Raw genomic sequence first — 53,181 nt, forward strand, 5'->3', positions numbered from 1 at the left:
ATGGCATTGGGCGCAGGACGTGATATTCTGTGCATAACATATAAAGAAACGACGGGAGGAGGAATTAGGCCGATGGGGGTTTTTAAACGAATGAAAGAAGATATGGACGTTGTCTTTGAACAGGATCCGGCTGCACGTTCCTATATGGAAGTGATGTTGACCTATGCGGGAGTGCATGCTATTTGGGCACACCGTCTGGCCCATTTCTTTTTTAAACGTCGTCTGTTCTTCATTGCCCGTGTGATTTCACAGCTGAACCGTTTTTTCACAGGCATTGAAATCCATCCGGGTGCCGTCATTGGCCGGAAGTTTTTCATTGACCATGGGATGGGTATCGTTATTGGTGAAACGTGTGAAATAGGGGATAATGTGTCCGTCTTTCAAGGGGTGACACTTGGTGGCACTGGCAAGGAAAAAGGAAAGCGTCATCCAACCATCAAGGATAATGCCACGATTACAACCGGTGCAAAAGTGCTCGGGAATATAACGATCGGCAACAGTTCCAAAGTAGGGGCGGGATCGGTCGTGTTAAAGGATGTTCCCGATCATTCCACGGTTGTTGGCGTTCCGGGTCAGGTCGTTGTACAAAATGGTGAAAAAGTGAAGAAAAACCTTGATCATCATAAACTGCCCGATCCGGTAGCCGACCGCTGTCAACAACTGCAGGAAGACATTGATGCCTTGCGTGAAGAATTAGAAAACCTGAAGGAAGGGGAGCACAATGACAATAACCATTTATAATACATTGACAAGAGAAAAAGAAACGTTCAAATCGATCGACAAAAATCGGGTGCGCATGTATGTTTGCGGTCCAACCGTCTATAATTATATCCACATTGGAAATGCTCGTCCGGCTATTGTTTTTGATACGGTCCGAAGGTATTTTGAATATAAGGGATTTCAGGTGGATTATGTACTCAACTTCACGGATGTTGATGATAAAATTATTAAAGCAGCCAACGACATGGGGGAAGCCGTTCCGGATGTGGCCAATCGTTTTATTGACGCTTATTTGCAGGATGTTGAGGCTTTGGGTGTCAAAAAGGCAACATGGAATCCGCGTGTGACGGAAACGATGGATGACATCCTGACGTTTATTCAGAGCCTGATTGATGAAGGCTACGCATATGAAGTAGATGGCGATGTTTACTTTAAACCACGTTCGTTTGCAGACTACGGGAAACTGTCACATCAGTCCATTGATGAATTACGGTCGGGAGCGCGCATTCAAGTAGGCGAGAAAAAAGAGGACCCGCTTGACTTTGCATTATGGAAGAAAGCTAAGGATGATGAAATTGCTTGGGATTCACCATGGAGCCAGGGACGTCCTGGTTGGCATATAGAATGCTCAGCGATGGCCAAAAAATATCTTGGTGAAACGATAGACATTCACGCGGGCGGACAGGATCTCGCTTTTCCGCATCATGAAAATGAAATTGCACAATCCGAGGCACGAAGCGGAAAGCCGTTTTCCAATTACTGGATGCACAACGGTTATATCAATGTTGACAATGAAAAGATGTCCAAATCACTTGGTAACTTTGTATTAACCAAAGATATCATTGCTCAGCATGATCCACAGGTAGTCCGTTTTCTTATGCTGAGTGTTCATTACCGCCATCCTATCAACTTCACTGAAGAGCTGTTGCAGGGAGCAAAAACTAGTCTGGACCGCATTAACAATGCATACAGCAACCTTGAACATCGAAAACAGGCAAGCATGGATGCGGATCAGGACGCTAATAATTGGATGGCAACTATTTCGATGATGAAGCGCCAATTTGAAGAAGCTATGGATGATGACTTTAATACAGCCAATGCTATTTCTGTATTATTTGATATAACGAAAGAGGCTAACCGTTATTTGGAACGAACGCACACATCCATTCGAATTATTGAGGAATTTCAGGCAAGCATGCAATCTATTCTTGATGTGCTGGGCATTCAGTTGGAACGGGAGGACGATTTGCTGGATGCGGATATTGATGCATTGATTCAGGAACGGAATGAAGCACGACGGAACCGTGATTTTGCTCGAGCCGACGAGATTCGTGACAATCTGAGGGAAAGACATGTTATTCTCGAAGATACGCCTCAGGGAACACGATGGAAGAGGGCGGACAATGAGTCTTGATGTAAAACAGATGAAGAGTTTGACGCTGGCCTATATGGGAGATGCTGTCTTTGAAGTTCATATCAGGGAACATTTACTGGAAAAAGGAACTGTCAAACCTAATCAACTCCAGAAAGAAGCCGTCACGTTTGTATCAGCAAAAGCACAAGCGTCGGTCGTTCGGCATTGGATGGAAACAGATCAGCTTACCGGTGACGAAGTATCTATAGTTACCCGAGGCAGGAACGCTAAATCCGGAGCCATTCCTAAGAATACAAACGTTCAGACGTATCGGTACAGCACTGCTTTTGAGACACTGATTGGTTATCATTATTTGCTCAGGAATGACGAAAGGCTGAATGAATTACTGGAGGCAGCTGTTGCATTTGTGGAAGGGAGGGAATACGATCCTTGGTACAGGAAATGATTATCGGAAAAAACCCTGTCATTGAAGCGTTGACCTCGGGCAGATCCATTCATAAAGTAATGGTATCCGATCAGCTGAATCCTTCGTTGACACAAAAACTGAACCATCTCGCCAAAGAAGCCGGAACGATCGTGCAAAAGACCCCCAGGACAAAGATTGATCAAGTAACATCCGGGAACCACCAGGGCGTTGTCGCTTATGTTGCGTCGTATGCGTATGCGTCACTGGATGATTTGTTTGCCGTAGCCGAATCGAGAAACGAAGCGCCATTTTTTGTCATTTTAGATCAACTGGAAGATCCGCATAATCTTGGTTCCATCATAAGAAGTGCCGACGCTGCGGGGGCTCATGGGGTTATCATACCTAAACGGCGATCTGTCGGTCTTACACAAACCGTCGCTAAAACAGCGGCAGGTGCCTTGGAACATGTGCCGGTAACACGTGTAACAAATACCGCCAATACCATTGATGAATTGAAAAAACAGCATATATGGGTTGTGGGTACGGATGCCTATGGAAGCGAGGATTACCGACAACTCGATGGTAGCCTGCCATTAGCCATCGTCATTGGTAATGAAGGAAAAGGGATAAGCCGATTAGTTCGCGATAAATGCGATTGGTTGGTAACTCTCCCCATGAAGGGACATGTTTCGTCATTAAATGCATCCGTTGCGTGCAGCCTGTTATTATACGAGGTTCTCCGAAAACGACCCCCGGCAGGTGACTGGTCATGAATATCCTGGTTGTTGACGGCTATAACATCATTGGTGCATGGGAAGAACTGAAACGGTTGAAAATTGAGGACATTGGACAGGCACGTGATCAGCTCATTGAATGGCTGGCCGATTATCAGGCTTTTTCTGGTATGCGTGTCATTGTCGTATTTGATGCCTATTATGTCCGAGGGATAGAAAGCAGACAGAAGGAATACCAAATGGAAATCATTTATACCAAAGAAAACGAGACGGCTGATGAGTGCATTGAACGGCTAGTTAAGGAATTAAAAAATGTGCTGAATCAAGTATATGTCGCCACATCAGATTATGCTGAACAACGGACGATTTTTGGCCGTGGTGCCCTTCGCAAACCGGCACGGGAACTGTATACGGAAATGAATACGATTGACCGGGAGATAACGGAAAAAATAGAGGAAACGAAGCAAAATGGACGTCCGGTAAAAATACCACTGAAAAAGGATGTGTTGGATACGTTTGAAAAGTGGCGGCGTGGAGATATGTAAATGTCTTTTATACCTAAATCCTTCCAATCTATGTTGACTATTAGGAAACGCTTACTGTATAATACGTTTTAAATTGCCAATCGTGTTGCCGGGAGGTCATGTCGGTGAATGCCGAGTTGATAGAGACAGATACCAAAAACTTGGAGAAGCTCGATGATAACAAAATTATTCATCTGATACATTGTGGAAACAGCCAGGCACTAGATTTTTTGATTCATAAGTATGCTCATTTTGTTCGGGCAAAAGCGCGAACGTATTTTATCATCGGTGCAGACAAAGAAGATATTATTCAAGAGGGCATGATCGGTCTGTACAAAGCCATCCGCGATTTTGACGGGGAGAGGTTATCTTCATTCAAAGCATTTGCTGAACTGTGTGTTACCCGGCAGATTATCACCGCCATCAAGACAGCCACTAGACAAAAACACACCCCACTCAACTCTTACGTATCACTGGACAAGCCCATTTATGATGAGGAATCCGACCGCGCACTTATTGACGTCATTAGCGGAACGAAAACAGTTGACCCACAGGAGATACTGGTGAACAAAGACGACTTTTTCGATATGGAAGAAAAGCTTTCTGAACTGCTGAGTACACTGGAAAAAGAAGTTCTGCGCCTGTATCTGGATGGTTGTACGTATCAGGAAATTTCCGTAACATTGCGACGACATGTAAAATCCATCGATAATGCCGTTCAGCGTATTAAGCGAAAACTGGAACAATTGATTGAAAAGGATGAGAACAGTGTCGATCATGTCCGTTGACACGTCGTATAGGTCATGCTACATTAGTGAAGGTCAGAAGCGTCCGGGGAGGGACAATCTTTGAATTTGATGAAGTTCTTCAAAAATGTTTCCAGAGAAATGAAAAAAGTGACTTGGCCAACAGGCCGTGAACTGACAAGCTACACCATTACGGTCATTACGACGGTTGTTTTTGTAGCTGTATTTTTCGCGGTTGTTGATTTGGGCATTTCACAATTTCTTAACTCATTATTTTAATAAGCTTGAATAGAGATGTTATCAATATGCTATAATGGAATATATGATGATATGAAAAACCCGGGTGAAGCGGGTTTTTTAATATGGCATGTTTTAGCAATAAAAAACAGATTGCTGGCAGAAAAGAAAACTGATGATAAGGGGGGAAGGGCACACGCAATGCCCTGTGTAAATGGAAAAGAAATGGTATGCCATCCATACGTATTCCGGCTACGAGAATAAGGTGCAAACGAATTTGCAAAAACGTGTGGAGACGATGAATATGGAAGATAAGATCTTTCGTGTGCTTGTGCCTGAGGAAGAAGAGACTGAAGTAAAAAACGGCAAGAAAAAAGTGGTTAAAAAGAAATTCTTCCCGGGTTACGTTCTTGCTGAAATGGTTATGACGGATGATTCATGGTATGTCGTTCGCAATACGCCGGGGGTCACAGGTTTTGTCGGATCCAGCGGTCAAGGGACAAAACCAACACCACTTTTGCCCCATGAAGTAGATAATGTTCTAAAACAAATGGGTGTAAAAGAAAAAGAGCCACAGGTTAACTTTGAAGTGGAGGAAAATGTTAACATTACAGATGGTCCGTTCACGGATTTCACAGGCACCATTAAACATATTGAAACAGACAAGCAGAAGGTGAAAGTGCATGTAAACATGTTCGGCCGAGAAACGCCGGTAGAACTTGACTTTACACAAATTGAAAAACTGCAATGACTCACAGGATGGCTTGCCGATTAAATAAAATTATAAGAAGGATCTTGCATTGATTTATAATTCGTGCTAAAATTTTTTTGTTATTGCCGTTCGTCGAACCTTGAGTAGACAGGTAATATTGAGTGGGAGGGGGATTCCCCTATTACCACATCACGGACTTTAAGGAGGTGTGTCTCGTGGCTAAAAAAGTATTTAAAATCGTAAAGCTGCAAATCGAGGCCGGCAAAGCAAATCCAGCGCCACCGGTAGGCCCCGCGTTGGGACAAGCTGGCGTGAATATTATGGGATTCTGTAAGGAATTTAACGCCCGCACACAAGACCAGGCCGGCATGATTATTCCAGTCGAAATTACAGTATTTGAAGATCGTTCCTTTACATTTATTACAAAAACGCCGCCTGCTCCGGTACTGTTGAAAAAAGCAGCCGGAATTGATACTGGGTCAGGTGAACCAAGGCGTAATCAAGTTGCTTCGGTTAAGCGTGACCAGGTCAACGAAATTGCGGAAACGAAAATGCCTGATTTGAATGCGGCTAATTTTGACGCTGCTGTGCGCATGGTCGAAGGAACAGCACACAGCATGGGCATTAATATAGAAGATTAATGCTGGCGCATACATGAACAGACACGGTTTGCGATGATAATTGTGTTCTCATGACCATGCCGCCTGTATTTGTCGAGTGGGAGGTCTTACCGCTATAAACCACAACTTGAGGAGGAAGTATAATGGCGAAACGTAGCAGAAAATATCAGGAAACTGCTGAACTTGTTGATCGCTCAAAAGCATATGACACAGAGGAAGCAGTCACTTTGTTGAAAGAGACTGCCAAAGCAAATTTTGATGAAACCGTGGAAGCTGCCTTTCGTTTAGGGGTTGACCCGAAAAAAGCTGATCAGCAAATCCGCGGAGCAATGGTGTTGCCACACGGAACGGGAAAGACACAGCGCGTATTGGTTTTTGCTAAAGGCGAAAAGGCTACCGAAGCCGAAAACGCCGGTGCCGATTTTGTTGGGGATCAGGATTTGATCACCAAAATTAACCAGGGCTGGTTTGACTTTGATGCTGTTGTTGCGACGCCTGATATGATGGCTGAAGTCGGCAAGCTCGGGCGCGTCTTGGGACCAAAAGGGCTTATGCCAAACCCAAAGACCGGAACAGTAACCTTTGAAGTCGAAAAAGCAGTCAATGAAATTAAAGCGGGTAAAGTCGAGTATCGTGTTGATAAATCGTCCAATATCCATGTTCCTTTCGGGAAGATTTCATTTGATAATAACAAACTCGCAGAAAACTTTCATGCTGTTGCGGATGCGCTTGTAAAAGCCAAACCACAGGCAGCAAAAGGTTTGTATATGCGTAACGCATCCATCACGTCCACGATGGGACCGGGTATCAAGGTGGACGTTACACCTTATCGTGGCTGATATGATTATGGGATATTGTGCTTGGTAAAGAGTTGACTTTTCGCCAGCAATCACGTATACTAGACATGCTATAAATAGAATACGTTGTACCGTAGACAGCAGGTGCGTTTATCGCTTAATATCCTGCCGAGGTGTTTCAGGGATAAACGATTGACTACAGTCGTACGTTGTTTACCGAAAGCCTTCATGTCTGCATGGAGGCTTTCTTATTTTCTTCATGATCAACTGAACACTACCGGTTGCGGTATAATCAAGTGGTTAACAGGAGGTGGAACGATGTCCAACAGTAATATTATTGAGCAAAAAAAGCAGGTTGTGCAGGAAATTGCAGATAAATTCCGTGACAGTCAGTCTACATTGCTCGTGGATTATCGCGGTTTGAATGTAGCTGAAATGACAGAACTGCGTCAACAGATGCGCGAAGCAGATGTTGATTTTAAAGTCTATAAAAATTCAATGGTTCGCCGTGCGGCAGATGAAGTGGAATTGAGTGACTTGAATGATACATTGGTCGGCCCGACCGCTATTGCATTCAGCGCTAACGATGTGATTGCACCGGCCAAAATTTTAAATAATTTTGCCAAGGAGCACCATGCGCTTGAGATTAAAGGTGGTGTCATTGAAGGTGAAATAGCAACACTTGATCAAATCAAGGAACTTGCCGATTTGCCGAACTACGATGGTATGGTGGCCATGCTGCTTAGTGTGCTTCAGGCACCTGTGCGAAACTTTGCTTATGCTGCCAAAGCTATCGCAGATCAAAAAGAAGAACAAGGCGCGTAACTGCTTGTCGCTTTATGCGGCATAAATTTAAATTTTGAATGGAGGAATACCAATGGATAATCAGCAAATTATTGATGCGGTAAAAGAAATGTCTGTTTTGGAACTGAACGATCTTGTAAAAGCAATTGAGGAAGAGTTTGGCGTAACGGCTGCGGCACCGGTTGCTGTTGCAGGTGGAGGCGGCGAAGCAGAAGCTGCTGAAGAACAGACTGAATTTAATGTAGAGTTGTCCGATCCCGGCGATTCCAAAATTAAAGTTGTTAAAGCTGTTCGTGAAATCACCGGACTTGGCCTTAAAGATGCGAAAGAACTGGTTGATAATACGCCTAAAGCTATCAAAGAAGGCGCATCAAAAGACGAAGCTGAAGATATTAAAAGCCAACTGGAAGAAACAGGAGCAACCATCGAAATCAAGTAATTATCAAAAAGCCTGTCGGATAACGGCGGGCTTTCTCTATATTTAATTTCAATCACTTTCCAAAAGCAGGTGCCAAAATGGCTGATCATTATTTTTCACACCAACCTCAATCCAAACGTTCCCCTCAACAATGGAACTGCCTATTAAGAGGGAAGGAATATACGTTCACAAGCGACTATGGCGTTTTTTCAAAAAATGATGTGGATTATGGCTCAAAGCTTTTAATTGATCATTTTGATGAACCTTGTATTGAAGGGGAAATACTGGATTTGGGCTGTGGATATGGTCCAATTGGCATTACAACGGCTGACCGATTTCCCGCGAGGCACGTCGTTATGTCGGATATTAATGAACGAGCGATTGAGCTTGCCCGGAAGAATGCCGTTCTTAACCAAGTACTGAATGTGGAAATGGTGACGAGTGATCGTTTAAACGATATGCCTAGTCGACGATTTGCTTCTATATTGACAAATCCTCCGATACGTGCAGGGAAACAAGTGGTCCATCAAATGTTTGAAGATAGCAGGAACGCGCTGCTGAAAAAGGGTCAACTATGGGTGGTCATTCAAAAAAAGCAGGGGGCTCCGTCCGCTATAGATAAACTTGAGAATTTATTTGATCATGTAGAGACAACTGCGCGCAGCAAAGGTTATTATGTATTGATGGCTATGAATGGTTGACCGTTCACGGCAAATGTGATAGTATATTTAAATGCTAACATAGGACTTCCTTTGTCAATAAAAATTTCACGAAAGTATAATGTATAATGTAATCGGCAAACGGGGACAATGATAGAATCGCTTATATTATCCAGGGTCTGGGAAACTGGCTGTGTCAGCCTTTCTACTATGTTTCACCGTCATCCTGAAGAATACATGCTGCAAGATATATACTATTCGGCAGCAACTCCGGATTGTGCTGATTTTTTGAAACAGTAGTACGAGTACTATTGTTATTTTACGCTATCTGGAAATGTTATATTTTTTGTCCGGAAGCATCAGTAGGATCGGGCTTGCAAGTTATCCCGGAGTAATCATCGCCTGATGCTTTTACCGTGGAAACGGGTTAAAAATGGCTGATGCACCTATCAGTTGTTTTTTCAAATATTATAGTCATTTTTCGAGCCAATGAAGGAAGAAATCTATGAAAAATGCTTGATTTGAGGGGTGAAGCTGTTGACAGGTCAACTAGTTCAGTACGGACGGCACCGCCAGCGCAGAAGTTATGCGCGTATCAGTGAGGTATTGGATTTACCGAATCTAATCGAAATTCAAACCGCTTCCTATCAGTGGTTCCTTGATGAAGGAATACGGGAGATGTTTCAAGATATTTCGCCGATTGAGGATTTTGCCGGTAATTTATCACTGGAATTTATCGATTATAGTCTCGGTGAACCCAAATACCCTGTGTACGAATCCAAAGAGCGAGATGTTACCTATAACGCACCACTGAGTGTAAAGGTACGGCTGATTAATAATGAGACCGGTGAAGTGAAAGAGCAGGAAGTGTTTATGGGTGATTTTCCATTAATGACGGATACCGGAACGTTTATTATTAATGGAGCTGAACGCGTCATTGTTTCCCAGCTTGTTCGATCACCGAGTGTTTATTTCAGTGAGAAATTTGACAAAAACGGCAAACGCGGTGTGGCTGCGACTGTTATTCCAAATCGTGGAGCCTGGCTTGAATTTGAAACAGATGCCAAAGATGTTGCCTATGTCAGGATTGACCGCACACGTAAGTTGCCAATCACTGTGTTATTACGTGCCCTCGGCTTTAGTACGGACCAGGAGATTATCGACCTTATTGGTGATAATCAATATTTGAAAAATACGCTGGAAAAGGACAATACGGAAACAACGGAGAAAGCACTGCTTGAAATCTATGAACGTTTGCGTCCCGGTGAACCACCGACTGTGGAAAATGCAAGGAGTTTACTTGTCTCCCGATTCTTTGACCCGAAGCGCTATGATTTGGCTTACGTCGGCCGTTACAAAGTAAACAAAAAACTGGACATTAAAGACCGTTTGTTTAATCAGGTGCTGGCGGAACCCATTGTTGATCCGGAAACAGGTGAAGTCATTGCAGACAAAGGTGATAAGTTGGAGCGCCGGCTGCTTGACAAAATTATACCTTATTTGGAAAGCAATGAAAATATGGCCGGTGAAAAAACTGTGAAACCAAACGAAGGTGTTCTGGAGGAACCCATTCTTGTGCAATCAGTGAAGATTGTCGATCCGACGGACCCTGATGGCGAGCATCATCTCGATGTTATTGGCAATGCCAATGTGGATGAGAACACGAAGCATATTGCACCATCTGATATATTATCTGCCATTAGTTATTTCTTTAACTTGCTCCATCATGTTGGTGGAACAGATGATATTGACCATTTGGGTAACCGTCGTCTGCGTTCTGTCGGAGAACTGCTTCAAAATCAGTTTCGTATAGGTCTATCCCGGATGGAACGGGTTGTGCGGGAGCGTATGTCTATTCAGGATACATCGAGCATAACGCCGCAGCAGTTGATTAATATCCGGCCTGTTATAGCATCCATTAAAGAGTTTTTTGGAAGTTCGCAGTTGTCACAGTTCATGGATCAGACCAATCCGTTAGGGGAACTTACCCACAAACGCCGTCTGTCAGCACTGGGGCCCGGTGGACTGACCCGTGAGCGCGCTGGATTTGAAGTGCGTGACGTTCACTATTCCCACTACGGGCGCATGTGTCCGATTGAAACACCGGAAGGGCCGAATATCGGTCTGATTAACTCGCTGTCAAGTTACGCGAAGGTCAATCAATTTGGCTTTATTGAGACACCGTATCGTCGAGTCGATCGGGAGACCGGAAGGGTAACGGGCGAATCGGATTATCTGACAGCAGATGAAGAAGACAATTATGTTGTCGCACAGGCGAACGCCCGGCTGAATGATGACGGCACATTCGCTGATGAAGAAGTTATTGCACGTTTCCGCGGCGAAAATACGATTGTTCCGCGTGAAAAAATCGACTATATGGACGTCTCACCAAAACAAGTGGTATCAGCTGCGACAGCTTGCATTCCCTTTTTGGAAAATGACGACTCCAACCGTGCATTAATGGGAGCCAACATGCAGCGACAGGCCGTGCCTTTGATGGAGCCGGAAGCCCCCATGGTTGGAACCGGCATGGAATATGTTTCAGGCAAAGATTCTGGTGCTGCTGTTATATGCCAAAATGAGGGCATCGTGGAACATGTGGAAGGAAAAGAAGTGCGGGTCCGCCGTATTTCCGAGGTTGATGGAAAAGAAGTCCAAGGCGATTTGGATGTTTATCGTATGCAGAAATACATCCGCTCCAACCAGGGAACATGCTACAATCAGCGACCGATTGTCAGCAAAGGTGATCGTGTCACGCAAGGTGAAATCCTGTCTGATGGACCCTCGATGGAAAACGGAGAGATGGCGCTTGGCCGCAATGCACTTGTCGGATTTATGACATGGGAAGGTTACAACTATGAAGACGCCGTTATTATGAGTGAGCGCATGGTCAAAGATGATGACTTTACATCCATTCACATTGAGGAATACGAATCGGAAGCCCGGGATACCAAACTCGGTCCGGAGGAAATCACTCGTGATATTCCGAACGTTGGGGAAGATGCACTGAAAGATCTTAATGACGACGGAATTATTCGTATTGGTGCGGAAGTTTCCGATGGCGATATCCTTGTAGGCAAAGTGACACCTAAAGGAGTAACGGAACTGTCAGCCGAAGAGCGCTTACTTCACGCTATTTTTGGTGAAAAAGCACGGGAGGTTCGGGACACTTCTCTGCGTGTACCGCATGGATCTGGCGGCATTGTGCTGGAAGTTAAAATCTTTAACCGTGAAGATGGGGATGAGTTATCGCCTGGTGTTAATCATTTGGTACGTGTTTATATTGTACAGAAACGAAAGATATCAGAAGGGGATAAAATGGCTGGACGACATGGAAACAAAGGTGTCATATCCAAAATACTTCCCGAGGAAGATATGCCGTTTTTGCCGGATGGTACACCGCTTGACATCATGCTGAATCCACTCGGTGTTCCGTCGCGAATGAATATCGGGCAGGTTTTTGAACTTCACCTCGGCATGGCTGCACGCCAGCTCGGACTTCACATGGCCACACCGGTATTTGACGGTGCAACCGAAGACGATGTATGGGAAACCCTTGATGAAGCAGGGATAGCAAAAGATGCTAAATCCATTCTTTATGATGGACGAACGGGAGATCCGTTTGACAATCGCGTTTCCGTCGGTGTCATGTATATGATCAAACTGGCGCATATGGTGGATGATAAACTGCACGCCCGCTCCACTGGCCCATACTCCCTGGTCACCCAGCAGCCATTGGGCGGTAAGGCTCAATTTGGCGGACAACGTTTTGGTGAAATGGAAGTCTGGGCGCTAGAGGCTTACGGCGCTGCGTACACATTGCAGGAGATTTTGACTGTTAAATCCGACGACGTGGTCGGTCGTGTTAAAGCTTATGAATCCATCGTAAAAGGTGATAATGTCACCGAGCCTGGAGTGCCGGAATCTTTCAAAGTATTGATCAAAGAATTGCAAAGCCTTGGAATGGACGTGAAGATGCTATCCAGCGATGAGTCAGAAATTGAAATGCAGGAACTAGAAGACGAGGATACACAAGCGGCAAGCAAATTAAATTTGGAAGCGGCAGAAGAAAGCTGACAAATCGCACGCGTTCACAGAGAGAATGAACAGCTCCGGGCGTATGAAATGGGCTATCCAGCTGATTTTACGCCCTTTGCCTTCATCTTATTTTCAGGTTTGCAGGAAAATCGGACACTAAAAAGGGAGGTAGACCCTTGCTGGATGTAAATAATTTTGAGTATATGAAAGTCGGTTTGGCTTCATCAGAGAAAATTCGTTCATGGTCGTACGGTGAGGTCAAAAAACCGGAAACGATCAACTATCGCACGTTAAAACCGGAAAAAGATGGCCTGTTTTGTGAGCGGATTTTTGGACCGCAAAAAGACTGGGAATGCCATTGTGGAAAATACAAACGTATACGCTATAAAGGAGTTGTTTGTGACCGGTGTGGTGTTGAAGTCACGAAAGCAAAAGTGCGCCGTGAACGTATGGGTCATATTGAACTTGCTGCTCCTATATCCCATATTTGGTACTTTAAGGGCATTCCAAGCCGCATGGGACTCGCGTTGGATATGTCGCCGCGTGCACTGGAAGAAGTTATTTACTTTGCCGCATATATTGTCACTGAACCCGGTGATACACCGCTGGAGAGAAAACAGCTGTTGTCTGAAAAAGAATACAGAACCTATTACGATAAATACGGTGCGACGTTTAAAGCACAAATGGGAGCAGAAGCGATCCGAAAACTTCTCGGCGACATTGACCTTGAGAAAGAAGTAGACACGCTGAAAGAGGAATTGAAAACAGCGCAGGGACAGCGCCGAACGCGTGCCATAAAACGATTGGAAGTACTTGATTCATTCCGCAATTCCGGAAATGATACATCGTGGATGGTGCTGGATGTACTGCCGATTATACCGCCGGAAATACGCCCCATGGTTCAACTTGACGGCGGCCGATTCGCAACATCCGACTTAAACGATTTATATCGCCGCGTCATCAATCGTAATAATCGGTTGAAACGATTGCTCGACCTTGGTGCGCCAAGCATCATTGTGCAAAATGAAAAACGGATGCTGCAGGAGTCGGTTGATGCCCTGATTGACAATGGACGCCGGGGACGCCCTGTAACCGGGCCAGGAAACCGGCCGTTAAAATCCCTTTCCCATATGCTGAAAGGGAAGCAAGGGCGATTCCGTCAAAATCTGCTCGGGAAACGGGTTGACTATTCCGGTCGTTCGGTCATTGTTGTCGGACCAAGTTTAAAAATGCATCAGTGTGGTCTTCCGAAGGAAATGGCACTGGAATTGTTTAAACCATTTATTATGAAGGAATTGGTTGAAAAAGGCTATTCCCACAACATTAAATCAGCCAAACGCAAAATTGAGCGCGTGCATCCAGAAGTATGGGACGTTCTTGAAGAAGTTATTAAAGAACATCCGGTACTATTGAATCGTGCGCCGACACTGCATCGCTTGGGTATTCAGGCATTTCAGCCGGTATTGGTAGAAGGTCGTGCTATTCAGCTACACCCACTGGTTTGTAATGCTTATAATGCTGACTTTGATGGGGACCAGATGGCTGTTCACGTTCCACTTTCTGCAGAAGCACAGGCAGAGGCGCGTATTTTGATGCTTTCCGCTCAAAATATTCTGAACCCGAAAGATGGAAAACCTGTTGTGACGCCATCACAGGATATGGTTCTCGGCAACTACTACCTTACGCTTGAACGCGCCGGTGCCATTGGTGAAGGAAGTCGATTTAAGGATACAGCCGAAGCGTTGCTCAGTTACCGTAATGGGTATGTTCATTTGCATTCAAGAATTGCCATTAAAGCATCCAGCTTGAATAAAAAATCATTTACGGAAAAACAGCAGAGCCAAATGCTTATAACAACAGTCGGAAAACTTATATTTAACGAGATTTTACCGGAGTCGTTCCCATATATTAACGAACCGACGAAACACAACCTGGAAGTGGAGACACCTGACAAATACTTTATTGATCATGGTGCCGACATTGCCGAAGAAATCAGGAACTGTGAACTTGTATCGCCATTTAAAAAAGATATATTGGGCGACGTCATTGCGGAAGTGTTTAAACGGTTCAAGATTACGGAAACGTCACGAATGCTTGACCGCATGAAGGATCTTGGTTTTAGTTATTCGACGATAGCCGGTATGACAGTCGGGGTTTCCGATGTGGTTGTACTCTCTGAAAAAGAAGAAATTCTGAATGATGCACAGAATGATGTGGATAAAGTGCAGAAACAGTTCAGACGTGGTCTGATCACTGATAATGAACGATATGACCGGGTGATTGCCATATGGTCGAAAGCCAAGGACAATATTCAGGAACGTTTGATGGGATCACTGGATACCAGCAATCCAATCTTCATGATGAGTGACTCCGGTGCAAGAGGTAACGCATCCAACTTTACACAACTTGCCGGTATGCGCGGTCTGATGGCTAACCCATCCGGTGAAATTATTGAATTGCCGATTACGTCCAACTTCCGTGAAGGACTGACTGTTCTGGAATACTTTATTTCGACACACGGTGCTCGTAAAGGTCTGGCCGATACAGCACTGAAAACCGCCGACTCCGGCTACCTGACGCGTCGTCTTGTGGATGTGGCGCAAGATGTTATTATCCGTGAAGATGACTGTGGAACGGATCGTGGATTGACTGTTTCAGCCTTGAAAGACGACTCCGAGGTTATTGAACCGTTTATTGACCGGTTGGGTGGACGTACCGTGTTTGAGAACGTGCGTCACCCGGATACGAGGGAGATTATTGCTGAAAAGGGTGAAGTGCTCACGGAAGATCAAGCCAAGCAGGTTGTTGAGGCAGGGATCGAAGAAGTGATCATTCGTTCTGCGTTCACATGCAATTCCAAATATGGTGTCTGCAAGAAATGTTATGGACGAAACCTCGCCACAGGTGATGAAGTGGAAGTCGGGGAAGCCGTGGGTATCATCGCCGCTCAATCCATTGGAGAACCTGGTACGCAGCTGACGATGCGCACGTTCCATACTGGTGGCGTTGCAGGCGATGACATTACACAAGGTCTGCCGCGTATTCAGGAACTTTTTGAAGCACGCAATCCGAAAGGTCAGTCCGTGATCAGCGAAGTCTTTGGTACAGTTGAAGAGGTCAAAGAAGGAAAAGACAAACAGGAAATCATTATTCAAGGCGAGGTCGAACAACGTACGTACCCTGTTCCATATAATGCGCGTATGAAGGTGACCACCGGTGATGAAGTGGTTGCAGGGCAAGAGTTGACCGAAGGTTCCATCGATCCGAAAGAACTCTTGAAAGTGCAGGGAATCGAAGGGGTACAACAGTATTTGCTTCGTGAAGTACAAAAAGTATACCGCATGCAGGGTGTAGAAATCGACGACAAGCACGTAGAAGTAATGGTTCGTCAGATGATGCGCAAGATTCGTATCGTCGATTCCGGGGATACCAATGAACTTCCAGGTTCATTGCTTGAAATCCATCAATTTAGAGAAGCCAATTACGGGATTCTGCAACAAGGTGGAACGCCGGCTATTGGAAAACCGATATTGCTTGGTATTACAAAGGCATCACTGGAAACAGACTCGTTCTTGTCAGCTGCATCCTTCCAGGAAACAACTCGCGTTCTGACAGATGCTGGTATTAAAGGGAAACGCGATGAACTCATGGGTCTCAAAGAGAACGTCATTATTGGTAAGTTAATTCCTGCCGGCACAGGCATTCAACGCTATCGACGTCTGGAAACAGATACCGATGAACCGGAGGAAGATGTCGAAGAGCTGGATGAGACAGAGATCGTGCAATAAAATAGCATAAAAAAATCGGAAGCACCCATCTCTGAACAATGAAAATAGCATTGACATCAAAAAAAGAGAATGGTAATATATCCAAGGTGCTTCCGATTATATTTGTTACTTTGGAGGATATGCGAATGTCTTATGAAAAAGTGACCCAGTCTCAGGCATACTTGGTAATCGGAACGAAACAAACACTTAAGGCAATGAGACATGGTGCCGCAAAAGAAGTATTTATTGCTGATGATGCAGATCGACAAATGACACAAACGGTGGAAACATTGGCCCAAGAGCTAGGAATCATCTGTTCTCGTGTTGATTCCAAAAAGAAACTTGGTTCCGCTTGTGGGATTGATGTTGGTGCATCAGCTGTGGCAGTAAAACGATAGCGGGTTTGGCGCTGCTTATCGCGGAAGCCTTGTTTTTTTGCAAAAACATGAACCACCTGGATGTGTGGTCTTGCAAACTACTCCAGCAGTGGTCGTCACAGCTTAATTACCATTTATATGGAAGGGAGGAAAATAGGAATGCCTACTATAAACCAACTTGTACGCAAAGGTCGTGTAAATAAACCGAAGAAGTATGACTCTCCAGCGTTGAATTGGAATTATAACAGCTTCAAGAAAGAATTTTCGAAGCTTAATTCGCCACAAAAGCGGGGTGTCTGTATACGGGTCGGGACATTAGCACCAAAGAAACCGAACTCAGCACTCCGTAAATATGCACGTGTCCGTCTCTCCAACAGCATGGAAGTGTCAGCATACATTCCGGGAATCGGACATAACTTGCAAGAGCATAGTGTCGTGCTTGTTCGTGGTGGCCGTGTAAAAGACTTGCCGGGTGTTCGTTACCATGTTGTTCGTGGTGCGCTTGATACTGCAGGTGTGCAAGGCCGCGCTAAAGGCCGTTCAAAATATGGGACGAAAAAACCAAAAGCCAAAAAATAACAGATTTATAAAACACATTTGGGAAAGGAGGGGGACATATGCCACGTAAAGGACCAGTACCTAAACGCGATGTCTTGCCGGATCCGTTATATAACTCAAAGTTAGTAACTCGTTTGATCAACCAAATCATGATCGATGGCAGACGGGGGAAAGCACAAAAAATTCTGTATAAAGCATTTGAAATCGTTACTGAACGAAGTGGCCAGAATGCAATGGAAGTATTTGAACAGGCCATGAAAAATGTTATGCCTGTATTGGAAGTACGCGCACGCCGTGTGGGTGGCTCCAATTATCAAGTGCCAATGGAAGTGCGTGCAGAACGCCGTCAGGCTTTGGGGTTGCGTTACATTGTTAATTACTCACGTCTCCGTGGAGAAAACACGATGGAGGAACGGCTGGCAAATGAGATACTTGATGCGTCCAATAACACGGGAGCATCTGTGAAGCGGCGTGAAGAACTGCATAAAATGGCAGAGGCCAACAAAGCATTTGCCCATTATCGCTGGTAAAAAACTTATAAAAATTACATCAGAAAGGAGAAGAATACATGGCCAGAGAGTTCTCCTTGGAAAAGACACGCAATATCGGTATTATGGCACATATCGATGCCGGAAAAACCACTACCACCGAGCGTATTCTTTTCTATACAGGACGCATTCACAAAATCGGTGAAACCCATGAAGGTGCTTCACAGATGGACTGGATGGAGCAAGAACAGGACCGGGGGATCACCATTACGTCGGCTGCTACAACAGCCCAGTGGAGAAATCACCGTATAAATATTATTGATACGCCAGGTCACGTGGACTTCACCGTTGAAGTTGAACGTTCATTGCGTGTGCTTGATGGTGCGGTTACCGTACTTGACGCCCAATCAGGTGTGGAACCCCAGACCGAAACCGTATGGCGTCAGGCGACAACTTATGGTGTGCCTCGTATCGTGTTTATCAATAAAATGGACAAAGTCGGCGCGGATTTCATGTATTCAACTAATACACTGAAAGAACGCCTTGGAGCCAATGCGCATGCTGTACAATTACCAATTGGAGCCGAAGATAACTTTGAAGGTATCATTGACTTGGTGACGATGCAGGCTTACTACTATGAGGATGAATTGGGAACTCGTGCGGAAGCGCGCGCCATTCCTGATGATTATAAAGAACGAGCCGAGGAACTACGCGGCGAGTTGGTGGAAGCCGTTGCGGAACTTGATGAAGACTTAATGATGCAATATCTTGATGGCGAAGACATTTCCAATGATCAGCTTAAACAAGCCATTCGAACAGCAACTCTGAACGTGGATTTTTATCCAGTTTATTGCGGTTCTGCATTTAAAAACAAAGGTGTTCAGTTGGTGTTAGACGGTGTTATAGATTATCTTCCATCGCCAACAGATGTACCGCCGATTGAAGGTTTTGTTCCAGAAACTGAGGAAGAAACAACACGTCCGTCCGACGACAATGCGCCGTTTTCAGCACTTGCTTTTAAAGTTATGGCGGACCCATACGTGGGTAAACTGACGTTCTTCCGGGTCTATTCAGGAACACTGAATGCCGGTTCGTATGTCAAGAATACCGTGAAGGATAAACGGGAACGGGTTGGACGAATTCTGCAGATGCATGCCAATTCCCGTAAAGAAATTAAGTCAATACATTCTGGTGAAATCGCTGCTGGAGTGGGCTTGAAGGATACAGCTACAGGCGAAACGCTATGTGATGAAAAAGAACTTGTTGTTCTTGAATCCATGGACTTTCCTGAACCGGTTATTTCAGTGGCTATTGAACCAAAAACAAGAGCAGACCAGGATAAAATGGCCCATGCACTTGCCAGATTGGCTGAGGAAGATCCAACGTTCAAGACGGAAACCGATGAAGAAACCGGGCAAACGATTATATCCGGTATGGGCGAATTGCACCTTGATGTCATCGTTAATCGTTTAAAGACGGAATTTGGAGTGGATGCACAGGTTGGCGCTCCGCAAGTGGCCTACCGTGAAACATTCCGTGCATCATCAGAAGTTGAAGGGAAATTTATCCGCCAATCCGGTGGACGCGGCCAGTATGGTCATGTTTTGGTTGAATTTGAACCCAATGAAGAAGGCGCTGGGTTTGAATTCCATAATAAAATTGTTGGTGGTGTCGTGCCCCGGGAATATATTTCATCTGTTGAATTAGGCATTCGGGAAGCTATGGAAAATGGTGTTCTTGCAGGGTATCCACTTATTGACGTTAAAGCGACGTTGTTTGATGGAAGCTACCATGATGTTGACTCCAACGAAATGGCATTTAAGATTGCCGGATCAATGGCCCTCAGAGAAGCTAAAAGCAAATGTCAGCCAGCTCTTCTGGAACCGATGATGAAAGTGGAAATTGTTGTACCGGAAGAGTACATGGGCGATATTATGGGCGATGTAACATCCCGCCGGGGACGCGTTGAAGGAATGGAGCCACGCGGTCCGGCACAACTTGTCAAAGCTTTTGTGCCGCTTGCGGAGATGTTTGGTTATGCAACGTCACTGAGATCCAACACGCAAGGACGTGGAACCTTTACTATGCAATTCGATCACTATGAGGAAGTACCGAAGAGCATTTCTGAAGAAATTATTAAGAAAAATGGAGGAGAATAATTGATTTTTCTCCTCGTGTAACGTATAACTTTTATTAAAGGCCTTCCTTTGGTACCACATGGGTTAGGCTTGAAATAGAAACCATAATTACTTTTATTTTATTAAAGGAGGAAATATACATGTCTAAAGAAAAATTTGACCGTTCGAAAAGTCACGTTAACATTGGAACAATTGGGCACGTTGACCATGGTAAAACGACATTAACAGCCGCTATCACAACAACAATGAATCAGCAAACCGATGAGGTTCAGGCTATGGCATTTGATCAGATTGACCATGCTCCGGAAGAAAAAGAGCGTGGAATTACCATTGCAACATCCCACGTTGAGTACGAAACGGAAGGCCGTCACTACGCTCACGTTGACTGCCCGGGTCACGCTGACTATGTTAAAAATATGATTACCGGTGCGGCACAAATGGATGGTGCCATTCTGGTCGTATCCGCAGCTGACGGCCCTATGCCGCAGACACGTGAACATATTCTGCTCTCCCGTAACGTCGGTGTTCCTGCGATTGTCGTATTTCTGAACAAGGTTGACATGGTTGATGATGAAGAGCTTCTTGAACTGGTTGAAATGGAAGTTCGTGACCTGTTATCAGAATATGACTTCCCTGGAGACGATATTCCAGTTGTGAAGGGATCAGCACTGAAAGCACTTGAAGGCGACGAAGAACATCAAGAAAAAATCATGGAATTGATGTCGGCCATCGATGACTACATCCCTACACCTGAGCGTGACCATGAGAAAAACTTTATGATGCCTATCGAGGACGTTTTCTCTATTACAGGTCGCGGAACAGTTGCAACCGGGCGTGTTGAACGCGGAACAGTCAAAGTCGGTGATGAAGTTGAAATTGTCGGATTGGCAGAGGACTTGCGGAAAACAACAGTTACAGGTGTGGAAATGTTCCGTAAGCTACTTGACTATGCTGAAGCAGGCGATAACATCGGCGCCCTTCTTCGTGGTGTGGCCCGCGAAGAAATCAACCGGGGGCAGGTTCTTGCAAAGCCGGGGTCCATTACACCGCATACAAAGTTTAAAGCGGAAGTTTATGTATTGTCCAAAGATGAAGGCGGACGTCATACCCCATTCTTTGCGAACTACCGTCCACAGTTTTACTTCCGTACCACAGACGTAACCGGTGTTATCCAGCTACCGGAAGGCGTGGAAATGGTAATGCCTGGTGATAATGTTGAAATGCAGGTTGACTTGATTTCTCCGATTGCTATTGAAGATGGTACCCGTTTCTCCATCCGTGAAGGCGGGCGCACAGTAGGTTCCGGAGTTGTTTCAACTATCCAGGAATAAGCAGATGACGTGAATAAAAACAGACAGCTTGGCGCCGCTGTCTGTTTTTTAAATGGCCTTTGCGAAACAGGTTCCACCAAATGAATGCATTATATGGTGTTTAGGCAGAGTAAAAAATTTAAAAAAATAGCTCTCAAGCCTTGCAATTGCAAGGCTTGGTTTGTATAATACATAGATGTGCGCAATTATTTGATAGAGACAATCTGTAGTTGCGTTGACTTTCATTTTTGTATATACTTTGAATGTTGGTCAAAAAACGCGATGAAGTGAAAGGTTGTTGATACACCCGGCCCCTTTGCCATGGCGGGTGGTTAAGAAATTTTCACGGAGCATGTCTATTTAAAATGGACGTAAAGGAGGGAAAGTAATGGCAAAAGAAAAGATTCGTATTCGGTTGAAGGCTTATGATCATCGCATTTTAGATCAGTCCTCGGAGAAAATTGTGGACACTGCAAAGCGTTCCGGTTCCAATGTTTCCGGTCCTATACCTTTGCCAACTGAAAGATCTGTTTACACGGTATTACGCGCCACACATAAATTTAAAGACGCCCGTGAACAGTTTGAGATGCGCACGCATAAGCGTTTAATTGATATCGTCAGCCCAACACCGCAAACCGTTGATTCGCTCATGCGTCTCGATTTGCCATCAGGTGTTGACATTGAAATTAAATTATAATCGATTGACTTACTAATAGGAGGTGTAACGGATGACGAAAGGAATCTTAGGCCGCAAAATCGGCATGACACAGCTTTTTTCAGAAGAAGGCGAGTTGACACCGGTAACGGTCATTCAAGCAGAGCCCAATGTGGTTTTGCAGAAGAGAACCATGCAAAATGATGGTTATGAAGCAGTGCAACTTGGCTTTGCTGACAAGAAGGAATCACGTTCCAATAAGGCAGAGAAGGGTCATGCTGAAAAAGCAAAAACAACTCCTAAGCGCTGCGTTCGTGAAATCCGTGATGCAAGCCCTGATAATTACGACGTTGGTCAGGAACTTGCTGTTGATATATTTGAAACTGGAGAAAAGATTGACGTAACTGGGACGACAAAGGGGAAAGGTTTCCAAGGTGCCATTAAGCGCCACGGTTTCCAACGCGGACCAGAAACACACGGTTCCCATTTTCACAGAAGCCCGGGCAGTATGGGAGATATGAACGCCCAGCGCGTATTTAAAGGTAGAAAGCTTCCTGGCCAAATGGGCAATAGACAAGTAACGATTCAAAACCTTGAAATTGTCAAAGTGGATACAGAACGTAATCTGCTATTGATAAAAGGAAATATTCCCGGCCCGAAAAAATCGAATGTAAAAATAACGAGTGCAATTAAGGCTAACTAATTATTTAAACGAAAGGAGGATATGTCATGCCTAAAGTAGCACTATTAAAACAAGACGGTTCGCAGTCCGGAGATGTTCAATTAAATGATGCTGTATTCGGCATCGAGCCTAACAGACATGTCTTGCATGAAGCAGTTGTCATGCAACAGGCTTCTTTGCGTCAAGGGACACACAAGGTGAAAAAGCGGTCCGAAGTAAGTGGCGGAGGGAAAAAGCCATGGCGACAAAAAGGTACTGGTCGGGCTCGGCATGGATCAATCCGCTCGCCGCACTGGGTTGGAGGCGGAGTCGTCTTTGGTCCGGCACCGCGTAACTACAGCTACAAACTACCAAAAAAAGTTCGTCGTCTGGCTTTGAAATCAGCCTACTCCACGAAAGTGCAAGAAGATGACATGGTTGTTCTTGATGATATTTCAATTGAGACACCGAAAACTAAAGATGTAAAAAGACTGCTGGAAGCACTTGACGTTAATACGAAAGCACTTATTGTGACATCTGACAATGATGAAAATATTGTCCTCTCGGCTAACAATCTTCCAAATGTGGATGTGTTGACGGTGGAAGACGTAAGCGTACTGGACTTGCTGAACCATGACAAGCTGATCATAACGAAAGATGCAGCCGAAAAAGCAGGGGAGGTGCTTGCACGATGAAAGATCCACGTGATGTTATCCAACGCCCTGTCATTACAGAACAATCAGCTGAATTGATGGAGGAAAAGAAATATACGTTCGAAGTGGAACCCAAAGCCAATAAAACAGAAATTAAAAAAGCTGTTGAGTTTATCTTTGATGTAACAGTTGTAGGCATCAACACAATGAATGTTAAAGGCAAATTTAAACGAATGGGTCGATATGGAGGTTACCGCCCGAACCGGAAAAAAGCGATTGTAAAACTTTCAGATGACAGCAAAGAACTGGATTTTTTTGAAGGCTGATTAAATATTAAGTGAAGGAGGGAAAAAGATGGCGATTAAGAAATTTAAACCAACGTCAAACGGTAGACGTAATATGTCTGCATCTAATTTTTCGGAACTAACAACGGATACCCCGGAAAAATCCCTGTTAAGTCCATTGTATAAACACGGCGGTCGTAACAACAATGGAAGAATGACCGTTCGTCATCAAGGTGGCGGCCATAAGCGCCAATACCGTATCATTGATTTCAAGCGGGATAAAGATGGTATACCAGGACGCGTTGCTACTATTGAATATGATCCAAATCGTTCCGCTAACATCGCATTGATTAACTATGTTGATGGTGAAAAACGTTATATTTTGGCGGCAAAAGGACTTAAGGTCGGTCATGAAATTGTATCCGGTGAGAATGCTGACATTAAACTAGGCAATGCACTTCCGCTAAAAGACATTCCAGTTGGTACCATAGTTCATAACATTGAACTAAAGCCCGGACGTGGTGGTCAACTCGTTCGTTCAGCAGGAGCAGATGCCCAAGTACTCGGACGTGATGGAAAATATACACTTGTACGTCTGGCATCGGATGAAGTACGTTTGGTATTGTCCACTTGCCGTGCTACAATCGGTCAGGTAGGTAACTTAGAAAATGAACTTATCCGTGTCGGTAAAGCAGGCCGTTCACGCTGGCTTGGTAAACGCCCAACCGTACGTGGATTTGCTATGAACCCGGATGACCACCCACACGGCGGCGGTGAAGGACGTGCGCCTGTCGGACGTGAATCACCAGTATCACCATGGGGTCAACCGACCGTCGGTTATAAGACTCGTAAGCGTAATAAGCCTTCCGACAAGTATATTGTACGTAAACGCAAAAAATAACAGGACGTTAAAGCGGCACACATACGTTGCCGTGTAACTGCGAAAGGAGGTTTATCCATGGGTCGTAGTTTAAAAAAAGGACCTTTTGCTGATGATCATCTGATGAAAAAGGTGGAAAACCTGAACGAATCTGATAAAAAACAAGTCATTAAAACGTGGTCACGTCGATCAACCGTTTTTCCTAACTTTGTTGGGCACACGTTTGCTGTTTATGATGGTCGAAAGCATGTACCTGTTTATGTGACGGAAGACATGGTCGGTCACAAACTAGGCGAATTTGCGCCAACCCGTACGTTTAAAGGGCATTCTGGCGATGATAAGAAAACAAAACGCTAAAGAGAGGAGGCATTCTGCATGCAAGCAAAAGCCGTTGCAAAATCTGTTCGTATTGCTCCTCGTAAAGTTCGTTTAGTCGTGGATTTGATTCGAGGTAAAGAAATCGGCGAAGCAATTGCAGTTTTGCGCCACACACAACGCAGCGCTTCCACACCTGTGGAAAAAGTTATAAACTCTGCTGTTGCCAATGCGGAACATAATTATGAAATGGAACCTGATAATCTGATGGTATCGGAGGCTTTTGTGGATGAAGGGGTTACCTTAAAACGTTTCCGTCCACGTGCGCAAGGAAGCGCGAGCCCGATCAATAAACGCACAAGCCACATAACCATCGTGGTAAAAGAGAAGAAGGAGGGATAGTCCGTGGGTCAAAAAGTGAATCCAAATGGCCTTCGCGTTGGCGTCATCCGTGACTGGGAATCAAAGTGGTATGCTGACAGCGAATATGCCGACTTGCTTCATGAGGATATTAGAATCAGAGAATATCTTGAAAATCGTCTGAGTACGGCCGCCGTCTCTCATATCGATATTGAGCGTGCAGCAAATCGCGTGAATGTGACAATTCATACTGGAAAGCCCGGGATGGTCATTGGTAAAGGTGGATCGGAAGTTGAAGCTTTGCGCAAATCATTGAACAACCTGACAGACAAACGTGTTCACATTAACATTGTTGAGATTAAGAAAGTGGATCTGGATGCGACACTTGTTGCGGAAAGCATAGCCCGCCAACTGGAAAACCGCATTTCTTTCCGGCGTGCGCAGAAACAATCCATTCAGCGTGCGATGCGCGGAGGAGCTAAAGGGATTAAAACACAAGTGTCAGGACGACTGGGCGGAACGGATATTGCCCGTTCGGAACATTATAGTGAAGGAACGGTTCCATTGCACACATTACGTGCCGATATCGACTATGGCATGGCAGAAGCCGACACCACTTACGGTAAACTTGGTGTTAAAGTGTGGATTTATCGTGGAGAAGTCCTTCCAACTAAAGAAGAAAACTAAGGAAGGGGGACGTGCATTATGTTAATGCCTAAACGTGTTAAACACCGCAAGCAGCATCGTGGCCGTATGAAGGGCCAAGCTAAAGGTGGAACGACAGTCGCCTTTGGTGAATACGGATTGCAGGCCGTTGAGCCATCATGGATCACGAGCCGTCAAATTGAAGCAGCCCGTATTGCAATGACCCGTTACATGAAACGTGGCGGTAAAGTATGGATTAAAATCTTTCCTGATAAGCCGTACACTTCAAAACCCCTTGAAGTGCGCATGGGCTCCGGTAAAGGTGCTCCCGAAGGCTGGGTCGCAGTTGTTAAGCCAGGAAAAATTATGTTTGAAATAGCAGGTGTACCTGAAGAGGTTGCACGTGAAGCGTTGCGGCTTGCTTCTCATAAACTGCCGATTAAAACCAAATTCGTAAAACGTGAAGAAATTGGTGGTGAATCAAATGAAAGCTAATGAAATCAGAGAACTGACCACTGCCGAAATTGAACAGAAAGTCAAGTCGTCAAAAGAAGAGCTCTTTAATCTGCGCTTTCAATCTGCAACCGGACAGCTCGAAAATACTGCCCGTATCCGTCAGGTAAAAAAATCTATCGCCCGTATGAAAACAGTCATACGCCAGCGCGAACTGAGCATTAATAATTAACCCGAGAGGAGGTTGCCTCAATATGAGTGAGCGTAATAATAGAAAATCCTATACTGGCCGCGTTATATCGGATAAGATGGACAAAACTATTACCGTTGTCGTTGAGACATATAAATTTCATCAATTATACGGCAAACGTGTGAAGTACTCAAAGAAGTTCAAAACACATGATGAAAATAACCAAGCGAAAAATGGCGACGTTGTTCGGATCATGGAAACCCGTCCACTGTCAGCTACAAAACGTTTCCGTCTGGTTGAAATCGTTGAAGAAGCGGTCGTTATTTAAATAAGTTCGCTCGGAAGGTTATCCGCGAAGGGAGGTCACAGCGATATGATTCAACAAGAAACAAATTTAAAAGTTGCAGATAACTCTGGTGCCCGTGAAGTAAAAACCATCAAAGTTTTGGGCGGGTCCGGCCGAAAAACGGCTAATATTGGCGACGTCATTGTTTGTACGGTGAAACAAGCTACACCAGGAGGCGTTGTCAAGAAGAATGAAGTAGTCAGAGCCGTTATCGTCCGCTCTAAATCCGGCGTACGTCGTAATGATGGATCGTACATCCGTTTTGATGAAAATGCTGCCGTCATTGTACGTGATGATAAAGGACCGCGAGGCACCCGTATTTTCGGACCAGTTGCACGTGAATTACGTGATGCCAAGTTCATGAAAATTGTGTCTCTTGCTCCGGAAGTACTGTAGAAGAATGAAAAGCCTTGCCAAGGAGGTGCAGAAAGCATGCATGTAAAAAAAGGTGACAAAGTTAAAGTTATTTCCGGCAAAGACAGCGGAAAAGAAGGTTCCATATTAGAAGCCTACCCGAAAAAAGACCGTGTATTGGTGGAAGGCATCAACATGATTAAAAAACACGCTCAACCTTCACAGGACAACCCTCAAGGTGGCATCCTGAACCAGGAGGCGGCTATTCATGTTTCCAATGTCATGCCAATTGACCCGAAATCGGGTGAGCCGACACGGGTAGGATATGAAGTACACGATGGTAAAAAAACCCGTATCGCCAAAAAATCCGGTGAAGCATTAGATAAATAGTTCGCAGGTGAAAGGAGGGCTCTTGTATGAACGAACTAAAACGAAAATACCAAGATGAAATTAAACCATCCTTGATGAATAAATTTGAATATAATTCCGTCATGGAAGTGCCTCAAATTGAAAAAATCGTCGTCAATATGGGTGTCGGTGACGCTGTTCAAAACACAAAGGTTCTGGACAATGCGGTTGAGGAACTTGCGCTGATTACTGGTCAGAAACCCATTGTTACCCGTGCTAGAAAATCCATTGCCGGCTTTCGCCTTCGCCAAGGGATGCCGATTGGAGCCAAAGTGACGTTGCGGAATGAACGGATGTATGAGTTTTTGCACAAACTTATTGCCGTTTCGCTACCGCGTGTACGAGATTTCCGCGGTATTTCAAAAAAAGCATTTGACGGCCGTGGCAACTACACACTTGGTATAAAAGAACAGCTGATTTTCCCGGAAATCGACTATGATAATATAAGTAAAATACGGGGAATGGATGTCGTTATTGTGACCAGTTCCAATACGGACGAAGAGGCTAGTGAATTGTTGACTCAGCTTGGCATGCCTTTCCAGAAATAATTCGATGGCTAATCTTAAGGAGGGAAAATTTTGGCTAAAAAATCATTGATTGCGAAACAACAACGCCCGCAAAAGTTTAAAGTGCGTGAATACTCACGTTGTCAACGTTGTGGCCGCCCACATTCAGTGCTTCGCAAATTCAAATTGTGCCGTATATGTTTCCGAGAACTTGCCTATAAAGGCCAAATTCCAGGCGTCAAAAAAGCAAGCTGGTAAACCCCGATTCGGGAAGGAGGTAATGTAGTAATGGTTATGACAGATCCAATCGCAGATATGCTGACGCGCATTCGCAATGCCAATATGGTGCGACATGAAAAATTGGAGCTTCCGGCTTCCAAAATAAAAAAAGAAATCGCTGATATCCTCAAACGCGAAGGTTTTGTCCGTGAATATGAATTTGTTGAAGACGATAAACAAGGTATTCTGCGCATTTTCTTAAAATATGGCAACAAAGAAGAACGTGTCATTACAGGCCTTAAGCGCATCAGCAAACCGGGGTTGCGTGTGTACGCAAAAGCGGATGAAGTACCACGGGTGCTAAACGGCCTTGGTATCGCAGTTGTATCAACATCACATGGTGTTTTTACCGATAAAGAAGCACGCAATCGGGCCGTTGGCGGAGAAGTGCTTGCATATGTCTGGTAACATTTACTTTTAGAACAGGAGGTGGAAGGAATGTCCCGTATAGGAGTGAAACCGCTCGAAATCCCTGAGGGGGTTGAGGTTAAACTGGATGGAAATACTGTTACAGTAACAGGCCCTCAAGGTGAGCTAACAAGAAATATTCATCCGGAAATGAAAGTTGTAATTGACGATAACGTTTTGACTGTTGAACGTCCAAGTGAGCAAAAGGCGCATCGTGCATTGCACGGCACCACCCGCAGCCTGATCGCCAATATGGTTGAAGGTGTTCACAAAGGCTTTGAAAAAGCATTGGAGATCAACGGTGTCGGTTATCGAGCACAAAAACAGGGCGACAAGGTACTTGTGAATGCGGGGTATTCACACCCGGTGGAAGTTGAACCGGTTGAAGGCATTGACATTGACGTGCCACAAAACACAAGAATCGTTATTAAAGGCATTAATAAAGAACTAGTTGGTGCTGTTGCCGCCAAAATCAGAGCGGTCCGGCCGCCTGAGCCTTATAAAGGAAAAGGAATTCGTTACGAAGGCGAAAGTGTTCGACAAAAAGAAGGTAAGACAGCTAAGTAGGGTTAGTTAGGGAACAGAAAGGAGTGACCTGGATGATCACAAAACCGGACAAAAACGATTTGCGTAAAAAGAGACATGCACGAGTCCGCAAAAAAGTTTTCGGAACACAAGAGCGTCCACGTCTCAATGTGTACCGTTCCAATAAACACATTTATGCACAATTGATTGATGATATGGCGGGCGTTACTGTAGCTAGCGCATCAACAATGGATAATGAATTGAATTTGGAGGCCACTGGCAACGTGGAGGCAGCTGAAGAAACAGGGAAACTTGTTGCAAAACGTGCTCAAGATAAAGGTTATGGTTCGGTTGTCTTTGATCGTGGCGGTTATATTTATCACGGACGTGTAAAAGCACTAGCTGAAGCTGCACGTGAATTCGGCCTTGAATTTTAAACGTCAAATAAAGGAGGGACATAAATGAATACTAGCATTGATCCAAACAAGTTAGATCTTGAGGAACGTGTTGTCGCTATTAACCGTGTTGCAAAAGTTGTGCAAGGTGGACGGAATTTTCGTTTCGCGGCTTTGGTTGTTGTCGGGGACAAAAATGGCCATGTCGGTTTTGGGACAGGAAAAGCGAAAGAAGTCCCGGAAGCCATAAAAAAAGGCGTCGATGATGCAAAGAAAAACCTCATTGAAGTGCCTATTGTCGGCACAACCATTCCTCATCAAATACACGGTAAACATGGATCCGGTAATGTATTGATGAAGCCGGCCACAGAAGGTACCGGTGTAATTTCAGGCGGTCCGGTGCGTGCCATTCTTGAACTTGCAGGCGTGAGCGATATTCTGACAAAGTCATTGGGTTCTAATACACCAATTAATATGATTCACGCAACATTGAATGGTTTATCAAGTCTGAAAACAGCAGAAGATGTGGCCAGACTACGCGGCAAATCCATCGAAGAATTGTAAGGATAAGGAGGGAAAAAAATGTCCAAACAACTAGAAATAACCCTCATGCGCAGTATCATCGGCCGGACCGAAGCACAGCGTGAAACGGTTCAATCTCTGGGTCTGAAAAAAATTAATCAGTCCGTCGTACGGGAAGATACACCGGTTGTGCGAGGTATGATTGATAAAATATCACACATGGTAACCGTGAATGAACTCTAAAGACGATAAAGCGTAAGAGGAGGTGCACATATGAAACTTCATGAATTAAAGTCATCGGAAGGGACCCGTGAAAAGCGTAAACGTGTCGGCCGAGGTATGTCTTCTGGCCATGGCAAAACATCCGGAAGAGGTCATAAAGGGCAAAAAGCACGGGAAGGCAGCAGCACACGTACGGGTTTTGAAGGTGGTCAAATGCCATTGTTTCAACGTCTGCCTAAACGTGGTTTTACAAACATCAATCGCAAGGAATTTGCGATTGTCAATCTGGATACGTTAAATCGCTTTGACGAAGGCACAGAGATTACACCGGAGCTGTTACTTGAAGAAGGTGTCGTCAGCAAACCAAAATCCGGCATTAAAGTGCTTGGAAAAGGAAATGTTGAAAAGAAGTTCACAGTAAAAGCTCATAAGTTCTCTGCTTCCGCAAAAGAGGCAATTGAGGCAGCGGGCGGTCAAATAGAGGTGGTTTAATGTTCCGCACAATCTCCAACTTTATGCGCGTAGGCGATATCAGGCGGAAGATTATCTTCACCTTGCTTATGCTCATTGTTTTTCGCCTTGGTACATTTATTCCGGTACCATACACGAATAAAGAAGCGATTGACTTTATGAACCAGCAAAATGTTTTTGGCTTCCTGAATACATTCGGCGGCGGAGCATTAAAAAACTTTTCCATTTTTGCGATGGGAATCATGCCCTATATTACGGCATCCATTATCATGCAGTTATTACAGATGGATGTAGTGCCTAAATTTACGGAGTGGAAAAAACAAGGAGAAATGGGACGTAAGAAACTTGCTCAGATTACTCGATATGGAACTGTAGCGTTGGCATTTGTTCAGTCCATTGCCATGTCGATCGGCTTTAACGCAATGGCCGGCGGGATGCTAATTAGCAATCCAAGTGTATGGAAGTTTCTTATTATTGCCATCGTATTGACTAGTGGAACAACCTTTTTAATGTGGCTCGGTGAACAAATCACAGCCAATGGCGTCGGAAACGGTATCTCCATATTAATTTTCGCAGGTATCGTGGCAGCAGTTCCGAATGGTGTCAACCAGCTGTACAGTCAGTATTTCGTGGATGCCGGGGATGAGCTGTTTATTAATATAGTGATTGTGGCGCTGATTGCTTTAGTGGTAGTGGCTATCACAGCAGGCGTGATTTTTATCCAGCAGGCATTGCGCAAAATACCGATTCAATATGCGAAAAAGCTAGTGAACCGGTCACCGGTTGGCGGCCACTCCACCCATTTGCCGCTTAAAGTGAATGCAGCAGGTGTTATTCCAGTTATCTTTGCGATTGCGTTTATTATCGCACCGAGAACGGTAGCCGGGCTTTTTGAGGGCAATGAGATCGCTGCAACGGTCGAAACCATTTTTGACTATACACAGCCGGTGGGAATGATTATCTATGTTGCCTTGATTATTGCGTTTACGTACTTTTATACATTTGTTCAAGTCAATCCTGAACAAATGGCTGAGAATTTACAGAAGCAAGGCGGATACATTCCAGGCATTCGCCCTGGCAAAAACACGGAGACATACCTTACGCGTGTTATGTATCGTTTAACGTTTGTTGGATCAATTTTTTTGGCCGCAGTCGCTGTAATGCCGATTCTCTTAGGTGGTCTTGCCAATTTACCGCAAGCTGTAAGAATTGGCGGCACAAGCCTCCTTATTGTCGTAGGCGTTGCTTTGCAAACAATGAAACAGCTGGAAAGTCAGCTAGTGAAGCGGCATTACACTGGGTTTATCAAATAGAATGGCCGCTAATGAGAGCGAGGGGAATTTGTTGAATCTAATACTGATGGGCTTGCCTGGTGCCGGGAAGGGCACGCAGGCAGAAAAAATAAATGAGCACTATGACATCCCTCATATCTCAACGGGAGATATGTTCCGTTCAGCAATCCAGGAAGGAACTGAACTTGGACAGAAGGCAAAGCATTATATGGATCAGGGTGACCTTGTTCCGGATGATGTTACCACAGGCATTGTAAAAGAACGTTTAGGTAAGGATGACTGTAAGAACGGGTTTTTGTTGGATGGTTTTCCAAGAACCATTGCTCAAGCGGAAGCACTGGAATCTCTATTATCAGGTATGGATCAATCGATTGATTATGTCTTGCATGTGGATGTTCCCAAAGAGAATTTGGAGGATCGTCTGACAGGCCGCAGAATCTGTCCAGAATGTGGAACAGGCTATCACGTTATTTATAGTCCACCGAAGCAAAAGGGCATTTGTGACAAGGATGGTGCGGAGCTGATACAGCGTGAAGATGATCAGGCTGAGACAGTGACGAATCGTTTGAATGTCAATATGGAACAAATGGAACCATTACTGGATTTCTATAACAAAAAAGGGTATTTGATGACGATTAACGGCGATCAGGAAATCGATCACGTATTTCAGGATATCCAAGCAGCTATAGAAAAGCCGTAAGCATTTTTGACAAGTGCCGGCATAAATTGGATAGGAAGCCCCATTCGCGTTATAATAAAGTTCCGAGCAAATTAGGGATGACAGTGCCGTCCAATTTGGTTGATGTTTATCATATTATAAAAGCCTAAGCGAAGGTGATCGTTGTTGAACGAGGATGGTTCGATTCCGCGAATAGGTCAAGTTGTTCGTATTATGCAAGGACGCGAAGCAGGTCAATATGCGGTAGTGCTTCGTTTGATTGATAATCGTTATGTTCTGCTGGCAGACGGGGAAAAACGCAAATATGATCGACCTAAGAAAAAGAATTTGTATCATATTGAAGCGATGGATTATATTTCTCCGGAAGTCCAAAACAGCCTTCTGGAAACCGGTCGTGTCACAAATGGTAAATTACGATTTGCCATAACGAAATTTATGAATGAAGTGACTGATTTGAAGAAGGGAGACCAACACGATGGCTAAAGACGATGTTATTGAAATGGAAGGGACCGTAACCGAAACATTGCCTAATGCGACGTTTAATGTGGAGTTGAATAATGGCCATACGGTATTAGCTCATGTTTCCGGCAAAATCCGTATGCATTTCATCCGCATTTTACCAGGTGATAAGGTGACAGTAGAACTTTCACCGTATGACCTAACAAAAGGGCGAATTACGTACCGCTATAAGTAGGCGACACGAGCTCCGATATTAAAGGAGGTAAAGCTGATGAAAGTAAGAGCATCCGTAAAGCCAATTTGCGAAAAATGCAAAGTCATTAAACGAAAAGGCAAATTAATGGTGATTTGCGATAATCCAAAACACAAACAGAAACAAGGGTGAATCATCACCCACGCATGATGAAATTGACATGCGCTGTTTGGAAAGCAACAGTTGAACACACCGATTGTTGGACAGTTTTAATAATAGGAGGTGCGAAAACGTATGGCACGTATTGCAGGTATTGATATTCCACGTGATAAACGTGTTGTTATTTCACTCACTTATATTCACGGAGTTGCTGAAACCACTGCACAGGAAATCCTTAAAGAAGCCGGAGTATCCGAAGACACACGCGTCCGTGATTTGACAGAGGACGAACTGAGCAGCATCCGTAAAGCCATCGGTAACTTTACCGTTGAGGGTGACTTACGCCGTGAAACATCCCTGAATATTAAACGCCTTATTGAAATTGGTTCATACAGAGGCGTCAGACATCGTCGTGGATTGCCTATGCGCGGGCAAAAAACGAAAAATAACTCCCGCACACGTAAAGGACCGCGCCGCACGATGGCCAATAAGAAAAAGTAATGTAAAGGAGGTTTATCGCTATGGCTCGTAAACAAACGACACGCAAACGTCGTGTGAAAAAGAATATAGACACCGGTATAGCCCATATTCGGTCCACATTTAACAATACAATTGTGACCATTACGGATGTTAAAGGCAATTCCATCGGATGGAGTTCTGCCGGTGCACTTGGCTTTAAAGGTTCCCGTAAATCAACGCCATTCGCTGCACAGATGGCTGCAGAAACAGCTGCTAAAACAGCAGTTGAAAACGGGATGAAATCGTTGGAGGTAACCGTTAAAGGACCAGGAGCAGGTCGTGAAGCCGCTATACGTTCATTACAGGCAGCTGGATTGGATGTTACCACGATTCGTGATTTGACACCCGTTCCGCATAATGGCTGCCGCCCGCCAAAACGTCGTCGTGTATAATCATACCGTATAGAATTTGTCACACTGTCTATAATGGGTTATGATAGCTGAGAGTATATCGTTAAGAACGTATTTCGTTCATTGGAACAGTTTTTCTCAGCAAGACAGTGACAAACGTGTACGAAAAGGTCTTTAGCGCAGAAACGCCAACTGCCTATTTGAGGAATTTCGGTTAGACATTATTGGCTGTCTAACCGGGGTTTCGACGTTTTTAAGGAGGGTTTTGCAGAATGATCGAAATGGAAAAGCCGGGTATAGAATCGGTGGAAATTACTGATGATGCTACATTCGGGAAGTTCGTTGTCGAACCGCTTGAACGTGGATATGGTACTACTTTAGGAAACTCCTTGCGTCGTATCCTGCTATCCTCACTTCCGGGTGCTGCTGTTACCTCTGTTCAGATTGATGGGGTACAGCATGAATTTTCTACTATCAGCGGAGTTGTGGAAGATGTGACAACCATAATTTTGAACTTGAAAAAGCTTGCACTGAAAATATACTCTGATGATGAGAAAACCATGGAGATTGATGTGCACGGTGAAGGAAATGTTACAGCTGCTGATTTGACATACGACAGTGATGTGGAAGTTCTGAATCCCGATTTGCATATTGCAACGATTAACGGCAATGGATCGCTGCATATGAAAATTACAGCGGAACAGGGTCGCGGTTATCGCCCGTCCGAAGCCAATAAGTATGATGAACAGCCGATTGGTGTTATTCCAATAGATTCTATATTTACACCGGTATCACGCGTAACCTATCAGATTGAAAATACTCGCGTAGGACAAGTAACAAACTATGATAAACTGACAATGGATGTTTGGACCGACGGAAGCATCCGCCCTGAAGAAGCTGTCTCTTTAGGCGCGAAAGTTTTCAATGAACATCTTAATATCTTTATCGGACTGACAGATGAAGCGCAAAAGGCTGAAATCATGGTTGAGAAGGAAGAAGATCAAAAAGAGAAAGTCATGGAAATGACGATTGAAGAACTTGATCTATCTGTAAGATCTTATAATTGTCTGAAACGTGCCGGAATCAATACGGTTCAGGAGCTTTCAAACAAATCCGAAGAAGATATGATGAAAGTCCGCAACTTGGGTCGCAAATCACTGGAAGAAGTGAAAGTGAAACTGAATGATCTTGGCCTTGGATTGCGTGATGATGACTGATCAAACCTAAAACACCGCAAGTCTTCAGTTAGAAGGAGGGATATCCATGGCCAGAAAATTAGGTCGTAAAACAGATCATCGGATGGCTATGCTTCGAAATTTAACATCTGACGTGATCATCCATGAACGCATTGAAACAACCGAAGCTCGAGCAAAAGATTTGAGGTCAACTGTTGATAAAATGATTACGCTCGGTAAGCGTGGAGATCTTCATGCACGTCGTCAAGCAGTGGCTTTTCTCTATGATCAGGAAGCAAGTGAGGATGAAACGGTAATTCAAAAACTTTTCAATGACATTGCCGCACGCTATCAAGACAGACAAGGCGGCTATACACGTGTTCTTAAGCTGGGTCCTCGTCAAGGTGATGGAGCAAACATGGCAATCATTGAGCTAGTTTAATGAAGCTGAAACGCTAAGGGCAGGACAGAATCTCTTCCAAGAGGTGAATCCAGGCCCTTTTTTTGTAGCTGTTGACGTTTAGATTTGTGTTTGCTGCTTGTAAGTTAGTGATGATGGGTGAAGAGGTGGAGAACGTATGAGAAGTGGATTAGTTGAGTTTAGAAATGTGTCATTCAGGTACGGAGAGAATGAACATTGGGTGTTAAACGATTGCTCGTTTACCATTTATGAAAATGAGGCGGTTGCCATTATCGGTCATAATGGGTCGGGAAAATCAACCATCGCCAAACTGATGAATGGTCTTCTTTTTCCACAAAAAGGGGAGATTATCGTTAATGGGAAGCAAATTAATGCGGAAACCGTGTGGAACGTCCGGCAAGATGTCGGCATGGTTTTTCAAAATCCGGATAATCAATTTGTCGGGACAACCGTTCAGGATGATGTTGCTTTTGGTATGGAGAACCGTGGCATCCCCCGGGACGACATGCTGAAGCGCATAGACAATACATTAACATCTGTCGATATGCAGAGGTATCGGTTGACGGAACCGCACAAACTCTCAGGCGGGCAAAAACAGCGGGTGGCGATTGCCGGTGTTTTAGCCGTTTATCCCAATGTGTTGATTATGGATGAAGCAACAGCCATGCTTGATCCCAAGGGGCGAAAAGAAATTATGCGTACGGTAACGGATGTGCGTCAGAATCGTCATCTATCCCTGATCACGATCACCCATGATTTGCGGGAAGTTGTGGAGGCAGAACGCGTCATCGTTATGAATGAGGGCAAGGTTTGGGACGAGTCCACACCAAGAGGTATTTTTGCAAAAAAAACAGAACTGCGCAGCATTGGTCTGGATATTCCGTTCGTTGCTGTTCTTTCCGACGAGCTGCGTAAGGCTGGTGTGCCAATAACTCATGAAGCGCTGAATCAAGACGAATTGCTGGAGGAACTATGGATATCACGTTTAACCATGTAAGCTATATTTATCAGGCCAATACTCCTTTTGCCCATCGAGCTATTGATGATTTGTCTTTTCATATTCCCTCAGGTTCGTTTGCTGCGGTCATCGGTCATACGGGATCGGGCAAATCAACTTTGATTCAGCATTTGAACGGTCTTGTACGCCCGAGCAAGGGAGAAGTAACGATTGGCAATTACCGTTTGACACATAATAATAAACCAGCCGCTTTGAAGGCATTGCGCAGTCGTGTTGGCGTTGTTTTTCAATATCCCGAACATCAATTGTTCGAAGAGACGGTGAGAAAGGATATTGCATTTGGACCGAAGAATTTTGGTGTGTCCAATGACGACATCGATAAACGCGTTTCTGACATGGCGACGGACGTTGGATTGAGTGAGGAACTTTTAGAACGTTCCCCGTTTGATTTAAGCGGCGGCCAAATGCGGCGTGCAGCGATTGCGGGCGTTTTGGCCGTTAATCCAGACGTCCTTGTACTGGATGAGCCGACAGCGGGGCTTGATCCGCGCGGGCAGCAGGAAATGATGGACATGTTTTATCGTTTGCATAAACAGCAGGGTTTGACGACTGTCCTGGTGACGCACAGTATGGAGGATGCCGTTCGATACGCCGATCAAGTAATGATATTAAATAATGGCACAAAGTTTATGGAAGGAAAGCCGGAAGATGTGCTCACACAAAAACAAGCCCTTCACAGTGTTCAACTCGATGTACCCGAGATGGTGCAATTTTTACATGCGTTTAAGACGACATTTGGTAAAAATATACCTTTCCGGCGGCAGTCAGCTGCTGAATTGGCGAGTGAAATCAGAGAACGCATGAAAGAGGGTGACCAGCATGAATAATGGATTGATCATCGGCCAATATGTTCCCGGTGAATCCATTGTTCATCGGCTCGATCCACGCACCAAAATCACAGTCATTTTCTTTTTTGTGCTTATTGTATTTCTGGCCAATTCCGTCATAAGTTATAGCATGCTTGTGCTGTTTGCCCTGTTGAGTACGTTGACGACGCGCATTCCGATTCGTTTTATTTTAAAGGGTCTGACACCGGTTTGGTTTTTAATTGTATTCACGTTTATTCTGCATCTCATTGTCACCGATAAGGGAACGGTGTTGGTGGATATTGTTGGGTTTAATGTTTATTCAGGCGCACTTATTCAAGGTTTTGCTATATCCATAAGATTTTTCCTGCTTATTCTGGTGACGTCGCTTTTAACATTGACAACAACACCGATTGAAATCACAGATGCTATTGAAGACATGCTACATCCGCTGAAAAAAGTGAGGTTTCCCGTTCACGAGCTGGCATTAATGATGTCGATTTCACTAAGATTTATTCCGACGCTAATGCAGGAAACTGAAAAAATATCGAAAGCACAGGCATCACGTGGCGTTGATTTCCGTACAGGTCCGCTGAAAGAACGGATGAAGGCGATTGTTCCACTGCTCGTTCCGTTGTTCGTCAGTGCTTTTAAACGTGCTGAAGAACTGGCTATGGCGATGGAAGCACGCGGATATCAGGGTGGTGAAGGCCGTTCCAAACTTCGGGAGCTGAGACTTGGAAAACGGGATGCCTTGATTTATATCCTATTTATCGCTGTCGTTATCATTCTTCTTACAACGAGACATTACTAGAAAGGGGGTGGCAAGGATATGACAAAGATTAATTGCGAAATCAGCTACGATGGAACTCGGTTTTCAGGTTATCAGATCCAGCCCTGGTCCCGTACTGTTCAAGGGGAACTTGAAAAGGCTCTGGCTAAAATTCATAAGGGGGCACCCATCGGGATTCATGCCTCAGGCCGCACTGATAAAGGTGTACATGCCAAGGCACAAATGGCCCATTTTGAATCCATGTATAACTTGACACCGGCGGAATGGAAACGGGCTATTAATTCCTTGCTTCCCTCTGACATATACGTGAATGAGGCTATTGACGTTCCGGGATCATTTCACGCCCGATTTGACGTAGTGGAAAAAGAATATCGCTATTTTATCTGGAACGAACAGGAAAAAGATGTGTTTAAACAAAACTACGTATATCAATTTCCTTTTGCATTGGATATCTGTGCTATACAACAGGCTTGCAGGCATTTGGAAGGATCGCATGACTTTACGTCATTTTCATCTGCCAAAGCAGCTGTTAAGGGCAGCAAGGTACGGACGCTCTATGAGGTTTCCTGCCGCCGGGATGGCAACCAGATTGTGTTTGTTTTGCGCGGGGACGGCTTTTTATATCATATGGTCCGGATCATTGCGGGCACGCTTTTAGATGTTGGGCGAGGACGATTGCATCCGGAGTCTATGAAAGATATTTTTGCAAAAAGAGATAGGCAAGAGGCGGGGGACACACTGCCGCCGCAAGGTTTGTATTTATGGGATGTACGGTATGAACCAAGCGCATTTGCTGAATAAGACGACCTTGGCTTTGCCTTGGCCACACCCCTCACAACAGGTAATAGTATCATCCGAAATAATCATAAAGCCTTGACATTCAAATGGTTCTGATGTACGATTATTTTTGGCATTTTATTTTGTACCATGATTAGCCCCGTAAACTAATGATGAGGAACATATAAAACGAATACGATACGACATGACATTGAAAATGGAGGGAAGCACCATGCGCACAACTTTCATGGCGAATGAAAATAACATTGAACGCAAATGGCTTGTTGTGGATGCTGAAGGCAAACGTCTCGGCCGTTTGGCAAGTGAAATTGCCACCATCCTGCGCGGAAAGCATAAGCCAACGTACACACCACACATGGACACTGGTGACCATGTCATTATTATTAATGCTGAAAAGGTTCAATTGACTGGGAAGAAACTGACGGATAAAATGTATTATCGTCATTCCAACTATCCAGGCGGACTGAAAGCACGCTCTGCTAATGTGATGCGTTCAAGCTATCCGGAAAGGATGCTGGAGACAACGATAAAAGGCATGCTTCCAAACGGTTCGTTAGGCCGTAAAATGGGGAAAAAGCTGCACGTATACAAAGGCCCTGAGCATCAACATCAAGCACAAAAACCGGAAGCATATGAACTAAAAGGATAACAAAGGAGGTAAAATCATTGGCACAAGTTCAATATTATGGCACTGGACGTCGTAAGACATCAACGGCACGTGTTCGATTAGTTCCTGGCAATGGTCGTGTCGTCATTAATAAGCGCGATGCTGAAGAATATTTTCCATATGAAACACAACGCATTATTTTGAAACAGCCTTTGGCAGCCACTGAGACCGAGGGCACATATGACGTATTGGTAAACGTTGATGGCGGAGGATTCACCGGACAGGCCGGTGCTATTCGCCACGGTGTTGCCCGGGCACTTCTTAAAGCCGATCCGGAATACCGTGCAGCGCTTAAGCGCGAAGGGTATCTTACTCGTGATGCGCGCGAAAAAGAACGTAAGAAATATGGTCTTAGAAGCGCTCGTCGTTCTCCACAATTCTCGAAGCGTTAATAAGGCATTTTCTCAGCCCGTTATCCAACGTCGGATAACGGGTTTTTATATGATGTTGCTTCTATCATGTTGGTATGAATATAGTCTTTTCAAAAGCAATTGCTGCAAAAGAGTATTGAATTTGTTAAAAGAGAATGATAAAATAAGTTGAAAATGATTATCAGTTTCGACTTAACTTATAGAGGTATGGGGGTTGCATAATGTCTGAATTGGCAGTAGACCAAGTTGCAGTAGGTTATCCGGAAGCTCGTGTTATTAATAATTTAAGTGTCACAGTGCCGGAAAAACAAATTACATCCATCATAGGCCCGAACGGATGTGGTAAGTCCACACTGTTAAAGGCAATCGCCCGCGTGTTAAAAACAGAAAAAGGATCGGTATATCTTGATGGCCACATGATTCACCAATGGAAGACAAAAGATGTTGCCAAAAAGATGGCTATCCTGCCGCAATCGTCCGATGCTCCACCGGGTCTTACAGTGTTTGAACTCGTATCGTATGGTCGATTTCCGCATCAGAAAGGTTTGACGGGTTTGAAACGGTCAGACTATAAGTTTATTGATTGGGCGATTGAGGTCACGGGGTTGAGCGATCTTAAGGAACGTCCGGTAGATGAACTTTCGGGCGGACAGCGACAGCGTGTATGGATTGCCATGTCTCTTGCTCAGGATACAGACATACTCATTTTGGATGAGCCGACCACGTATCTTGATATGGCACATCAACTAGAAATATTAAGGCTTTTGAAGAATTTAAACATTGAACAGGAACGCACCATTGTCATGGTTTTGCATGACTTGAATCATGCATCACGCTTTTCCCACAATATGCTAGCTATGAAAGATGGGGACTTGTTGGTGGAAGGAACTCCTGAGCGAGTCATGACACGTGAGAATCTTTTTAACGTATTCGATATAGATGCACAATTAATGAGTTGCCCCTTCAGCAAACACCCTATTTGCTTAGCTTACGATCTTTGCGGTGAATGCAAGTTTAAGCAGGAACAGTAAGGGAGTAAACAAGGAGTCAGCACATGAAAGCCAAAAACATGACATTAGATAGAGAAAATAAACGTTCCCAACCCTTGGTCGCTGTCATAGTTCTGATAGCGGGGGTAATTGCCTTACTATTCTCCATCGGGTTTTCTATAACTGTTGGTGCCGCTGACATAGACTTGGAAACGGTGTGGCAGGCTATTTTTTTCTATAACAATGATTTAACCAATCATCAGATTATTCATGAACTGCGTTTTCCGCGTGTCCTGGGGGCAGCCTTGGTGGGGGCCGGTTTTTCAGTCGCCGGCTCGATTATGCAAGGGATGACTAGGAATCCATTGGGCGATCCCGGAATATTGGGACTGAATGCGGGTGCGACGTTTATGCTGGCTGTCTCGTTTGCCTTTATCCCGGGCTTATCATATATCTACATCGTATTGTTTTCGTTTGTTGGAGCGGGAATTGGCGCAGGCCTCGTATATGGTATTGGATCATTGGCCAAAGGCGGCTTGACACCGATGCGTCTGGTGCTTGCTGGTGCAGCGGTGACAGCTTTACTGACAGCCTTAAGTGAAGGGATCGCCATTTACTTTCACATTGGTCAGGATTTGGCGTATTGGACAGCGGGTGGTGTTTCCGGTACGGATTGGTTTAATTTGAAAATACTGGCTCCGTGGATGTTTGTAGGTTTTATTGGCTCCATCTTATTATCCAAATCGATTACGTTGCTGAGCCTAGGCGATAATGTGGCTGTAGGACTTGGGCAGCGAACTGGCGTTATTAAATTCTTTGGAGCTGTTATTGTACTCATACTCGCCGGAGCATCTGTTTCGGTTGTAGGCGCTGTCGGGTTTGTTGGACTGATTGTTCCGCATATTACCCGCTATCTTGTCGGTTATGACTATCGTTGGATTATTCCTAATGCCATTGTGCTTGGCGCATTGCTTGTTGTGTTATCCGACCTTGCTGCACGAAATGTCAACCCGCCGCAGGAGACCCCGATTGGTGCCTTGATCGCACTTATCGGTGTGCCATTCTTCCTTTACCTGGCAAGGAAAGGAGGAAAGGAATTATGACAAACCCATACATACCTTTGGGTCAAAAAAGACAAATGCGTAAAGTACTGGCTATTATCGTTTTACTGCTCATACTCATTATCTCAGCAATTATTATCAGCATGAATGTAGGCGAGATACGTCTAAGCCCATGGCGGGTTCTTCAAACCTTTATCGGTCTGGGAACAGCGGATGAGAGCTTAATTTTATTTGATTTTCGCTTGCCGCGTATCGTTCTATCGGTTCTTACAGGTATGGGGTTGGCGGTGTCCGGATGTATATTGCAGGGGATATCACGTAATGCACTCGCCGACCCGGGAATATTAGGTATCAATGCCGGCGCTGGACTGGTGGTTATGCTGTTTATTTTCTTCTATTCCGCGCCAACCGACGCGCCAGTGTTTTTTCTGCCCGTTTTGGCTCTTTTTGGTGCCGGGGCCACTGCGTTAGTGATTTATACATTAGCATTTAAGCAGGCAGAGGGCATTTCCCCGACACGACTGGTGCTCACCGGTGTTGCAGTACAGGCTGGCATTAGCGCAGCGATGATTGTTATGACATTGCAGCTTTCCCCGGAAGATTATCAATTTGTCGCCGTTTGGATGGCTGGAAGTGTATGGGGATCAAACTGGTCCTATGTACTGGCGCTTTTACCATGGATTTTGATACTGGTACCGTATGCTATGTCTAAATCAAGTGTGCTAAATACACTAAATCTGGGTGATATGCCAGCTATTGGCTTAGGTGCATCGATTGAAAAAGAACGACGGATATTACTTGCTGCAGCTGTCGGACTTGCCGGCGCCAGTGTTGCTGTGAGTGGTTCCATTGGTTTTGTCGGCTTGATTGGGCCGCATCTCGCCCGTCAGCTGGTCGGCTCCAAACATCAATATGTGATTCCGGTTACCGCTCTTCTCGGAGGTCTTTTGCTTGTTGTTGCCGACACATTGGGACGCTGGATTATGCAGCCAACTGAGATACCTGTGGGCATTGTTGTCGCAGTTATCGGTGCCCCATACTTTCTCTATTTACTCGCTAGATCGCGAGCTTGATCTTTTGAATATACGGGAGGACGAACAAATGAAAAAGCAACTAACCTTTATAATCATTATTCTATCATTATTGGTTGTTCTAGCCGCTTGTGGCGATGAAAACAATCCGGATAATAATACAAATAGTGATGACAAACAAGAAAATACAGATGAAACGAAAACATTTGCAGCCAAAAACGGTGATGTGGAAATCCCGAAAAATCCGAAAAACATTGTAACAAGTGACAGTTACATTGGGTATTTGCTGGCACTTGGCATCAAACCGGCAGGCACATCCGAATTTGGGTTAAATGTTCCTAATTTTGAAGGCATGCTAGATGACGTAAAAAGTTTTGGTGATCGGACGAACCCCTCGATTGAAAAAATATTCGATATCGATCCCGATTTAATTATTATAGGTAGCCATATTAAAGATGTCGAGCAACTGGAGAAGATAGCCCCGGTTGTTGTTATGGAGCGGAAAGGTTATAAAGACATGCTGCGGGACTTCGGTGAAATAACGGGCAAGCAGGATAAGGCATCCGCTTGGATTAATGATTGGGAAAAACGGATGGACGAATTGAAGCCTAAAGTTGAGAAAGTTATCGGCGACAAAACGATCTCCATTTTATCACCACACGCTAAGGGAGGCGTTTATGCCTGGGGAGATGAAAATGGTCGAGGCGGAGTCATTCTTTATAAAGGTTTTAATCGTAAAGCACCTGAACCGATTCAAAAACAGCTGTTGGAAACTGACGAGCGGTGGATGGACGTTTCCATGGAGAAGATTCCCGAATTCGCGGGTGATATTATTTTAACGGTACCGAACGACGGGGATGACGCGGATCCTTCAAAAGTTTATGACAACCCATTATGGAAGGATCTTCCGGCCGTCAAAAATGACCAAGTCTATCGTATTGACGATAAAGTAGGAAGTTCTTTTTCCGATCCGATAACACTGGAAAAACGACTCGATAAAATTGAAAAGCAAATTTTACAGCAATAGCTATGTACAGGGGGACCGATTTCGGTTCCCTTTTATGTATGTATTGGTTCGTACAAGCTCCCTCATGCTTATTGTGAAATGAAAATTCTATCTGAAAACTATTTTATTTCAATGCGTTTGCTTGTATTATAAAATTAATTGGCATGACAAAGGAGGGAGAGATTGTTTTGTTGAAGCAGTTGGACGCAGAAGCAGACGCAAAGGCCATTTTTTCGCTTTCCCAGTTTGCGTTTCAGTACACATTATCAGAAGAAGTTTTGCAATTTGAATTGCAAAAGGCTCGCGATCATATGATTTGGGGATGGATGACGGGCGATGAACTCGCGGCAAAATTGCATCTCATTCCATTGACGTGCTATATTAATGGACAACCATTTGCTATGGGTGGCGTCAGTGCAGTTGCAACATGGCCGGAGTATCGCAGGCAAGGGATGGTCAAACAGCTGCTGGAGCATGCCTTGCATTATATGCACCGGCATGGATGGACGGTGTCGTTTCTGCATCCGTTTTCGTTTGCTTTTTATCGAAAATATGGGTGGGAGCATGTCTTTTCGGAAAAGAAATACCATATCCGGATAACAACGCTGCAGCGTCCGCGGAACATCCATGGGTATGTCCGTCGTATAGGAGATGAGCTGGACGTATTGCAAGCCATCTATACCAAGTATGCAAAGGGCTTCAATGGGACGCTTGACCGTGATACGAAATGGTGGCAGCAGCGTGTTCTGGCAGACCATTTGCATAAAGCGGTTGCCTATTATCCTGATGGTACAGCGGACGGATATATGCTCTATTACGTGAAAAACAACATCATGTATGTTCACGAAATCGTATGTCAATCAATACATGCACAGCAATTGATGCTTCAATTTATTGCTGATCATGACTCTATGGCGGACACGGTGGAAATGACGGTTCCTGAATATGATCACTTGCCATTGCTTCTTGATGAGCCACGAATTGAGCAAACCATTCACCCATATTTTATGGCTCGGATTGTCGATGTTCCGTCGTTTTTGAAACATTATCCATTTCGGGATGCGGGTCAGATACATTTTCTATTACATATCGATGATGCTTTTCTCCCGGTGAACAATGGGACATATCATGTTTTGCAGATGGGATCGGAAACGACGGTGACCTGTCTGCCTGACTCCGGACAAAATCAGCCAGCGATTCATTGCCGTGTCGGTTACTTGGCTTCCATGCTGTTTGGGTACAAACGTCCCGGTGAGCTTTACCGGGCTGATCTAGTTCAGGGCGAAAAAGAAGCGATTGATCAGCTTGAATCCATCATACCGGATCGAGAACCGTATTTTCCGGATTTCTTTTAAACCATTCGGTATGTGCTAACCGATGTTGGCTGTACGGGTCAACAAGTTGCGCGACATAGAATGGAAACAGTTGCAGAAATATGATAATGTAAAGGAAAAGCATTTATAGACTAGACGGCCTGTCATGGTTGGAAAAGGGGGTACATATTAGGATGAGCCTTGTTTATGCAGGAATCTTGCTGTGTGCTGCAGCGTTCACAATTGTCGCTGTTTTCGCTTCCGTTGCACTGAAGCGTGCAGCGAATACGATGGAATCCTTCACTACGACATTGGGCGACGTGGAACAAAAAATGAACCATATAACACCGGAACTTCAAAAGATGCTGAAGGAAACCGGCAGAACAACGGATGATTTGAACGATAAGCTTGCCGCCACCAATGGATTATTCGATTCCTTGGATCGTATGGGGCATGCCGTTCATACATGTAATCGGCTGCTGCAGACGAAAACAAATAAACTGTCGGTTTTCCGATCACCTCAGTTTGTGAACAAGTTGACCGAAACCCTCAAATGGGGGGGAGTCGTTAATCAAATATATAACAGATGGAAAAATGGGCAAAAAGGCAGCAATACGAATCGTAACGAACAAAAAACAGGAAATGAGGGATGATCATGAGTTTAACCGGAGTAGGTGTCGTTTTAATCGGGGTGGCATTGCTTATTATTGCTGTGTATGCTGCTTGGACCTTGAACAACTTGGCCAATGTGCTTCGGGGGATGGAAAAAACGGTGGAACAACTGCCTGATCAGCTTGACGATTTATTCAGAGAAACCGGCAGTGCACTCAGTCAAACAAACCGGACAATTGCGGAGGTCAATGAAAAGCTGCACACATTGAGCCCCTTGTTTTATATGGTACAGGACGTCGGAGAGGCTTCTAGAAAATTGACGTCTCCATTAACCCGTTTCAGCGCATCCATGAGTCAAAAGATAGATAAAAGTAAAAATAACGATGATTAAGAAGGAGCTGGGACAAAAGACATTTAGTCAAAGTAAAATCCGAACTATGATTCACAAATAATCTGAATCAGTTCGGATTTTCGTTTAGCGTAGGAAAAACACGGAGACTCCTGCGGGATCAAAAGGCCTAGATGAGACCCCGCAGTGCGATAAGCACGAGGAGGCTCATCAGCGCCCGCGGAAAGCGCAGTGTTTTTCCGGAGCGGTGACTACTTCTTAAATATATCATTCGTATTTAGAAGTTATTTATTTCGTTTTGTACCAGCTTGTTCTGTACTGCCATAGACAATAGCCTAACCCAGCTATGCCGTATATCCATTCCAAGTTGGAGCGCCTCATGACAGGGTTGTCAGTTTTTGCCTTCATTTCCTCATTAATGGCTGATGCTGATGCTGAAAGGTTTCGCGCTGCATTGCCAATGTTACTTGCGGCGTGGATAACGGGGTCCAGCCTGCTGAGCTTTTGTTTCATATTATTGACAACAGCCGTTCCTGAGTGGAGTGTGCTGCTGGCATTACTCATAGTATTTGCGGCTTGCTTCGGCAGTTTACCAACCGTTTCCGTCAGGTTGGAGAGGATCTCCGTCAGCCTTTTTAGCGGTTTGATCAATAAAAAAGCAACGCCGACGGATGCAAGTCCGATCAGCAGAACGATGATGCCTACCCAATCCATTTGTGTTCAACTCCCTTCTCTTCTGTATTTTTCAAGATACCCCCTATTTTATCACGCTTTCATGACACTGGCACATTCTTTTGCTCCGGAATATCGATAGGCATATGATATCTCGCTCTATCATAAATGATCATCTTGTCCCATACAATGATGACAGCAGGAGAATAATAAGGGGCGGACGATATGGATCGATTGAAGCGAGGAATCATGTGGACAGCAGGTTTTATTGTACTGGCATTGCTTATTCAATATCCGATTGAAAAGGCGGATTCAACGTGGAAGACATGGTCGTTGCCTTTATCCGGTCGGACCATCGTTATTGATCCGGGCCACGGTGGCGTGGATGGAGGAGCCGTCGGAAAAGATGAAACACTTGAAAAAGATATTGCACTTGTCGTCGCCAAAAAATTACGCAACTACTTGCAGCAATCCGGTGCTCTTGTGTACCTGACACGAGAAAAGGACAAAGATTTAGCCAAGCCTGATACCAAAGGCTTGTCACGCCGAAAGGCTGAAGATATTCGAAAACGTCTCCAATTTATACAGGATAAGGATGCGGATTTATTCATCACTCTTCATTTAAATGCGCTAACCTCGGAAAAATGGCATGGGGCTCAAACGTTTTACCACCCGAAAGAGGGAAAAAATAAACATTTGGCCGAAATGATCCAGGATGAAATTACCCGTAACTTGGAAAACACAACGAGAAGTCCTCTTGCGATTAACAACGTTTATTTGCTAAAACATGCTGGAGTGCCTGGGTCCCTGGTCGAGATGGGATTTTTGTCCAATCAGAAGGAATTGGAGAACTTAAAAAAGGATAACTATCAGGAAAAGATGGCTGTCAGTATTTATGAAGGCATTCTTCGTTATAGTACTGAAAAACAGCGGAGGTAAATCCTTGGTAATAATTCAAATCACTTAGAATTTGTGTGATTTGTGTTATACTGGCGTTGTATGGAATCAATGAAAGACATGTTTCCTTTATACGCTGGGAAAAGGATGGTGACCAACTGTGTTATCCGAAGAAAAAGTAAGAGAATTGCTCAACCCTGTTCAAGATCCGTTTTTACATAAAACGCTGGAAGAGACTGGCGGTATCAACAATATATCCATTAAGGAAGAAAAGAATCATGTGAGCGTGAAAATTGGCATTGCCAAAACCAACACAGCTGAACAGATGCAGATGCAGCAGGAAATGGTCGGTATTTTGAAAAAGAACGGTGCATCCACGGTCGGTCTCCGTTTCGAACAGCTTCCTGATGACGTTATTCAAAAATATCAGCCGGCAGCCGAAGAAGAACAGGAAAAAACGCTTATGGGCGGCGATAAGCAGCCCAACTTTATTGCTGTTGCAAGTGCTAAGGGCGGCGTGGGTAAATCAACAGTAACGGTAAACCTCGCTATGTCATTGATGCGGCTTGGTAAAAAAGTTGGCATTATTGATGCAGATATTTACGGTTTTAGTGTCCCGGATATGATGGGTATTGAAAACAGACCACAAGTACGTGGTGAAAAAATTATTCCTGTTGAACGTTTCGGTGTACAAGTCATCTCAATGGGCTTCTTTGTAGAGGATAATGCCCCGGTTATTTGGCGTGGACCAATGCTTGGGAAAATGCTCAGCAGCTTTTTTAAGGAAGTTGAGTGGGGCGACTTGGATTATCTCCTGCTTGACCTTCCCCCAGGGACTGGTGATATTGCTATGGATGTGCATGAAATGATTCCGAGTTGCAAGGAACTGATTGTGTCCACGCCACATCCATCGGCAGCATTTGTAGCCGCAAGGGCCGGTCAGATGGCACTGAAAACCGACCATGAAATCCTTGGCATCGTTGAAAACATGGCCTATTATGAAAGCAGAACAGGGGAAAAAGAGTATGTATTTGGCAAAGGCGGCGGAGACAAACTGGCTGAAGCGCTGGATACAAAGGTGCTTGGCCGTTTGCCGTTGCAACAGCCATATGAAGAGGAAGATGAGTTTTCTCCATCGGTTTATCAGCAAGATCACCCGATAGGTAAAGAATACCATAAAGTAGCATCCAAAATAGTGGCAAATTTTGAGGAAACATAAAAGAGGTGGACTTGGTCCACCTCTTTTATGTTGGTTTTTATACAGAATCAACTTGCTTTGCCGCCCCCACCTGAGTCGCCGCCGGAACCTTTGCCGCCGTCTTTTGATTTTTTCCCTTTTCCTTTGGATTGCTCTTCCGCAGCTTTTAACAGAATGTCGGATATTTTGGACTTGAAAAGGGGTGTTTCAAACGTCTTTTGTATCTTTTCCTCTAAATGCTTACTGAACTTTTGACTCTTCATAACACTAAGCATTTCCTCGGACACTTGTGGATCTTTCATTAAATCGATCATTTGCTGCTTAAATTTGGAATCATTCATCAGCTCTTTCATCAATTTTTTGTGTTGTTTGGACATGGATTTGGCGTATGTTTTAACGAATTTTGGATCTTCAAACAAACGTTTCCACATGTCTTTAGCCTTATCGGAACCAAGAAAGTCTTCTATGGCCTTTTTAACTTCTTCTGAGTCAATGACAAGCTTTTGTTTCATTTTTTTATCGGATAGAATATCTTTAAGTGCTTTTTTACCGTCTTCGGTCTGCAATATATCAACAACCATTTTTTTGGTTGTATCGTAATCCGCTTTCTCGCCTGCAGCGTTCTGTCCGCCGCAGCCGGAGATGACCATGATTGATACCAGGAACAGAGCTGCAAAAATCGTTCGTAGCATGCTCGGAGTCCTCCTTCCTCTTGTCATTACTGTCTGTGAAATCGTGAAAATTATGCGTTTATAGAAGAAAAAAGGACGTATTCATGCTAAAATATTGGTGAATGTTCAACATGACGTTTAGGAGGAGCATATTTTGAATAGCCGAAAGTTGACAGGTTTATTTTTCAAAACGCTTGTGATTGGGGGCGTAGTGGGATTAGTCACCAGTTTTTTTGTAAAATCCGCGTCCTATGCAAATAATTTAAACCCGATCGATTGGATGGAACTGATCGGGCTCCTGTTCTTTTTTGTTGGTCTTGGCTTGGTTTTCAGCGTTATTAGTCAAACGGGCTTTTTTGCTTATTTATTTATTAATCAGTTCGGGCTCAGTCTATTCCGTTCATATTGGTCGGCCGTTCAGGTTCTTTTGATTGCTTTTGTTTTATTTGACCTGATTTACTTTCCTTATATAAATACAAATGATGATATCTCCCTGCTCTGGTTTATTCTGATGGCAGTGGTCATTTTTGTTTACGGCTGGATTGTATCTGTGATTAAAGTCCGTGCGACAAACCGACGTGCCTTTATCCCATCTCTTTTTTTAATGGTCGTCATGACATCTGTAGAATGGGTTCCTGGTTTGACCGCAAAGGGAACGGATTATGCATGGCTGATGATTGTCCCCCTGCTCGTCTGTAACACGTATCAATTGCTTATTTTGCATAAATTGACTGGAAGAAAAGAAGGAACGGCTGATCATAACGATCAAACGTCCGTCAGAACAGCTACCAAAAAATCATAACTAGCGGTAAAACCCCTTTATCCTTTATGCAGGATGGGGTTTTAATATGTTTATCCTGTTTAGCCTCGCATATAACCGGTAACGATCTCCCCTACAAGTGCATGGGATGATGCCATCAATTGCTTATTCTACAGGTTGGGAGTCAGCATGTGCTTGGTTGATCAACTCGGATATGGATACGAAATCAAACTCTTTTTTTCTTAGCCCTGGCAATATAGTATCCAAGGCTTCGGCGGTTTGTTTGGCGGAGTCGGAAGCATGCATAAGAATGATATCGCCATTGGAGGTTTCATTCATGACAAAGTTAACGATTCGCCTGGTCCCCGGGTTTTTCCAATCATTTGGGTTTACATTCCAATGAGTTACCGTAAATCCTTGATTTTCAGCCAATTTAATGATTTCTTTGTTAAATTTACCGCTTGGCGGACGAAGAAGATCCATGTCTTCGTATCCAAGTTTGCTGAACACATCCTTAGCCTTTATTAAATCGTTTCGTACGTCCTCAATTTCCTGGTCAAGGTAACTCGTATAACGATACCCGAGCATACCAAGTTCATGGCCTTGTTCACTGATTTTTTCTATAATATCGGGATGGCGTTCAGCCCACTCGCCACTGACAAAAAATGTTGTTTGCACCTGCCTTTCTTCCAGTTTCTCCAAGATGCCATGTACTTTTTCTTCTCCCCAGCTGATATTGAAGGTTAAAGCAATTTGAGGCTTGTTGCTGTCGCCTTTGGTTAAAGCTAATGGCTCATTACTGGATGCAACCGAAAATGTTCCATCACGTGCAAACCAGAGGAAGGAAGCTGTGAACAATGCGAATAGAACAACGATTGCATACCGTTTCCACTTTCTGAACCGAATGGTGTAAAAATGCTTCATATAATCATTTCCCTCCATATGTCTTAATTCCATTCTATGTACAAGTCTTATTTATATGTCTTTGTTACCTGTATTCAAAAAGATGGTTTTTAAAGATGGCGAGCTGGCGGAACGTTATGACATTTATCCATGAGGAAAAGATGACAGATGCAGGAGAATCAAAAAAGGCTGCTGCCATTTTTGTGTATAGATAATCGTTGTTACGTTTAACATAAGTGTGTTGCGAATATCATTGCATGGAAGGTAAGGTGTTATTATGCTGGGTTTTTTAATTTCAAATGTAGAGCAAAAGGAAATGGAGTATCTTATTAAACGTGAGCTTGAAGAACTGCTTATGGACATGGAAGATTCCCGTATAGATACAGTGGTAAAAAAGTCCATTAAAGAGCGCTACCAAACCATATTCAATCTATATCGACGGGTAGCCAGTCAACAGGAATGTTTGAAATACATACCAAAACGTACATATAATCAGTAATGTTATGCTGGGGCAAACCATGAGGGGGGATCCCTCCAATTAAATAAGTATGATGTCGAGTGCGCGTCAGAAGTCTGAAGATGTTTGTTGTAATGATACAGGAAAGAGACTCCGCGGCGACCATATGTTGACGGGTCAACGTTTAGTATCACCATTAGGATTTTTGAGATCAATTCTTTGATATTTTTGCATTTATCTATTGAACTGATTCAATGATTATGCTATATTATTGTTTGTCGTCAACGAAACAAACCGAGTGATTTATAAAAATATAACACTTTCAAACCGTTTCTTTTATTTAAAAATAAAAAGAGGCATTGACTTTTGGCGACAATGTTGGTACAATAAAAAATGTTGCAAAAAGCGACATAAACAGATTGTTCCTTGAAAACTGAACAAAACAGCCAGTATGACAGATGGATGTCAGAGGCAGGAAGTCGGAATGCTGATGTGTATATCGGCTGAATGACTTACCCCTTGAAATCCACAAAATAAGCGAAGCCAATGAACGGCTGATCGGTGTCAGTCGTATCCCAAACTTTTTTGGAGAGTTTGATCTT

At 44.3% G+C, this 53,181-nt stretch carries 70 protein-coding genes and 1 other annotated feature; of the genes, 67 read left to right on the forward strand and 3 right to left on the reverse strand.

The window, feature by feature from the left end:
* Positions 1-72 precede the first annotated feature (72 nt).
* From cysE to ABDZ72_RS04660, 63 genes are all read left to right on the forward strand, one after another.
* On the forward strand, positions 73-741 hold the full coding sequence (cysE, locus tag ABDZ72_RS04350; RefSeq protein ID WP_343751473.1) for a serine O-acetyltransferase: 669 nt from the start codon (positions 73-75) through the stop codon (positions 739-741).
* Positions 722-2,134 (forward strand): cysteine--tRNA ligase, encoded by a 1,413-nt coding sequence (gene cysS / locus ABDZ72_RS04355; protein WP_343751392.1) that lies wholly within the window; start codon positions 722-724, stop codon positions 2,132-2,134. Before cysE ends, cysS begins: the two co-directional genes overlap by 20 nt.
* On the forward strand, positions 2,124-2,540 hold the full coding sequence (locus tag ABDZ72_RS04360; RefSeq protein ID WP_343751393.1) for a Mini-ribonuclease 3: 417 nt from the start codon (positions 2,124-2,126) through the stop codon (positions 2,538-2,540). Before cysS ends, ABDZ72_RS04360 begins: the two co-directional genes overlap by 11 nt.
* A complete protein-coding gene (gene rlmB / locus ABDZ72_RS04365) occupies positions 2,525-3,274 on the forward strand; it encodes a 23S rRNA (guanosine(2251)-2'-O)-methyltransferase RlmB (RefSeq protein WP_343751394.1) in 750 nt (249 codons plus the stop codon). Before ABDZ72_RS04360 ends, rlmB begins: the two co-directional genes overlap by 16 nt.
* Complete coding sequence (locus tag ABDZ72_RS04370; protein WP_343751395.1) at positions 3,271-3,780, forward strand: NYN domain-containing protein; 510 nt, start codon at positions 3,271-3,273, stop codon at positions 3,778-3,780. Before rlmB ends, ABDZ72_RS04370 begins: the two co-directional genes overlap by 4 nt.
* Before the next feature lie 98 nt (positions 3,781-3,878).
* On the forward strand, positions 3,879-4,547 hold the full coding sequence (sigH, locus tag ABDZ72_RS04375; RefSeq protein ID WP_343751396.1) for an RNA polymerase sporulation sigma factor SigH: 669 nt from the start codon (positions 3,879-3,881) through the stop codon (positions 4,545-4,547).
* Between the two features lie 69 nt (positions 4,548-4,616).
* Positions 4,617-4,784 (forward strand): preprotein translocase subunit SecE, encoded by a 168-nt coding sequence (gene secE / locus ABDZ72_RS04380; RefSeq protein WP_425542346.1) that lies wholly within the window; start codon positions 4,617-4,619, stop codon positions 4,782-4,784.
* A 172-nt stretch (positions 4,785-4,956) separates the two neighbouring features.
* Positions 4,957-5,493, forward strand: a complete 537-nt coding sequence (nusG, locus tag ABDZ72_RS04385) for a transcription termination/antitermination protein NusG (RefSeq protein ID WP_343751399.1) — start codon at positions 4,957-4,959, stop codon at positions 5,491-5,493.
* Positions 5,494-5,669: 176 nt separating this feature from the next.
* Positions 5,670-6,095, forward strand: a complete 426-nt coding sequence (gene rplK, locus ABDZ72_RS04390) for a 50S ribosomal protein L11 (RefSeq protein ID WP_343751401.1) — start codon at positions 5,670-5,672, stop codon at positions 6,093-6,095.
* 122 nt (positions 6,096-6,217) lie between these two features.
* Positions 6,218-6,913, forward strand: coding sequence for a 50S ribosomal protein L1 (rplA, locus tag ABDZ72_RS04395; RefSeq protein ID WP_343751402.1), 696 nt, complete (start codon positions 6,218-6,220; stop codon positions 6,911-6,913).
* 71 nt (positions 6,914-6,984) lie between these two features.
* Positions 6,985-7,130, forward strand: a sequence feature (ribosomal protein L10 leader region).
* A 59-nt stretch (positions 7,131-7,189) separates the two neighbouring features.
* Positions 7,190-7,696, forward strand: a complete 507-nt coding sequence (gene rplJ, locus ABDZ72_RS04400) for a 50S ribosomal protein L10 (protein ID WP_343751403.1) — start codon at positions 7,190-7,192, stop codon at positions 7,694-7,696.
* A gap of 52 nt (positions 7,697-7,748) precedes the next feature.
* Positions 7,749-8,114 carry a 50S ribosomal protein L7/L12 gene (gene rplL, locus ABDZ72_RS04405; RefSeq protein ID WP_343751404.1) on the forward strand — a complete coding sequence of 122 codons (366 nt, stop codon included), beginning with the start codon at positions 7,749-7,751 and terminating at the stop codon, positions 8,112-8,114.
* Between the two features lie 77 nt (positions 8,115-8,191).
* Positions 8,192-8,794 carry a class I SAM-dependent methyltransferase gene (locus ABDZ72_RS04410; protein ID WP_343751406.1) on the forward strand — a complete coding sequence of 201 codons (603 nt, stop codon included), beginning with the start codon at positions 8,192-8,194 and terminating at the stop codon, positions 8,792-8,794.
* Positions 8,795-9,289: 495 nt separating this feature from the next.
* Positions 9,290-12,829: a DNA-directed RNA polymerase subunit beta gene (gene rpoB / locus ABDZ72_RS04415; protein ID WP_343751407.1), complete on the forward strand. Its 3,540-nt coding sequence runs from the start codon at positions 9,290-9,292 to the stop codon at positions 12,827-12,829.
* Positions 12,830-12,966: 137 nt separating this feature from the next.
* On the forward strand, positions 12,967-16,578 hold the full coding sequence (gene rpoC / locus ABDZ72_RS04420; protein WP_343751409.1) for a DNA-directed RNA polymerase subunit beta': 3,612 nt from the start codon (positions 12,967-12,969) through the stop codon (positions 16,576-16,578).
* A gap of 125 nt (positions 16,579-16,703) precedes the next feature.
* Complete coding sequence (locus ABDZ72_RS04425; RefSeq protein ID WP_343751410.1) at positions 16,704-16,955, forward strand: ribosomal L7Ae/L30e/S12e/Gadd45 family protein; 252 nt, start codon at positions 16,704-16,706, stop codon at positions 16,953-16,955.
* A 138-nt stretch (positions 16,956-17,093) separates the two neighbouring features.
* Entirely contained in the window at positions 17,094-17,513 is a 420-nt protein-coding gene (rpsL, locus tag ABDZ72_RS04430; protein WP_343751411.1) for a 30S ribosomal protein S12, read from the forward strand.
* Between the two features lie 38 nt (positions 17,514-17,551).
* Complete coding sequence (gene rpsG / locus ABDZ72_RS04435) at positions 17,552-18,022, forward strand: 30S ribosomal protein S7 (RefSeq protein ID WP_343751412.1); 471 nt, start codon at positions 17,552-17,554, stop codon at positions 18,020-18,022.
* A gap of 38 nt (positions 18,023-18,060) precedes the next feature.
* Entirely contained in the window at positions 18,061-20,139 is a 2,079-nt protein-coding gene (fusA, locus tag ABDZ72_RS04440) for an elongation factor G (protein WP_343751413.1), read from the forward strand.
* Between the two features lie 119 nt (positions 20,140-20,258).
* Positions 20,259-21,449 carry an elongation factor Tu gene (tuf, locus tag ABDZ72_RS04445; RefSeq protein WP_343751414.1) on the forward strand — a complete coding sequence of 397 codons (1,191 nt, stop codon included), beginning with the start codon at positions 20,259-20,261 and terminating at the stop codon, positions 21,447-21,449.
* Positions 21,450-21,816: 367 nt separating this feature from the next.
* A complete protein-coding gene (gene rpsJ / locus ABDZ72_RS04450) occupies positions 21,817-22,125 on the forward strand; it encodes a 30S ribosomal protein S10 (protein ID WP_343751415.1) in 309 nt (102 codons plus the stop codon).
* 31 nt (positions 22,126-22,156) lie between these two features.
* On the forward strand, positions 22,157-22,786 hold the full coding sequence (gene rplC, locus ABDZ72_RS04455) for a 50S ribosomal protein L3 (protein ID WP_343751416.1): 630 nt from the start codon (positions 22,157-22,159) through the stop codon (positions 22,784-22,786).
* A 26-nt stretch (positions 22,787-22,812) separates the two neighbouring features.
* Positions 22,813-23,439, forward strand: coding sequence for a 50S ribosomal protein L4 (gene rplD / locus ABDZ72_RS04460; protein ID WP_343751417.1), 627 nt, complete (start codon positions 22,813-22,815; stop codon positions 23,437-23,439).
* Entirely contained in the window at positions 23,436-23,723 is a 288-nt protein-coding gene (gene rplW, locus ABDZ72_RS04465) for a 50S ribosomal protein L23 (protein ID WP_343751418.1), read from the forward strand. The genes rplD and rplW overlap by 4 nt, the downstream gene beginning before the upstream one ends.
* 28 nt (positions 23,724-23,751) lie before the next feature.
* Complete coding sequence (gene rplB / locus ABDZ72_RS04470) at positions 23,752-24,582, forward strand: 50S ribosomal protein L2 (protein ID WP_343751419.1); 831 nt, start codon at positions 23,752-23,754, stop codon at positions 24,580-24,582.
* Between the two features lie 57 nt (positions 24,583-24,639).
* The gene (gene rpsS, locus ABDZ72_RS04475) at positions 24,640-24,918 is read left to right on the forward strand and encodes a 30S ribosomal protein S19 (protein WP_343751420.1); all 279 of its coding nucleotides are present in this window, start codon (positions 24,640-24,642) and stop codon (positions 24,916-24,918) included.
* 18 nt (positions 24,919-24,936) lie between these two features.
* Positions 24,937-25,278: a 50S ribosomal protein L22 gene (gene rplV / locus ABDZ72_RS04480; RefSeq protein ID WP_343751421.1), complete on the forward strand. Its 342-nt coding sequence runs from the start codon at positions 24,937-24,939 to the stop codon at positions 25,276-25,278.
* Between the two features lie 3 nt (positions 25,279-25,281).
* On the forward strand, positions 25,282-25,923 hold the full coding sequence (gene rpsC / locus ABDZ72_RS04485; RefSeq protein ID WP_343751422.1) for a 30S ribosomal protein S3: 642 nt from the start codon (positions 25,282-25,284) through the stop codon (positions 25,921-25,923).
* Between the two features lie 18 nt (positions 25,924-25,941).
* Entirely contained in the window at positions 25,942-26,376 is a 435-nt protein-coding gene (gene rplP, locus ABDZ72_RS04490; protein ID WP_343751423.1) for a 50S ribosomal protein L16, read from the forward strand.
* Entirely contained in the window at positions 26,366-26,566 is a 201-nt protein-coding gene (rpmC, locus tag ABDZ72_RS04495; RefSeq protein WP_343751424.1) for a 50S ribosomal protein L29, read from the forward strand. The genes rplP and rpmC overlap by 11 nt, the downstream gene beginning before the upstream one ends.
* Positions 26,567-26,588: 22 nt before the next feature.
* On the forward strand, positions 26,589-26,852 hold the full coding sequence (rpsQ, locus tag ABDZ72_RS04500) for a 30S ribosomal protein S17 (RefSeq protein ID WP_343751425.1): 264 nt from the start codon (positions 26,589-26,591) through the stop codon (positions 26,850-26,852).
* A gap of 45 nt (positions 26,853-26,897) precedes the next feature.
* Positions 26,898-27,266, forward strand: coding sequence for a 50S ribosomal protein L14 (gene rplN, locus ABDZ72_RS04505; protein ID WP_343751426.1), 369 nt, complete (start codon positions 26,898-26,900; stop codon positions 27,264-27,266).
* Between the two features lie 36 nt (positions 27,267-27,302).
* Complete coding sequence (gene rplX, locus ABDZ72_RS04510; RefSeq protein ID WP_343751427.1) at positions 27,303-27,614, forward strand: 50S ribosomal protein L24; 312 nt, start codon at positions 27,303-27,305, stop codon at positions 27,612-27,614.
* A 26-nt stretch (positions 27,615-27,640) separates the two neighbouring features.
* The gene (rplE, locus tag ABDZ72_RS04515) at positions 27,641-28,180 is read left to right on the forward strand and encodes a 50S ribosomal protein L5 (RefSeq protein WP_343751428.1); all 540 of its coding nucleotides are present in this window, start codon (positions 27,641-27,643) and stop codon (positions 28,178-28,180) included.
* 30 nt (positions 28,181-28,210) lie between these two features.
* On the forward strand, positions 28,211-28,396 hold the full coding sequence (locus tag ABDZ72_RS04520; RefSeq protein WP_343751429.1) for a type Z 30S ribosomal protein S14: 186 nt from the start codon (positions 28,211-28,213) through the stop codon (positions 28,394-28,396).
* 30 nt (positions 28,397-28,426) lie between these two features.
* Entirely contained in the window at positions 28,427-28,825 is a 399-nt protein-coding gene (rpsH, locus tag ABDZ72_RS04525) for a 30S ribosomal protein S8 (protein ID WP_343751430.1), read from the forward strand.
* A 30-nt stretch (positions 28,826-28,855) separates the two neighbouring features.
* Positions 28,856-29,392 carry a 50S ribosomal protein L6 gene (gene rplF / locus ABDZ72_RS04530; protein ID WP_343751431.1) on the forward strand — a complete coding sequence of 179 codons (537 nt, stop codon included), beginning with the start codon at positions 28,856-28,858 and terminating at the stop codon, positions 29,390-29,392.
* Between the two features lie 32 nt (positions 29,393-29,424).
* Positions 29,425-29,787, forward strand: a complete 363-nt coding sequence (rplR, locus tag ABDZ72_RS04535) for a 50S ribosomal protein L18 (protein WP_343751432.1) — start codon at positions 29,425-29,427, stop codon at positions 29,785-29,787.
* Between the two features lie 24 nt (positions 29,788-29,811).
* Positions 29,812-30,309: a 30S ribosomal protein S5 gene (gene rpsE, locus ABDZ72_RS04540; RefSeq protein WP_343751433.1), complete on the forward strand. Its 498-nt coding sequence runs from the start codon at positions 29,812-29,814 to the stop codon at positions 30,307-30,309.
* 18 nt (positions 30,310-30,327) lie between these two features.
* On the forward strand, positions 30,328-30,510 hold the full coding sequence (rpmD, locus tag ABDZ72_RS04545; RefSeq protein WP_343751434.1) for a 50S ribosomal protein L30: 183 nt from the start codon (positions 30,328-30,330) through the stop codon (positions 30,508-30,510).
* Positions 30,511-30,540: 30 nt separating this feature from the next.
* The gene (gene rplO, locus ABDZ72_RS04550; RefSeq protein WP_343751435.1) at positions 30,541-30,981 is read left to right on the forward strand and encodes a 50S ribosomal protein L15; all 441 of its coding nucleotides are present in this window, start codon (positions 30,541-30,543) and stop codon (positions 30,979-30,981) included.
* Positions 30,981-32,273 (forward strand): preprotein translocase subunit SecY, encoded by a 1,293-nt coding sequence (gene secY, locus ABDZ72_RS04555; protein WP_343751437.1) that lies wholly within the window; start codon positions 30,981-30,983, stop codon positions 32,271-32,273. The genes rplO and secY overlap by 1 nt, the downstream gene beginning before the upstream one ends.
* Before the next feature lie 31 nt (positions 32,274-32,304).
* Positions 32,305-32,952: an adenylate kinase gene (locus ABDZ72_RS04560; RefSeq protein WP_343751438.1), complete on the forward strand. Its 648-nt coding sequence runs from the start codon at positions 32,305-32,307 to the stop codon at positions 32,950-32,952.
* Between the two features lie 144 nt (positions 32,953-33,096).
* A complete protein-coding gene (locus ABDZ72_RS04565) occupies positions 33,097-33,414 on the forward strand; it encodes a KOW motif-containing protein (protein WP_343751439.1) in 318 nt (105 codons plus the stop codon).
* Complete coding sequence (gene infA, locus ABDZ72_RS04570; protein ID WP_343751440.1) at positions 33,407-33,625, forward strand: translation initiation factor IF-1; 219 nt, start codon at positions 33,407-33,409, stop codon at positions 33,623-33,625. Before ABDZ72_RS04565 ends, infA begins: the two co-directional genes overlap by 8 nt.
* 36 nt (positions 33,626-33,661) lie before the next feature.
* Positions 33,662-33,775 (forward strand): 50S ribosomal protein L36, encoded by a 114-nt coding sequence (rpmJ, locus tag ABDZ72_RS04575; protein WP_176449720.1) that lies wholly within the window; start codon positions 33,662-33,664, stop codon positions 33,773-33,775.
* 102 nt (positions 33,776-33,877) lie between these two features.
* Positions 33,878-34,243 carry a 30S ribosomal protein S13 gene (gene rpsM, locus ABDZ72_RS04580; RefSeq protein WP_343751443.1) on the forward strand — a complete coding sequence of 122 codons (366 nt, stop codon included), beginning with the start codon at positions 33,878-33,880 and terminating at the stop codon, positions 34,241-34,243.
* 20 nt (positions 34,244-34,263) lie between these two features.
* Positions 34,264-34,653 (forward strand): 30S ribosomal protein S11, encoded by a 390-nt coding sequence (gene rpsK / locus ABDZ72_RS04585; RefSeq protein WP_343751444.1) that lies wholly within the window; start codon positions 34,264-34,266, stop codon positions 34,651-34,653.
* Positions 34,654-34,883: 230 nt separating this feature from the next.
* Complete coding sequence (locus tag ABDZ72_RS04590) at positions 34,884-35,828, forward strand: DNA-directed RNA polymerase subunit alpha (protein ID WP_343751445.1); 945 nt, start codon at positions 34,884-34,886, stop codon at positions 35,826-35,828.
* 46 nt (positions 35,829-35,874) lie between these two features.
* A complete protein-coding gene (rplQ, locus tag ABDZ72_RS04595) occupies positions 35,875-36,228 on the forward strand; it encodes a 50S ribosomal protein L17 (protein WP_343751447.1) in 354 nt (117 codons plus the stop codon).
* A 136-nt stretch (positions 36,229-36,364) separates the two neighbouring features.
* The gene (locus ABDZ72_RS04600) at positions 36,365-37,204 is read left to right on the forward strand and encodes an energy-coupling factor ABC transporter ATP-binding protein (RefSeq protein WP_343751448.1); all 840 of its coding nucleotides are present in this window, start codon (positions 36,365-36,367) and stop codon (positions 37,202-37,204) included.
* Entirely contained in the window at positions 37,180-38,052 is an 873-nt protein-coding gene (locus tag ABDZ72_RS04605) for an energy-coupling factor ABC transporter ATP-binding protein (protein WP_343751450.1), read from the forward strand. Before ABDZ72_RS04600 ends, ABDZ72_RS04605 begins: the two co-directional genes overlap by 25 nt.
* Positions 38,045-38,845 carry an energy-coupling factor transporter transmembrane component T family protein gene (locus tag ABDZ72_RS04610; protein WP_343751452.1) on the forward strand — a complete coding sequence of 267 codons (801 nt, stop codon included), beginning with the start codon at positions 38,045-38,047 and terminating at the stop codon, positions 38,843-38,845. The genes ABDZ72_RS04605 and ABDZ72_RS04610 overlap by 8 nt, the downstream gene beginning before the upstream one ends.
* A gap of 18 nt (positions 38,846-38,863) precedes the next feature.
* The gene (truA, locus tag ABDZ72_RS04615; protein WP_343751453.1) at positions 38,864-39,625 is read left to right on the forward strand and encodes a tRNA pseudouridine(38-40) synthase TruA; all 762 of its coding nucleotides are present in this window, start codon (positions 38,864-38,866) and stop codon (positions 39,623-39,625) included.
* Between the two features lie 208 nt (positions 39,626-39,833).
* Complete coding sequence (gene rplM / locus ABDZ72_RS04620; RefSeq protein ID WP_343751454.1) at positions 39,834-40,271, forward strand: 50S ribosomal protein L13; 438 nt, start codon at positions 39,834-39,836, stop codon at positions 40,269-40,271.
* 17 nt (positions 40,272-40,288) lie between these two features.
* Positions 40,289-40,681 carry a 30S ribosomal protein S9 gene (gene rpsI / locus ABDZ72_RS04625; protein ID WP_343751455.1) on the forward strand — a complete coding sequence of 131 codons (393 nt, stop codon included), beginning with the start codon at positions 40,289-40,291 and terminating at the stop codon, positions 40,679-40,681.
* A 200-nt stretch (positions 40,682-40,881) separates the two neighbouring features.
* Positions 40,882-41,691: an ABC transporter ATP-binding protein gene (locus ABDZ72_RS04630; RefSeq protein WP_343751456.1), complete on the forward strand. Its 810-nt coding sequence runs from the start codon at positions 40,882-40,884 to the stop codon at positions 41,689-41,691.
* A gap of 23 nt (positions 41,692-41,714) precedes the next feature.
* Entirely contained in the window at positions 41,715-42,752 is a 1,038-nt protein-coding gene (locus tag ABDZ72_RS04635; protein ID WP_343751457.1) for a FecCD family ABC transporter permease, read from the forward strand.
* The gene (locus ABDZ72_RS04640) at positions 42,749-43,783 is read left to right on the forward strand and encodes a FecCD family ABC transporter permease (RefSeq protein WP_343751458.1); all 1,035 of its coding nucleotides are present in this window, start codon (positions 42,749-42,751) and stop codon (positions 43,781-43,783) included. The genes ABDZ72_RS04635 and ABDZ72_RS04640 overlap by 4 nt, the downstream gene beginning before the upstream one ends.
* A gap of 28 nt (positions 43,784-43,811) precedes the next feature.
* On the forward strand, positions 43,812-44,768 hold the full coding sequence (locus tag ABDZ72_RS04645) for an ABC transporter substrate-binding protein (protein WP_343751460.1): 957 nt from the start codon (positions 43,812-43,814) through the stop codon (positions 44,766-44,768).
* A 167-nt stretch (positions 44,769-44,935) separates the two neighbouring features.
* Positions 44,936-46,102 carry a GNAT family N-acetyltransferase gene (locus ABDZ72_RS04650; protein ID WP_343751461.1) on the forward strand — a complete coding sequence of 389 codons (1,167 nt, stop codon included), beginning with the start codon at positions 44,936-44,938 and terminating at the stop codon, positions 46,100-46,102.
* Between the two features lie 152 nt (positions 46,103-46,254).
* Entirely contained in the window at positions 46,255-46,713 is a 459-nt protein-coding gene (locus tag ABDZ72_RS04655) for a DUF948 domain-containing protein (protein ID WP_343751462.1), read from the forward strand.
* Between the two features lie 2 nt (positions 46,714-46,715).
* Positions 46,716-47,063: a DUF948 domain-containing protein gene (locus ABDZ72_RS04660; RefSeq protein ID WP_343751463.1), complete on the forward strand. Its 348-nt coding sequence runs from the start codon at positions 46,716-46,718 to the stop codon at positions 47,061-47,063.
* Positions 47,064-47,309: 246 nt separating this feature from the next.
* Here the strand turns inward: ABDZ72_RS04660 and ABDZ72_RS04665 are convergent, their stop codons facing one another.
* A complete protein-coding gene (locus ABDZ72_RS04665; RefSeq protein WP_343751465.1) occupies positions 47,310-47,735 on the reverse strand; it encodes a DUF948 domain-containing protein in 426 nt (141 codons plus the stop codon).
* A gap of 183 nt (positions 47,736-47,918) precedes the next feature.
* Here ABDZ72_RS04665 and cwlD point away from each other — a divergent pair, with 183 nt between their 5' ends.
* On the forward strand, positions 47,919-48,632 hold the full coding sequence (cwlD, locus tag ABDZ72_RS04670; RefSeq protein WP_343751466.1) for an N-acetylmuramoyl-L-alanine amidase CwlD: 714 nt from the start codon (positions 47,919-47,921) through the stop codon (positions 48,630-48,632).
* Between the two features lie 118 nt (positions 48,633-48,750).
* Positions 48,751-49,809: an Mrp/NBP35 family ATP-binding protein gene (locus ABDZ72_RS04675; RefSeq protein WP_343751467.1), complete on the forward strand. Its 1,059-nt coding sequence runs from the start codon at positions 48,751-48,753 to the stop codon at positions 49,807-49,809.
* A gap of 47 nt (positions 49,810-49,856) precedes the next feature.
* On the opposite strand, the gene gerD is transcribed toward ABDZ72_RS04675, so the two are convergent.
* The gene (gerD, locus tag ABDZ72_RS04680; protein WP_343751468.1) at positions 49,857-50,480 is read right to left on the reverse strand and encodes a spore germination lipoprotein GerD; all 624 of its coding nucleotides are present in this window, start codon (positions 50,478-50,480) and stop codon (positions 49,857-49,859) included.
* Between the two features lie 133 nt (positions 50,481-50,613).
* Between gerD and ABDZ72_RS04685 the strand changes: the two genes are divergently transcribed.
* Positions 50,614-51,261 carry a KinB-signaling pathway activation protein gene (locus ABDZ72_RS04685; protein ID WP_343751469.1) on the forward strand — a complete coding sequence of 216 codons (648 nt, stop codon included), beginning with the start codon at positions 50,614-50,616 and terminating at the stop codon, positions 51,259-51,261.
* A 123-nt stretch (positions 51,262-51,384) separates the two neighbouring features.
* Here ABDZ72_RS04685 and pdaB read toward each other — a convergent pair whose 3' ends face one another.
* Positions 51,385-52,143: a polysaccharide deacetylase family sporulation protein PdaB gene (pdaB, locus tag ABDZ72_RS04690; RefSeq protein ID WP_343751471.1), complete on the reverse strand. Its 759-nt coding sequence runs from the start codon at positions 52,141-52,143 to the stop codon at positions 51,385-51,387.
* 256 nt (positions 52,144-52,399) lie between these two features.
* On the opposite strand from pdaB, the gene ABDZ72_RS04695 reads away from it, so the two are divergent.
* Complete coding sequence (locus ABDZ72_RS04695) at positions 52,400-52,621, forward strand: hypothetical protein (protein WP_343751472.1); 222 nt, start codon at positions 52,400-52,402, stop codon at positions 52,619-52,621.
* The last annotated feature ends 560 nt before the right edge of the window (positions 52,622-53,181 follow it).

It is taken from the genome of Lentibacillus halophilus (assembly GCF_039522485.1).
Taxonomy (GTDB): Bacteria; Bacillota; Bacilli; order Bacillales; family Amphibacillaceae; genus Lentibacillus; species Lentibacillus halophilus.

Excerpts from the sequence above, each read along its gene's own strand:
- rplE (WP_343751428.1), top strand. The coding sequence starts at position 27,641 with ATGAACGAACTAAAACGAAAATACCAAGATGAAATTAAACCATCCTTG.
- ABDZ72_RS04410 (WP_343751406.1), top strand. The coding sequence starts at position 8,192 with ATGGCTGATCATTATTTTTCACACCAACCTCAATCCAAACGTTCCCCT.
- rpsL (WP_343751411.1), top strand. The coding sequence starts at position 17,094 with ATGCCTACTATAAACCAACTTGTACGCAAAGGTCGTGTAAATAAACCG.
- rpsE (WP_343751433.1), top strand. The coding sequence starts at position 29,812 with ATGAATACTAGCATTGATCCAAACAAGTTAGATCTTGAGGAACGTGTT.
- ABDZ72_RS04655 (WP_343751462.1), top strand. The coding sequence starts at position 46,255 with ATGAGCCTTGTTTATGCAGGAATCTTGCTGTGTGCTGCAGCGTTCACA.
- infA (WP_343751440.1), top strand. The coding sequence starts at position 33,407 with ATGGCTAAAGACGATGTTATTGAAATGGAAGGGACCGTAACCGAAACA.
- secE (WP_425542346.1), top strand. The coding sequence starts at position 4,617 with ATGAAGTTCTTCAAAAATGTTTCCAGAGAAATGAAAAAAGTGACTTGG.
- rplC (WP_343751416.1), top strand. The coding sequence starts at position 22,157 with ATGACGAAAGGAATCTTAGGCCGCAAAATCGGCATGACACAGCTTTTT.
- cysE (WP_343751473.1), top strand. The coding sequence starts at position 73 with ATGGGGGTTTTTAAACGAATGAAAGAAGATATGGACGTTGTCTTTGAA.
- rplQ (WP_343751447.1), top strand. The coding sequence starts at position 35,875 with ATGGCCAGAAAATTAGGTCGTAAAACAGATCATCGGATGGCTATGCTT.
- ABDZ72_RS04360 (WP_343751393.1), top strand. The coding sequence starts at position 2,124 with ATGAGTCTTGATGTAAAACAGATGAAGAGTTTGACGCTGGCCTATATG.
- rpsH (WP_343751430.1), top strand. The coding sequence starts at position 28,427 with ATGGTTATGACAGATCCAATCGCAGATATGCTGACGCGCATTCGCAAT.
- rplN (WP_343751426.1), top strand. The coding sequence starts at position 26,898 with ATGATTCAACAAGAAACAAATTTAAAAGTTGCAGATAACTCTGGTGCC.
- rplA (WP_343751402.1), top strand. The coding sequence starts at position 6,218 with ATGGCGAAACGTAGCAGAAAATATCAGGAAACTGCTGAACTTGTTGAT.
- sigH (WP_343751396.1), top strand. The coding sequence starts at position 3,879 with ATGTCGGTGAATGCCGAGTTGATAGAGACAGATACCAAAAACTTGGAG.
- cysS (WP_343751392.1), top strand. The coding sequence starts at position 722 with ATGACAATAACCATTTATAATACATTGACAAGAGAAAAAGAAACGTTC.
- rpsS (WP_343751420.1), top strand. The coding sequence starts at position 24,640 with ATGGGTCGTAGTTTAAAAAAAGGACCTTTTGCTGATGATCATCTGATG.
- rpsJ (WP_343751415.1), top strand. The coding sequence starts at position 21,817 with ATGGCAAAAGAAAAGATTCGTATTCGGTTGAAGGCTTATGATCATCGC.
- ABDZ72_RS04695 (WP_343751472.1), top strand. The coding sequence starts at position 52,400 with ATGCTGGGTTTTTTAATTTCAAATGTAGAGCAAAAGGAAATGGAGTAT.
- ABDZ72_RS04640 (WP_343751458.1), top strand. The coding sequence starts at position 42,749 with ATGACAAACCCATACATACCTTTGGGTCAAAAAAGACAAATGCGTAAA.
- ABDZ72_RS04600 (WP_343751448.1), top strand. The coding sequence starts at position 36,365 with ATGAGAAGTGGATTAGTTGAGTTTAGAAATGTGTCATTCAGGTACGGA.
- pdaB (WP_343751471.1), bottom strand. The coding sequence starts at position 52,143 with ATGAAGCATTTTTACACCATTCGGTTCAGAAAGTGGAAACGGTATGCA.
- rpmJ (WP_176449720.1), top strand. The coding sequence starts at position 33,662 with ATGAAAGTAAGAGCATCCGTAAAGCCAATTTGCGAAAAATGCAAAGTC.
- gerD (WP_343751468.1), bottom strand. The coding sequence starts at position 50,480 with ATGCTACGAACGATTTTTGCAGCTCTGTTCCTGGTATCAATCATGGTC.
- fusA (WP_343751413.1), top strand. The coding sequence starts at position 18,061 with ATGGCCAGAGAGTTCTCCTTGGAAAAGACACGCAATATCGGTATTATG.
- rplX (WP_343751427.1), top strand. The coding sequence starts at position 27,303 with ATGCATGTAAAAAAAGGTGACAAAGTTAAAGTTATTTCCGGCAAAGAC.
- rplM (WP_343751454.1), top strand. The coding sequence starts at position 39,834 with ATGCGCACAACTTTCATGGCGAATGAAAATAACATTGAACGCAAATGG.
- cwlD (WP_343751466.1), top strand. The coding sequence starts at position 47,919 with ATGGATCGATTGAAGCGAGGAATCATGTGGACAGCAGGTTTTATTGTA.
- ABDZ72_RS04425 (WP_343751410.1), top strand. The coding sequence starts at position 16,704 with ATGTCTTATGAAAAAGTGACCCAGTCTCAGGCATACTTGGTAATCGGA.
- rplF (WP_343751431.1), top strand. The coding sequence starts at position 28,856 with ATGTCCCGTATAGGAGTGAAACCGCTCGAAATCCCTGAGGGGGTTGAG.
- ABDZ72_RS04665 (WP_343751465.1), bottom strand. The coding sequence starts at position 47,735 with ATGGATTGGGTAGGCATCATCGTTCTGCTGATCGGACTTGCATCCGTC.
- truA (WP_343751453.1), top strand. The coding sequence starts at position 38,864 with ATGACAAAGATTAATTGCGAAATCAGCTACGATGGAACTCGGTTTTCA.
- rpsG (WP_343751412.1), top strand. The coding sequence starts at position 17,552 with ATGCCACGTAAAGGACCAGTACCTAAACGCGATGTCTTGCCGGATCCG.
- rplD (WP_343751417.1), top strand. The coding sequence starts at position 22,813 with ATGCCTAAAGTAGCACTATTAAAACAAGACGGTTCGCAGTCCGGAGAT.
- rplL (WP_343751404.1), top strand. The coding sequence starts at position 7,749 with ATGGATAATCAGCAAATTATTGATGCGGTAAAAGAAATGTCTGTTTTG.
- ABDZ72_RS04630 (WP_343751456.1), top strand. The coding sequence starts at position 40,882 with ATGTCTGAATTGGCAGTAGACCAAGTTGCAGTAGGTTATCCGGAAGCT.
- rpsK (WP_343751444.1), top strand. The coding sequence starts at position 34,264 with ATGGCTCGTAAACAAACGACACGCAAACGTCGTGTGAAAAAGAATATA.
- ABDZ72_RS04660 (WP_343751463.1), top strand. The coding sequence starts at position 46,716 with ATGAGTTTAACCGGAGTAGGTGTCGTTTTAATCGGGGTGGCATTGCTT.
- ABDZ72_RS04605 (WP_343751450.1), top strand. The coding sequence starts at position 37,180 with ATGGATATCACGTTTAACCATGTAAGCTATATTTATCAGGCCAATACT.
- rplP (WP_343751423.1), top strand. The coding sequence starts at position 25,942 with ATGTTAATGCCTAAACGTGTTAAACACCGCAAGCAGCATCGTGGCCGT.
- rpsQ (WP_343751425.1), top strand. The coding sequence starts at position 26,589 with ATGAGTGAGCGTAATAATAGAAAATCCTATACTGGCCGCGTTATATCG.
- rpmC (WP_343751424.1), top strand. The coding sequence starts at position 26,366 with ATGAAAGCTAATGAAATCAGAGAACTGACCACTGCCGAAATTGAACAG.
- secY (WP_343751437.1), top strand. The coding sequence starts at position 30,981 with ATGTTCCGCACAATCTCCAACTTTATGCGCGTAGGCGATATCAGGCGG.
- ABDZ72_RS04645 (WP_343751460.1), top strand. The coding sequence starts at position 43,812 with ATGAAAAAGCAACTAACCTTTATAATCATTATTCTATCATTATTGGTT.
- tuf (WP_343751414.1), top strand. The coding sequence starts at position 20,259 with ATGTCTAAAGAAAAATTTGACCGTTCGAAAAGTCACGTTAACATTGGA.
- rplO (WP_343751435.1), top strand. The coding sequence starts at position 30,541 with ATGAAACTTCATGAATTAAAGTCATCGGAAGGGACCCGTGAAAAGCGT.
- rplJ (WP_343751403.1), top strand. The coding sequence starts at position 7,190 with ATGTCCAACAGTAATATTATTGAGCAAAAAAAGCAGGTTGTGCAGGAA.
- nusG (WP_343751399.1), top strand. The coding sequence starts at position 4,957 with ATGGAAAAGAAATGGTATGCCATCCATACGTATTCCGGCTACGAGAAT.
- rpsM (WP_343751443.1), top strand. The coding sequence starts at position 33,878 with ATGGCACGTATTGCAGGTATTGATATTCCACGTGATAAACGTGTTGTT.
- rpmD (WP_343751434.1), top strand. The coding sequence starts at position 30,328 with ATGTCCAAACAACTAGAAATAACCCTCATGCGCAGTATCATCGGCCGG.
- rplB (WP_343751419.1), top strand. The coding sequence starts at position 23,752 with ATGGCGATTAAGAAATTTAAACCAACGTCAAACGGTAGACGTAATATG.
- ABDZ72_RS04635 (WP_343751457.1), top strand. The coding sequence starts at position 41,715 with ATGAAAGCCAAAAACATGACATTAGATAGAGAAAATAAACGTTCCCAA.
- rplW (WP_343751418.1), top strand. The coding sequence starts at position 23,436 with ATGAAAGATCCACGTGATGTTATCCAACGCCCTGTCATTACAGAACAA.
- rplV (WP_343751421.1), top strand. The coding sequence starts at position 24,937 with ATGCAAGCAAAAGCCGTTGCAAAATCTGTTCGTATTGCTCCTCGTAAA.
- rplR (WP_343751432.1), top strand. The coding sequence starts at position 29,425 with ATGATCACAAAACCGGACAAAAACGATTTGCGTAAAAAGAGACATGCA.
- ABDZ72_RS04370 (WP_343751395.1), top strand. The coding sequence starts at position 3,271 with ATGAATATCCTGGTTGTTGACGGCTATAACATCATTGGTGCATGGGAA.
- ABDZ72_RS04590 (WP_343751445.1), top strand. The coding sequence starts at position 34,884 with ATGATCGAAATGGAAAAGCCGGGTATAGAATCGGTGGAAATTACTGAT.
- ABDZ72_RS04610 (WP_343751452.1), top strand. The coding sequence starts at position 38,045 with ATGAATAATGGATTGATCATCGGCCAATATGTTCCCGGTGAATCCATT.